This window comes from Enterobacter sichuanensis (genome assembly GCF_002939185.1).
GTDB lineage: Bacteria > Pseudomonadota > Gammaproteobacteria > Enterobacterales > Enterobacteriaceae > Enterobacter > Enterobacter sichuanensis.
In genome coordinates, this window is record NZ_POVL01000022.1 from 1 (window position 1) to 55,991 (window position 55,991).

At 55.2% G+C, this 55,991-nt stretch carries 62 protein-coding genes and 2 tRNA genes (1 of these 64 running past the window's edge); 33 read left to right on the plus strand and 31 right to left on the minus strand.

The genetic code is table 11. The features are described 5' to 3' along the window. The 9 genes from C5687_RS25060 to ldtE all read left to right on the plus strand — a co-directional run. Positions 1-292: hypothetical protein (locus C5687_RS25060; protein ID WP_104556976.1), on the plus strand; the 292-nt coding region annotated here is incomplete at its 5' end. After that, complete coding sequence (locus C5687_RS11545; protein WP_047958363.1) at positions 292-798, plus strand: YqhG/Tai3 family protein; 507 nt, start codon at positions 292-294, stop codon at positions 796-798. The genes C5687_RS25060 and C5687_RS11545, both read left to right, overlap by 1 nt. A 551-nt stretch (positions 799-1,349) precedes the next feature. Beyond that, a complete protein-coding gene (gene sufA, locus C5687_RS11555) occupies positions 1,350-1,718 on the plus strand; it encodes a Fe-S cluster assembly scaffold SufA (RefSeq protein WP_025757299.1) in 369 nt (122 codons plus the stop codon). 8 nt (positions 1,719-1,726) lie between these two features. Beyond that, positions 1,727-3,217, plus strand: coding sequence for a Fe-S cluster assembly protein SufB (gene sufB, locus C5687_RS11560; RefSeq protein ID WP_025757298.1), 1,491 nt, complete (start codon positions 1,727-1,729; stop codon positions 3,215-3,217). Positions 3,218-3,226: 9 nt separating this feature from the next. Further along, positions 3,227-3,973 carry a Fe-S cluster assembly ATPase SufC gene (sufC, locus tag C5687_RS11565; protein WP_025757297.1) on the plus strand — a complete coding sequence of 249 codons (747 nt, stop codon included), beginning with the start codon at positions 3,227-3,229 and terminating at the stop codon, positions 3,971-3,973. Then, positions 3,948-5,219, plus strand: coding sequence for a Fe-S cluster assembly protein SufD (gene sufD, locus C5687_RS11570; RefSeq protein WP_104556977.1), 1,272 nt, complete (start codon positions 3,948-3,950; stop codon positions 5,217-5,219). The genes sufC and sufD overlap by 26 nt, the downstream gene beginning before the upstream one ends. Then, complete coding sequence (sufS, locus tag C5687_RS11575; protein WP_104556978.1) at positions 5,216-6,436, plus strand: cysteine desulfurase SufS; 1,221 nt, start codon at positions 5,216-5,218, stop codon at positions 6,434-6,436. The genes sufD and sufS overlap by 4 nt, the downstream gene beginning before the upstream one ends. 14 nt (positions 6,437-6,450) lie before the next feature. Continuing rightward, a complete protein-coding gene (sufE, locus tag C5687_RS11580) occupies positions 6,451-6,867 on the plus strand; it encodes a cysteine desulfuration protein SufE (protein ID WP_025757294.1) in 417 nt (138 codons plus the stop codon). A 97-nt stretch (positions 6,868-6,964) separates the two neighbouring features. Beyond that, on the plus strand, positions 6,965-7,978 hold the full coding sequence (gene ldtE, locus C5687_RS11585; protein WP_095440809.1) for a L,D-transpeptidase LdtE: 1,014 nt from the start codon (positions 6,965-6,967) through the stop codon (positions 7,976-7,978). 60 nt (positions 7,979-8,038) lie between these two features. On the opposite strand, the gene lpp is transcribed toward ldtE, so the two are convergent. The 5 genes from lpp to C5687_RS11605 form a co-directional block, all read right to left on the minus strand. Further along, the gene (gene lpp / locus C5687_RS11590) at positions 8,039-8,275 is read right to left on the minus strand and encodes a murein lipoprotein Lpp (RefSeq protein ID WP_001082307.1); all 237 of its coding nucleotides are present in this window, start codon (positions 8,273-8,275) and stop codon (positions 8,039-8,041) included. A gap of 309 nt (positions 8,276-8,584) precedes the next feature. Further along, positions 8,585-9,997, minus strand: coding sequence for a pyruvate kinase PykF (pykF, locus tag C5687_RS11595; protein WP_045284943.1), 1,413 nt, complete (start codon positions 9,995-9,997; stop codon positions 8,585-8,587). Between the two features lie 7 nt (positions 9,998-10,004). Beyond that, the gene (ynhH, locus tag C5687_RS25365; protein ID WP_420796107.1) at positions 10,005-10,301 is read right to left on the minus strand and encodes a protein YnhH; all 297 of its coding nucleotides are present in this window, start codon (positions 10,299-10,301) and stop codon (positions 10,005-10,007) included. Between the two features lie 73 nt (positions 10,302-10,374). Continuing rightward, positions 10,375-11,520 carry a trans-sulfuration enzyme family protein gene (locus tag C5687_RS11600; protein WP_095451459.1) on the minus strand — a complete coding sequence of 382 codons (1,146 nt, stop codon included), beginning with the start codon at positions 11,518-11,520 and terminating at the stop codon, positions 10,375-10,377. An 11-nt stretch (positions 11,521-11,531) separates the two neighbouring features. Further along, entirely contained in the window at positions 11,532-12,902 is a 1,371-nt protein-coding gene (locus tag C5687_RS11605) for a pyridoxal-phosphate dependent enzyme (protein ID WP_025758307.1), read from the minus strand. A 400-nt stretch (positions 12,903-13,302) separates the two neighbouring features. Between C5687_RS11605 and C5687_RS11610 the strand changes: the two genes are divergently transcribed. The 4 genes from C5687_RS11610 (at position 13,303) to fumD (ending at position 16,148) form a co-directional block, all read left to right on the plus strand. Beyond that, entirely contained in the window at positions 13,303-14,325 is a 1,023-nt protein-coding gene (locus tag C5687_RS11610; protein WP_045284941.1) for a methionine ABC transporter ATP-binding protein, read from the plus strand. Continuing rightward, positions 14,318-14,986, plus strand: coding sequence for a methionine ABC transporter permease (locus tag C5687_RS11615; protein ID WP_047958370.1), 669 nt, complete (start codon positions 14,318-14,320; stop codon positions 14,984-14,986). The genes C5687_RS11610 and C5687_RS11615 overlap by 8 nt, the downstream gene beginning before the upstream one ends. Positions 14,987-15,009: 23 nt before the next feature. Next, complete coding sequence (locus C5687_RS11620) at positions 15,010-15,828, plus strand: MetQ/NlpA family ABC transporter substrate-binding protein (protein ID WP_104556979.1); 819 nt, start codon at positions 15,010-15,012, stop codon at positions 15,826-15,828. 110 nt (positions 15,829-15,938) lie between these two features. Beyond that, positions 15,939-16,148 carry a fumarate hydratase FumD gene (gene fumD / locus C5687_RS11625; RefSeq protein ID WP_003857676.1) on the plus strand — a complete coding sequence of 70 codons (210 nt, stop codon included), beginning with the start codon at positions 15,939-15,941 and terminating at the stop codon, positions 16,146-16,148. Here fumD and C5687_RS11630 read toward each other — a convergent pair. From C5687_RS11630 to C5687_RS11645, 4 genes are read right to left on the minus strand one after another with little or no spacing between them, the layout of a single operon-like run. Further along, positions 16,129-16,815, minus strand: a complete 687-nt coding sequence (locus tag C5687_RS11630; RefSeq protein WP_094917671.1) for an amino acid ABC transporter permease — start codon at positions 16,813-16,815, stop codon at positions 16,129-16,131. The genes fumD and C5687_RS11630 overlap by 20 nt on opposite strands. Beyond that, positions 16,799-17,575, minus strand: a complete 777-nt coding sequence (locus C5687_RS11635) for an amino acid ABC transporter permease (RefSeq protein WP_095451461.1) — start codon at positions 17,573-17,575, stop codon at positions 16,799-16,801. Before C5687_RS11635 ends, C5687_RS11630 begins: the two co-directional genes overlap by 17 nt. Beyond that, positions 17,575-18,390, minus strand: a complete 816-nt coding sequence (locus C5687_RS11640; RefSeq protein ID WP_104556980.1) for an amino acid ABC transporter ATP-binding protein — start codon at positions 18,388-18,390, stop codon at positions 17,575-17,577. The genes C5687_RS11635 and C5687_RS11640 overlap by 1 nt, the downstream gene beginning before the upstream one ends. Before the next feature lies 1 nt (position 18,391). Then, positions 18,392-19,222: an ABC transporter substrate-binding protein gene (locus C5687_RS11645; protein ID WP_162299944.1), complete on the minus strand. Its 831-nt coding sequence runs from the start codon at positions 19,220-19,222 to the stop codon at positions 18,392-18,394. A 243-nt stretch (positions 19,223-19,465) separates the two neighbouring features. On the opposite strand from C5687_RS11645, the gene C5687_RS24900 reads away from it, so the two are divergent. From C5687_RS24900 to C5687_RS11665, 4 genes are all read left to right on the plus strand, one after another. Beyond that, positions 19,466-19,633, plus strand: coding sequence for a hypothetical protein (locus C5687_RS24900; RefSeq protein WP_014831607.1), 168 nt, complete (start codon positions 19,466-19,468; stop codon positions 19,631-19,633). Between the two features lie 107 nt (positions 19,634-19,740). Then, positions 19,741-21,066, plus strand: a complete 1,326-nt coding sequence (locus C5687_RS11655; protein ID WP_059385794.1) for a sensor histidine kinase — start codon at positions 19,741-19,743, stop codon at positions 21,064-21,066. After that, positions 21,059-21,670 carry a response regulator transcription factor gene (locus C5687_RS11660; RefSeq protein WP_104556982.1) on the plus strand — a complete coding sequence of 204 codons (612 nt, stop codon included), beginning with the start codon at positions 21,059-21,061 and terminating at the stop codon, positions 21,668-21,670. The genes C5687_RS11655 and C5687_RS11660 overlap by 8 nt, the downstream gene beginning before the upstream one ends. Positions 21,671-21,759: 89 nt before the next feature. After that, positions 21,760-22,242, plus strand: coding sequence for a GlcG/HbpS family heme-binding protein (locus C5687_RS11665; protein ID WP_025758318.1), 483 nt, complete (start codon positions 21,760-21,762; stop codon positions 22,240-22,242). 30 nt (positions 22,243-22,272) lie between these two features. Here C5687_RS11665 and C5687_RS11670 read toward each other — a convergent pair whose 3' ends face one another. After that, entirely contained in the window at positions 22,273-22,413 is a 141-nt protein-coding gene (locus tag C5687_RS11670) for a hypothetical protein (RefSeq protein ID WP_003857665.1), read from the minus strand. 125 nt (positions 22,414-22,538) lie between these two features. On the opposite strand from C5687_RS11670, the gene C5687_RS11675 reads away from it, so the two are divergent. Together C5687_RS11675 and C5687_RS11680 are read left to right on the plus strand one after the other, a co-directional pair. Beyond that, a complete protein-coding gene (locus C5687_RS11675) occupies positions 22,539-23,321 on the plus strand; it encodes an MBL fold metallo-hydrolase (RefSeq protein WP_104556983.1) in 783 nt (260 codons plus the stop codon). A 72-nt stretch (positions 23,322-23,393) separates the two neighbouring features. Then, complete coding sequence (locus C5687_RS11680; protein WP_025758321.1) at positions 23,394-24,029, plus strand: carbonic anhydrase; 636 nt, start codon at positions 23,394-23,396, stop codon at positions 24,027-24,029. 28 nt (positions 24,030-24,057) lie between these two features. Here C5687_RS11680 and C5687_RS11685 read toward each other — a convergent pair whose 3' ends face one another. The 4 genes from C5687_RS11685 to mdtK form a co-directional block, all read right to left on the minus strand. Then, on the minus strand, positions 24,058-25,653 hold the full coding sequence (locus tag C5687_RS11685; RefSeq protein WP_047958378.1) for an FAD-NAD(P)-binding protein: 1,596 nt from the start codon (positions 25,651-25,653) through the stop codon (positions 24,058-24,060). A gap of 117 nt (positions 25,654-25,770) precedes the next feature. Beyond that, positions 25,771-25,847 (minus strand) — tRNA-Val (locus tag C5687_RS11690). A gap of 4 nt (positions 25,848-25,851) precedes the next feature. Beyond that, positions 25,852-25,928, minus strand: a tRNA-Val gene (locus C5687_RS11695). Between the two features lie 153 nt (positions 25,929-26,081). Continuing rightward, positions 26,082-27,455: an MdtK family multidrug efflux MATE transporter gene (gene mdtK / locus C5687_RS11700; protein WP_088244181.1), complete on the minus strand. Its 1,374-nt coding sequence runs from the start codon at positions 27,453-27,455 to the stop codon at positions 26,082-26,084. Positions 27,456-27,681: 226 nt separating this feature from the next. Here mdtK and C5687_RS11705 point away from each other — a divergent pair, with 226 nt between their 5' ends. Further along, on the plus strand, positions 27,682-28,323 hold the full coding sequence (locus tag C5687_RS11705; RefSeq protein ID WP_025758324.1) for a riboflavin synthase: 642 nt from the start codon (positions 27,682-27,684) through the stop codon (positions 28,321-28,323). A gap of 30 nt (positions 28,324-28,353) precedes the next feature. Here the strand turns inward: C5687_RS11705 and cfa are convergent, their stop codons facing one another. Next, positions 28,354-29,502: a cyclopropane fatty acyl phospholipid synthase gene (gene cfa / locus C5687_RS11710; RefSeq protein ID WP_047958380.1), complete on the minus strand. Its 1,149-nt coding sequence runs from the start codon at positions 29,500-29,502 to the stop codon at positions 28,354-28,356. A gap of 297 nt (positions 29,503-29,799) precedes the next feature. After that, positions 29,800-30,999: a purine nucleoside transporter PunC gene (gene punC / locus C5687_RS11715; RefSeq protein WP_047958381.1), complete on the minus strand. Its 1,200-nt coding sequence runs from the start codon at positions 30,997-30,999 to the stop codon at positions 29,800-29,802. A gap of 115 nt (positions 31,000-31,114) precedes the next feature. Between punC and punR the strand changes: the two genes are divergently transcribed. Beyond that, positions 31,115-32,026, plus strand: coding sequence for a DNA-binding transcriptional activator PunR (gene punR / locus C5687_RS11720; protein WP_047958382.1), 912 nt, complete (start codon positions 31,115-31,117; stop codon positions 32,024-32,026). A gap of 16 nt (positions 32,027-32,042) precedes the next feature. Here the strand turns inward: punR and purR are convergent, their stop codons facing one another. Then, positions 32,043-33,068 (minus strand): HTH-type transcriptional repressor PurR, encoded by a 1,026-nt coding sequence (gene purR, locus C5687_RS11725; protein WP_014883552.1) that lies wholly within the window; start codon positions 33,066-33,068, stop codon positions 32,043-32,045. A 297-nt stretch (positions 33,069-33,365) separates the two neighbouring features. Here purR and cydH point away from each other — a divergent pair, with 297 nt between their 5' ends. Both cydH and C5687_RS11740 read left to right on the plus strand, forming a co-directional pair. Continuing rightward, a complete protein-coding gene (gene cydH / locus C5687_RS11735; protein WP_032672537.1) occupies positions 33,366-33,455 on the plus strand; it encodes a cytochrome bd-I oxidase subunit CydH in 90 nt (29 codons plus the stop codon). A gap of 163 nt (positions 33,456-33,618) precedes the next feature. Beyond that, entirely contained in the window at positions 33,619-34,785 is a 1,167-nt protein-coding gene (locus C5687_RS11740; RefSeq protein WP_025758329.1) for an MFS transporter, read from the plus strand. Positions 34,786-34,823: 38 nt separating this feature from the next. On the opposite strand, the gene sodB is transcribed toward C5687_RS11740, so the two are convergent. Together sodB and C5687_RS11750 are read right to left on the minus strand one after the other, a co-directional pair. After that, positions 34,824-35,405 (minus strand): superoxide dismutase [Fe], encoded by a 582-nt coding sequence (sodB, locus tag C5687_RS11745; protein WP_095440796.1) that lies wholly within the window; start codon positions 35,403-35,405, stop codon positions 34,824-34,826. 122 nt (positions 35,406-35,527) lie between these two features. After that, positions 35,528-36,301 carry a C40 family peptidase gene (locus C5687_RS11750; RefSeq protein ID WP_025758332.1) on the minus strand — a complete coding sequence of 258 codons (774 nt, stop codon included), beginning with the start codon at positions 36,299-36,301 and terminating at the stop codon, positions 35,528-35,530. Positions 36,302-36,639: 338 nt separating this feature from the next. On the opposite strand from C5687_RS11750, the gene grxD reads away from it, so the two are divergent. Then, complete coding sequence (grxD, locus tag C5687_RS11755) at positions 36,640-36,987, plus strand: monothiol glutaredoxin 4 (RefSeq protein WP_003832760.1); 348 nt, start codon at positions 36,640-36,642, stop codon at positions 36,985-36,987. 43 nt (positions 36,988-37,030) lie between these two features. On the opposite strand, the gene rnt is transcribed toward grxD, so the two are convergent. From rnt to eptA, 5 genes are all read right to left on the minus strand, one after another. Further along, positions 37,031-37,681: a ribonuclease T gene (rnt, locus tag C5687_RS11760; protein WP_025758334.1), complete on the minus strand. Its 651-nt coding sequence runs from the start codon at positions 37,679-37,681 to the stop codon at positions 37,031-37,033. Positions 37,682-37,776: 95 nt separating this feature from the next. Beyond that, a complete protein-coding gene (gene gloA / locus C5687_RS11765; protein WP_013096923.1) occupies positions 37,777-38,184 on the minus strand; it encodes a lactoylglutathione lyase in 408 nt (135 codons plus the stop codon). Positions 38,185-38,285: 101 nt separating this feature from the next. Then, complete coding sequence (nemA, locus tag C5687_RS11770; protein WP_047958385.1) at positions 38,286-39,383, minus strand: alkene reductase; 1,098 nt, start codon at positions 39,381-39,383, stop codon at positions 38,286-38,288. A gap of 54 nt (positions 39,384-39,437) precedes the next feature. Further along, positions 39,438-40,037, minus strand: a complete 600-nt coding sequence (locus C5687_RS11775; RefSeq protein ID WP_025758336.1) for a TetR/AcrR family transcriptional regulator — start codon at positions 40,035-40,037, stop codon at positions 39,438-39,440. A 41-nt stretch (positions 40,038-40,078) separates the two neighbouring features. Beyond that, positions 40,079-41,704, minus strand: a complete 1,626-nt coding sequence (gene eptA / locus C5687_RS11780; RefSeq protein WP_095440795.1) for a phosphoethanolamine transferase EptA — start codon at positions 41,702-41,704, stop codon at positions 40,079-40,081. 149 nt (positions 41,705-41,853) lie between these two features. On the opposite strand from eptA, the gene C5687_RS11785 reads away from it, so the two are divergent. The 3 genes from C5687_RS11785 (at position 41,854) to sodC (ending at position 43,637) form a co-directional block, all read left to right on the plus strand. Next, positions 41,854-42,093, plus strand: a complete 240-nt coding sequence (locus tag C5687_RS11785) for a DUF1289 domain-containing protein (RefSeq protein WP_014883562.1) — start codon at positions 41,854-41,856, stop codon at positions 42,091-42,093. 48 nt (positions 42,094-42,141) lie between these two features. Next, positions 42,142-43,038: an aldo/keto reductase gene (locus C5687_RS11790; protein WP_045284923.1), complete on the plus strand. Its 897-nt coding sequence runs from the start codon at positions 42,142-42,144 to the stop codon at positions 43,036-43,038. Between the two features lie 80 nt (positions 43,039-43,118). Beyond that, complete coding sequence (gene sodC, locus C5687_RS11795; RefSeq protein ID WP_094917650.1) at positions 43,119-43,637, plus strand: superoxide dismutase [Cu-Zn] SodC; 519 nt, start codon at positions 43,119-43,121, stop codon at positions 43,635-43,637. Here sodC and C5687_RS11800 read toward each other — a convergent pair. The 3 genes from C5687_RS11800 to C5687_RS11810 are packed head-to-tail and all read right to left on the minus strand — an operon-like array spanning position 43,616 to position 46,748. Beyond that, the gene (locus tag C5687_RS11800) at positions 43,616-45,649 is read right to left on the minus strand and encodes an FUSC family protein (protein WP_104556984.1); all 2,034 of its coding nucleotides are present in this window, start codon (positions 45,647-45,649) and stop codon (positions 43,616-43,618) included. The genes sodC and C5687_RS11800 overlap by 22 nt on opposite strands. Continuing rightward, a complete protein-coding gene (locus C5687_RS11805) occupies positions 45,649-46,509 on the minus strand; it encodes an efflux RND transporter periplasmic adaptor subunit (protein WP_104556985.1) in 861 nt (286 codons plus the stop codon). Before C5687_RS11805 ends, C5687_RS11800 begins: the two co-directional genes overlap by 1 nt. Positions 46,510-46,511: 2 nt before the next feature. Then, complete coding sequence (locus C5687_RS11810) at positions 46,512-46,748, minus strand: DUF1656 domain-containing protein (protein ID WP_025758344.1); 237 nt, start codon at positions 46,746-46,748, stop codon at positions 46,512-46,514. Between the two features lie 186 nt (positions 46,749-46,934). Between C5687_RS11810 and slyA the strand changes: the two genes are divergently transcribed. After that, a complete protein-coding gene (gene slyA / locus C5687_RS11815) occupies positions 46,935-47,375 on the plus strand; it encodes a transcriptional regulator SlyA (RefSeq protein ID WP_021241135.1) in 441 nt (146 codons plus the stop codon). 36 nt (positions 47,376-47,411) lie between these two features. On the opposite strand, the gene C5687_RS11820 is transcribed toward slyA, so the two are convergent. Together C5687_RS11820 and slyB are read right to left on the minus strand one after the other, a co-directional pair. Then, positions 47,412-48,773 carry a sensor domain-containing diguanylate cyclase gene (locus C5687_RS11820; RefSeq protein ID WP_104556986.1) on the minus strand — a complete coding sequence of 454 codons (1,362 nt, stop codon included), beginning with the start codon at positions 48,771-48,773 and terminating at the stop codon, positions 47,412-47,414. A 198-nt stretch (positions 48,774-48,971) separates the two neighbouring features. Beyond that, positions 48,972-49,439 (minus strand): outer membrane lipoprotein SlyB, encoded by a 468-nt coding sequence (gene slyB, locus C5687_RS11825; RefSeq protein WP_025758346.1) that lies wholly within the window; start codon positions 49,437-49,439, stop codon positions 48,972-48,974. Positions 49,440-49,694: 255 nt separating this feature from the next. On the opposite strand from slyB, the gene anmK reads away from it, so the two are divergent. The 5 genes from anmK to pdxY all read left to right on the plus strand — a co-directional run bounded on the left by anmK (position 49,695) and on the right by pdxY (position 54,277). Next, on the plus strand, positions 49,695-50,819 hold the full coding sequence (gene anmK / locus C5687_RS11830) for an anhydro-N-acetylmuramic acid kinase (protein WP_104556987.1): 1,125 nt from the start codon (positions 49,695-49,697) through the stop codon (positions 50,817-50,819). Positions 50,820-50,912: 93 nt separating this feature from the next. Further along, positions 50,913-51,236 carry a C-type lysozyme inhibitor gene (gene mliC / locus C5687_RS11835; protein WP_104556988.1) on the plus strand — a complete coding sequence of 108 codons (324 nt, stop codon included), beginning with the start codon at positions 50,913-50,915 and terminating at the stop codon, positions 51,234-51,236. A 57-nt stretch (positions 51,237-51,293) separates the two neighbouring features. Further along, a complete protein-coding gene (gene pdxH, locus C5687_RS11840; protein WP_025758349.1) occupies positions 51,294-51,950 on the plus strand; it encodes a pyridoxamine 5'-phosphate oxidase in 657 nt (218 codons plus the stop codon). Positions 51,951-52,075: 125 nt separating this feature from the next. Beyond that, positions 52,076-53,350, plus strand: a complete 1,275-nt coding sequence (gene tyrS, locus C5687_RS11845; protein ID WP_025758350.1) for a tyrosine--tRNA ligase — start codon at positions 52,076-52,078, stop codon at positions 53,348-53,350. Between the two features lie 66 nt (positions 53,351-53,416). Beyond that, complete coding sequence (gene pdxY, locus C5687_RS11850; protein ID WP_095449762.1) at positions 53,417-54,277, plus strand: pyridoxal kinase PdxY; 861 nt, start codon at positions 53,417-53,419, stop codon at positions 54,275-54,277. Between the two features lie 103 nt (positions 54,278-54,380). Here the strand turns inward: pdxY and gstA are convergent, their stop codons facing one another. Then, positions 54,381-54,986, minus strand: a complete 606-nt coding sequence (gene gstA, locus C5687_RS11855; RefSeq protein WP_025758353.1) for a glutathione transferase GstA — start codon at positions 54,984-54,986, stop codon at positions 54,381-54,383. Between the two features lie 98 nt (positions 54,987-55,084). Beyond that, positions 55,085-55,991, minus strand: the 3' portion of a protein-coding gene (gene dtpA / locus C5687_RS11860) for a dipeptide/tripeptide permease DtpA (RefSeq protein WP_104556989.1). The gene runs 602 nt beyond the window's last position; only the last 907 of its 1,509 coding nucleotides appear in the window; its start codon lies off the right edge, out of view; the stop codon is at positions 55,085-55,087.

The following is a 55,991-nucleotide window of genomic DNA, read 5'->3' on the forward strand; positions in this document are numbered from 1 at the left end:
GTATACCCGCCTGGCTATCCTGGCTGGCGGTGTTAAGGTACCGAACACAGATTATGCAAAAGATTATGGGGCGGAATTATTACGTGCTGGGTTCAGTGAGCTGCCGCCCGGTTCAACTTTAATTTCGGGCGATGTGGCTGTAATACAGCCGTACCCCGGTGGAAATGGCATAGGTCACATGACTATGTATGACGGTAAGCAGTGGATTTCGGACTTTGTACAAAAAAGCATGTATCCGGGTCCAGGGTACCGAAAAATGCAACCCCCCTTTAAAATTTACAGGATGCATTGATGAAAAGGATATTTCTATCATTCGTTATGTTGCTGGTGGGATGTAGTTCGACTGCCAGTGATGATCAGGATGCGAAAGACGCTACTGAGTCATTTTATAAATCCTATCTTTCCGCATTCGGTAGTGATGATGCCAGGCCTTATCCTGCCGATGAACTGCGTAAATATGTTTCCGCTGATACGATTGCCCGGATTGATGCCATTCAGGAAATCTATGAACAAGAGTTAATAGAGTCTGACTATTTTACGTATACCCAGGATTATTCTCGCGAATGGATACCTGCGTTACGAGTGGAAAACGCAAGGCCATTTTTAAACGGTGAAGTAGTGCAGGTCATTGAGGGAGCCGGTGGAGGGAAAACCATGCACCTTGAAGTATTTCTGCGTCGTGAAGATGATGCATGGAAAATCTACCGCGTTCGTGACATAACGAATAATCACGAGCACCCAATATTTAATGCCGGAGCATTAACCCAAGCGAAAGCTGCAGCAGAAAGTGGGCTTTAAGCTGTAAAACACTCTTCCAGCCTCGGTGCATGCCGGGGCTTTTTCTGGTGGAATGGACACTGCAATTGCCTCGTCACCCAAAGATTTCACTAATATCCTCCACGCAGTGCCCATACCATTCAACCCGCGCATCGGCGGGTTTTTTATACCTTCCATTCAAGCTTCCCGTGCCGCTTTAAGCCCTGAGGAATAGGGAATTTCTGAGCAACAGGCATTTTTCCCGGATACGCGAGATCGAGAAGATGAATAGCGTTACGAGAAAATTGCCTGTTTTCACGGAAGTCAGAAAAGCTATCTCAAAAATAGGCATTTCCGATGCATATTTTACTTTTCTCCTCTCTGTCATCACCGCTGCAACAAAATGCATTATTAATCAATGTATTGAACAATTAAATCCATCCTGCCTGCATCCTGCCACAGGGTCTATGCTTAATAAAAGTAGGCAAAAAGGGCGGTTTAGCCGAATGCCCCTGCTGACAGAGGGTTGAAGTGATAATCGTTATCACTAACATGGTGTTATGCCCTGATGGCTTATCAGATGAGGTGGACCTATGGAACTGCATTCAGAAACCTTTAATCCTGCCGATTTTAGCTGGCGCGGTTTAACGCTGACGCCCGCGGCGGCGGCACATATTCACGAGCTGGTGGCGAAAAAGCCCGAGATCCTCGGTGTGCGTCTTGGGGTCAAACAGACCGGTTGCGCAGGCTTCGGTTACGTTCTCGACACCGTCACCGAGCCCGAGAAAGATGACCTGGTGTTTGAGACGGACGGTGCAAAATTATTCGTCGCACTGCAGGCCATGCCGTTTATCGACGGTACCGAAGTGGACTACGTCCGCGAAGGCTTAAACCAGTTATTCAAATTCCATAACCCGAAAGCCCAGAACGAATGCGGCTGCGGCGAAAGCTTTGGGGTATAGGCGGTACTATGTCTCGTAATACTGAAGCAACGAGTGAAGTAAAGACCTGGAGCGGTGGACACCTCAACTATAAAGAGGGGTTCTTCACCCAGCTGCAGACGGATGAACTGGCGAAAGGCATTAACGAAGATGTCGTTCGGGCGATCTCGGCAAAACGTAACGAGCCCGAGTGGATGCTGGAATTTCGCCTGAGCGCTTACCGCGCCTGGCTGGAGATGGAAGAGCCGCACTGGCTGAAAGCCCATTATGACAAGCTGAACTATCAGGACTACAGCTACTACTCTGCACCCTCCTGCGGCAGCTGTGATGACACCTGCGCCTCGCAGCCCGGCGCGGTGCAGCAGACCGGCGCGGAAAACAGCTTCCTCAGCAAAGAGGTGGAAGAAGCCTTTAACCAGCTGGGCGTGCCGGTTCGCGAGGGCAAAGAGGTGGCGGTGGACGCTATCTTTGACTCCGTCTCGGTGGCCACCACCTACCGCGACAAGCTGGCCGAGCAGGGGATTATCTTTTGCTCCTTCGGCGAAGCGATTCACGATCATCCGGAACTGGTGAAAAAGTACATCGGGACCGTGGTGCCCTCTAACGACAACTTCTTCGCGGCGCTCAATGCGGCGGTGGCCTCTGACGGCACCTTTATTTACGTGCCGAAAGGGGTACGTTGCCCGATGGAGCTCTCGACCTATTTCCGCATCAATGCGGAAAAAACCGGTCAGTTTGAACGCACGATTCTGGTGGCTGACGAGGGTAGCTACGTCAGTTACATCGAAGGGTGCTCCGCCCCGGTCCGCGACAGCTATCAGCTGCATGCGGCGGTGGTAGAAGTCATCATCCATAAAGATGCCGAGGTGAAATACTCCACGGTGCAAAACTGGTTCCCGGGCGACGGCAATACCGGCGGTATTCTGAACTTCGTCACCAAGCGTGCGCTGTGCGAAGGTGAAAACAGCAAGATGTCGTGGACCCAGTCGGAAACCGGGTCTGCCATCACCTGGAAGTACCCGAGCTGCATCCTGCGCGGCGATAACTCCATCGGTGAGTTTTACTCGGTGGCGCTCACCAGCGGGCATCAGCAGGCCGATACCGGCACCAAGATGATCCACATTGGTAAAAACACCAAATCGACCATTATCTCGAAAGGTATCTCCGCCGGGCACAGCCAGAACAGCTATCGCGGGCTGGTGAAGATCATGCCGACGGCGACCAATGCGCGAAACTTTACCCAGTGTGACTCGATGCTGATTGGCGCAGACTGCGGCGCGCACACCTTCCCGTATGTCGAGTGTCGCAACAACACCGCCCAGCTGGAGCATGAGGCGACGACGTCACGCATTGGCGAAGATCAGCTCTTCTACTGCCTGCAGCGCGGGATCAGCGAAGAGGATGCCATCTCGATGATCGTCAACGGCTTCTGTAAGGACGTGTTCTCTGAACTGCCGCTGGAATTTGCCGTTGAAGCCCAGAAACTCCTCGCCATTAGTCTTGAACACAGCGTCGGTTAAGGAAAGCACATGTTAAGCATTAAAGATTTACAGGTTAGCGTGGAAGACAAAACCATCCTGCGTGGCCTCAATTTTGACGTCAAACCGGGTGAAGTTCACGCCATTATGGGGCCGAACGGCTCCGGGAAAAGTACGCTTTCGGCGACGCTGGCCGGGCGTGAAGATTACGAAGTCACCCGCGGCTCGGTCGAATTTAATGGCAAAGATCTGCTGGAGATGTCGCCGGAAGATCGTGCGGGAGAGGGCATCTTTATGGCCTTCCAGTATCCGGTTGAGATCCCGGGCGTCAGCAACCAGTTCTTCCTGCAGACGGCACTGAACGCGGTGCGCAAGTATCGTGGCCAGGAGGCTCTGGATCGCTTCGATTTCCAGGATCTGATGGAAGAGAAGATCAAGCTGCTCAAAATGCCGGAAGATTTATTGACCCGCTCAGTCAACGTCGGCTTCTCGGGCGGCGAGAAAAAGCGTAACGATATTCTGCAGATGGCGGTTCTGGAGCCCGAGCTGTGCATTCTCGATGAGACCGACTCCGGTCTGGATATCGACGCCCTGAAGATTGTCGCCGATGGCGTTAACGCGCTGCGCGACGGCAAGCGTTCGTTCATTATTGTCACCCACTACCAGCGCATTCTGGATTACATCAAGCCGGATTACGTCCACGTGCTTTATCAGGGACGTATTGTGAAATCCGGTGATTTCACGCTGGTTAAACAACTGGAGGAGCAGGGGTATGGCTGGCTTACCGAACAGCAGTAATGCGCTCCAGCAGTGGCACCGGCTGTTTGAAGCCCAGGGGGGGACACGTTCTGAGCAGGCGCAGCAGCATCTGCAGCAGATGCTGCGCCTCGGCCTGCCGACGCGTAAGCATGAGAACTGGAAATACACCCCGCTTGATGGCCTGTTGAACGGCGAATTTGTTTCTCGGCTGGCGGATATCAGCCCGGCCCAGCGTGATGCGCTGGCACTGAACGTTGATGCCCTGCGGCTGGTGTTTGTTGACGGGCAGTTCCGTCCTGAGCTGAGCGACAGTACTGAAGAGAGCGGTTATACGATTACCCTCGATGATGAACGCCAGAGCCTGGCGGCTCCCGTGCAGCCGGAGGTGTTTCTGCATCTTACCGAGAGCCTGGCGCAGAGCGTGACGCATATCCACGTTAAGCGTAACCAGCGCCCGGCAAAACCGCTGTTACTGCTGCATATCACCCAGGGGCTCGACGGTGACGAAATCAATACCGCGCACTATCGCCATCATCTTGAACTGGCGGAGGGGGCCGAGGCCACGGTAATCGAACATTACGTCAGCCTTAACGAGGTCAGGCACTTTACCGGATCGCGTCTGACGATGAATGTCGCCGCCAATGCACGACTTCACCACATCAAGCTGGCGTTTGAGAATGGGCAGAGTCACCACTTTGCCCATAACGATATTGTGCTGGCTCAGGATGCCGCAGCTTTCAGCCACAGCTTCCTGCTCGGCGGGGCGGTGCTGCGCCACAACACCAGCACCCAGCTCAACGGTGAAAACACCACGCTGCGCATCAACAGCCTGGCGATGCCGGTTAAATCAGAAGTGTGCGATACGCGCACCTGGCTTGAGCACAACAAGGGCTACTGCAACAGCCGCCAGCTGCACAAAACCATCGTCAGTGACAAAGGGCGCGCGGTGTTTAACGGCCTGATTAACGTGGCGCAGCACGCCATTAAAACCGACGGGCAGATGACCAATAACAACCTGCTGCTAGGCCGCCTGGCGGAGGTGGACACCAAACCGCAGCTGGAGATCTATGCCGACGACGTGAAATGCAGCCATGGCGCCACGGTCGGAAGGATCGATGACGAGCAGATGTTCTACCTGCGTTCCCGCGGTATTGACCAGCAGGCGGCGCAGAAGATGATTATCTATGCGTTTGCCGCCGAACTGACGGAAGCGCTGCACGATGGTCAGTTAAAACAGCAGGTGCTGGACCGTATTGGCCTGCGTCTGCCTGGAGGCGAAGCATGAGTTTTCCCGTCGAGAAAGTCCGGGCCGATTTCCCGGTTTTGACCCGTGAAGTCAACGGGCTGCCGCTGGCCTATCTGGACAGCGCCGCCAGCGCGCAGAAGCCGAATCAGGTGGTGGATGCGGAGGCGGAGTTCTATCGCCACGGTTACGCCGCCGTGCATCGGGGGATCCATACCCTGAGCGCGGAAGCCACCCAGCGCATGGAGAACGTGCGCACGCAGGTGGCCGCCTTTCTCAATGCCCGCTCGCCCGAAGAGCTGGTGTTTGTGCGCGGCACAACCGAGGGGATTAACCTTGTCGCCAACAGCTGGGGCAACGCCCAGGTACGCGCAGGGGATAACATCATCATTACCCAGATGGAGCACCACGCGAATATCGTGCCGTGGCAGATGCTCTGCGAGCGCGTTGGGGCGCAGCTGCGGGTGCTCCCGCTCAATGTTGACGGGACGCTGCAGCTTGAGCTGCTTGACGGCCTGCTGGATGACCGCACGCGGCTGGTGGCGGTCACCCAGGTTTCCAACGTGCTGGGGACCGAAAACCCGGTCGCAGAGATCGTCGAGAAGGCCCATCTGGCGGGGGCGAAAGTGCTGATTGACGGCGCTCAGGCGGTGATGCACCACGCGGTTGACGTCCAGGCGCTGGACTGCGATTTCTACGTGTTCTCCGGCCACAAGCTCTACGGCCCGACCGGGATTGGCGTGTTGTATGTGAAAGAAGACATCCTGCAGGCGATGCCGCCGTGGGAAGGGGGCGGGTCAATGATCGCCACCGTTAGCCTGACGGAAGGCACCACCTACGCCCTTGCTCCGTGGCGTTTTGAGGCGGGTACGCCCAACACCGGGGGCATTATTGGGCTGGGGGCGGCGGTTACTTACGTTTCGGCGATCGGCCTTGAGGCCATTCAGGAGTATGAACAGCTGCTGATGCACTATGCCCTTGCGGAACTTGCCAGCGTACCGGATCTGACCCTTTACGGCCCGCCTGACCGGCAGGGGGTGATTGCGTTCAATCTCGGGAAACACCATGCCTATGACGTGGGCAGTTTCCTCGATAATTACGGCGTAGCGGTCCGTACCGGGCACCACTGCGCCATGCCGCTGATGGCGTTTTACCAGGTTCCGGCAATGTGCCGCGCATCGCTGGTGATGTACAACACAACGGAAGAGGTCGACAGGCTGGTGGCGGGGCTAAAACGCATCCATCAGCTGCTGGGCTAACAAAGAGGCGAAAGATGGCAGATCTGCCGGACAAAGATAAATTACTGCGTAACTTCTCGCGTTGCGCAAACTGGGAAGAGAAGTATCTCTACATTATTGAGCTGGGACAGCGTTTACCGCCGCTCAGCGAAGAGGCGCATTGCCCGGAGAACAGTATTCAGGGCTGTCAGAGCCAGGTCTGGATTGTGATGGCGCAGTCGGATGACGGCACTATCGAACTGCGCGGCGACAGCGATGCTGCCATTGTTAAAGGGCTTATTGCGGTCGTTTTCATTCTTTATCACCAGATGTCGGCTCAGGATATTGTCGCGTTCGATGTCCGTCCGTGGTTTGAAAAAATGGCCCTGACCCAACACCTCACCCCGTCCCGTGCTCAGGGACTGGAAGCGATGATTCGCGCCATCCGCGCCAAAGCTGCAATCCTTAGCTAGACTTACAGAACAGCATTCATTCTGTTTCGCGAGGTGGTTCCCGCCTCGCTGGTTTTTCAGCTTTCTGGCATCCTGCCAGTGAATAAGGAATCTCAGCATGAAGCGCGCGTCTCTCATAACTCTATTACTTATCAGTTCGCTCGGTGCCCTTCATTCGGCCCGCGCGACGGACTATCCATTGCCGCCCGCAGGCAGCCGTCTGATTGGGCAAAATCAAACCTACACGATACAGGAAGGGGATAATAAACTGCAGACCATCGCCCGCCGGTTTAATACTGCGGCGCAGGTGCTACTGGAGACGAACAATACTATTGCGCCGGTCAACCCTGCGCCGGGCACCGTCATTACCATTCCGTCGCAGATGCTGCTGCCGGACACGCCGCGCGAGGGGATTGTGGTGAACCTTGCCGAGCTTCGCCTGTATTACTTCCCACCGGGGGAAAATATTGTTCAGGTCTTCCCGCTCGGTATTGGGCAGTTGGGGCTGGAAACCCCGGTCACCACTACGCGGGTGAGTCAGAAAATCCCTAACCCCACCTGGACGCCCACGCCGGGGATCAGAGCCCGCTCGCTGGAGCAGGGGATTAAATTGCCTCCTGTGGTCCCTGCCGGGCCAAATAACCCCCTGGGGCGCTACGCACTGCGTTTAGGCGTGGGTAATGGGGAATATCTCATTCACGGCACCAGCGCGCCGGACAGCGTCGGCCTGCGGGTCAGTTCCGGCTGTATGCGGATGAATGCTCCGGACATTAAAGCCCTGTTCGAACAGGTGCGGGTGGGCACGCGGGTACAGATTATCAATGAACCCGTGAAGTTCTCCGTTGAGCCAGATGGTAAACGCTATATTGAAGTTCACCGTCCGCTGGCGCAGGTGGAGGGGGAAAACCCGCAGGTCTCGCCAATTAGCCATTCCGCCGACTTTGCGACCTTTGTGTCTCAGGCGGGAAGTGATAAAGCGCTTATTGATAAAGCCCTGTCACGTCGTGCCGGGATCCCGGTTGTGGTCTCCGCCGGTAACGGCCCGTCTGCCAGTAATAGTGTGTTGTCGGTGCAGAACAGTCGGGTGTCTGCTGCGGTTGCGGAAGATGAAGGGGAGAAGGTGACGCAGTAGTGGTTTGACGCAGGCAAAAAAAATGGCGCACAATGTGCGCCATTTTATTAACAGGTACTATTACTTACGGTATTTAGTAGCCTGGTTGTCCAGACGCTGGTTAGCGCGAGCTGCGTCGTCTTTAGCAGCCTGAACGTCGGAACGCATTGCGTTCACGTCGTTGCTCAGCTGGTCAACTTTAGCGTTCAGAGTCTGAACGTCAGAAGACAGCTGATCGATTTTAGCGTTGCTGGAGCAACCAGCCAGCAGAGTAGAACCCAGGATTACCGCGCCCAGTACCAGTTTAGTACGATTCATTATTAATACCCTCTAGATTGAGTTAATCTCCATGTAGCGTTACAAGTATTACACAAACTTTTTTGGGTTGAGAATATTTTTTTGATGGGAATACACCTATTTTTGATCGTTCGCTCAAAGAAGCACCGAATCAGCCCTTTTCGGGCAAAAATCTAAGGAAAAAAAGGCATTTATCATCGGATTCATCTTAGATAATTCGCAATTAAATAGAAAAACCCGATTTGCAATTTGAATGAGTTTGGCTAATGCCGGGAATAAAAAAAGCGCCCAATGGGCGCTTTTTATCCAAATTAATTCGCTCGGGAATTATTACAGCACGTGAACAGATGCGGTATTGGTGGTTCCGCTTGGTACCAGGGCACCAGAAACCATTACCACAACGTCGCCTTTCTGAGCCAGACCGCTTTCCAGAGCCAGTGCTTTACCCTGAATGTAGAAATCGTCGGTAGAGGCGATCTCTTTAACCAGGTGCGCAACTACGCCTTTGCTCAGTACCAGCTGACGAGCGGTAGTTTCGTTGGTGGTCAGGGCCAGGATGGTCGCATCCGGGAAGTATTTACGCACGGCGCGCGCAGATTTACCGCCCTGGGTCGCGACCACGATCAGTGGCGCTTCCAGTTTCTCAGCAGTTTCTACCGCACCGCGGCATACTGCTTCGGTGATACGCAGCTTGCGGCTGTCGTTGTTAAAGTCCAGACGGCTGGTCATCACGCGGTCAGTACGTTCGCAGATGGTCGCCATGATGCCGACCGCTTCCAGCGGGTATTTCCCTTTCGCGGATTCACCGGACAGCATCACCGCATCGGTACCGTCGAGGATGGCGTTTGCCACGTCGCCTGCTTCTGCGCGGGTTGGGCGTGGGTTCTTGATCATGGAGTCCAGCATCTGCGTTGCGGTGATAACCACTTTACGCGCGCGAACACACTTCTCGATCATCATCTTCTGCGCGAAGATCACTTCTTCAACCGGGATTTCAACGCCCAGGTCGCCACGTGCAACCATGATGCCGTCAGACGCTTCGAGGATTTCGTCGAAATTGTTCAGGCCTTCCTGGTTTTCAATTTTGGAGATGATCTGGATCTTCTCGCCGCCGTGCGCTTTCAGGTGCTCACGGATTTCAACCACGTCAGAACGTTTACGGATGAAGGAGGCGGCAACGAAGTCAACGCCTTGCTCGCAGCCGAAGATCAGGTCCTGCTTGTCTTTTTCAGCCAGCGCTGGCAGCGCGATGGAGACGCCTGGCAGGTTAACGCCTTTGTTCTCACCCAGGTCGCCGTTGTTCAGCACTTTACAGATAACTTTGTTACCTTCGATAGCGGTGACTTCCATCCCGATCAGACCATCGTCGACCAGTACGGTGTTCCCGACGGACAGGTCGCTGGTGAAGCCTTCATAGGTCACTGCAACGATTTCGCTGTTACCGACCACAGACTTGTCAGTGGTGAAGGTGAAGGTCTGGCCCGCTTTCAGAGAGACGTCATTACCGCCTTCCAGTTTGATGGTACGGATTTCAGGACCTTTGGTATCCAGCAGGATGGCGGCTTTTTTACCGGTCTTGCTCATCACGTTGCGCAAGTTCTGGATGCGCTGGCCGTGCTCAGCGTAATCACCGTGGGAGAAGTTCAGACGCATCACGTTCATGCCGGCATCCAGCATTTTGCTCAGCATCTCTTCAGATTCGGTTTTCGGGCCGATAGTACAAACAATTTTCGTCTTTTTCATGACAGTCTTAGTCTTTAAGTTGGGAAGGATATGGAAATCTCGCTCCGGGGGCGCACCGCCGCGGAGTCAAACCTGTGTTGCAAAAGAGTATATGACACGCACTAAGGATAGGAGACATCAAATGAGCGTGCAGAAGAAAGTGTGCCTGAGTGACAGCCCAACGAAGGAGAGGAGAAGTTGTACGTTGTTTTTTGTATTCCAAGCGCTGAAACCATTCACCAGGGGCCAGGCGCGCATTATACGCTGATTTTAAGATAAAAGGAAAATGGAAACGGTGTTTCAGAAATAATCTGTGCAGTTTCACATAATATTGTTATCAAGGCGTTAAGCCATGATGACAACTTATGGCGGCAGGTGATTGACCTGCCGCAATTTGCTTATTTTTGCAGCGCCTGACTGAGGTCGGCAATCAGGTCTTTCGGATCTTCAATCCCTACAGACAGGCGGATCAGCTGCGGCACAATGCCGTTTGCCAGCCGTTGCTCAAGGGGAATTGAAGCGTGAGTCATGCTGTAAGGCTGGCTCACCAGACTCTCCACGCCGCCGAGGCTTTCCGCGAGGGTGAACAATTTCAGGTTGCGGATAACCTCCGTTGCGCGTTGCGCATCGCCTTTTACCACCACAGAAATCATCCCACCCGGCAGGGCCATTTGCGTGCGGGCGAGGCGATACTGCGGGTGGGACTCCAGCCCTGGATAGAACACTTTTTCCACCAGAGGATGTTGCTCCAGCCATTGCGCAATCGCCAGCGCGTTAGTGCTGTGCTTTTCCACCCTCAGCGCAAGCGTGCGAATACCGCGCAGCGTCAGGAAACTGCTGAACGGATCCAGAACACCACCCACCGCGTTCTGCAGATAGCCGAGCTTGTCAGCCAGCGCCGGGTTATCACCCACTACAGCCAGCCCGGCAACGACGTCGGAGTGACCATTAAGGTATTTAGTGGCGGAGTGCACCACGATATCGAAGCCTGACTCAAGAGGGCGATGGATCACCGGCGACGCGAAGGTGTTGTCCGCCACGCTGATGACGTTATGACGACGGGCAATCGCCGCGATGGCCGCCAGGTCCGCCAGCTTCAGCAGCGGGTTGGTTGGGGTCTCGACCCAGACCATCCGCGTCTCCGGGCTAATGGCGGCCTCAAGCCCGGCCAGGTCGTCCGGCTTAACCCAGTTGACCTGCAGACCGGTGCTGCGCTTGCGCACGTTTTCGATCAGACGATACGTCCCGCCGTAAACGTCATCGATGGCAACGATATGGCTGTCTTTATCCAGCAGTTCAAGCACCGTGGAAATCGCCGCGAGACCGGAGGCAAACGCGTAGCCGCGCGTGCCGCCTTCCAGTTCGGCGATGGCGGTCTCCAGCGCATGGCGGGTGGGGTTGCCGCTGCGCGAATATTCATAGCCGGTATGTTCACCGGGAGCGGGTTGCGCAAACGTCGAGGTGGCGTAAATCGGCGGCATCACCGCCCCGTGCTGATCGTTGAACTCACCGCTGTGTACGCTCAGGGTTGCCAGGTTTTTCATCATCTCTTCCTTTATTGCTGTAGTCGGTTGCGCCATGCGGTCAGCACGTCGCTGCGCGTAATCAGACCGAGAAAACGGTCGTTGTCATTAATCACGGCCACCAGACCGCGGTCGAAGATGGCGTGCAGGGCGCTCTCCGGGGCGTGTTTATCCAGGAATTCCACCTGACGCGTCATGGCCGCCGTCACCGGAAGCGCGAAGCGATCGCCGTCGCCGCCGATATGCCGCAGCAGATCCCATTCGTCAATAATGCCCACCACCTTGCCGTTCTCCAGCACCGGTAGCTGGGAGATGTCATACAGACGCATGCGCGCCAGGACAGTGGAGAGCGTGTCATCCGGGGCGGCGGTGACGGTGGCGCCTTCATCGTGGCGCAGGGCGATGTAGTCGGAGAGATCGCCGGCCTGAGGGCGAGTAAGCAGCCCCTGCTGGCGCATCCAGTCGTCGTTGAACATCTTCGAGAGATATTTATTGCCGCTGTCGCAGGCGAAGGTCACCACGCGTTTCGGCGTGGTCTGCGCCTGGCAATACTTCAGCGCGGCCGCCAGCAGCGTGCCGCTGGAGGAGCCCGCCAGAATGCCTTCTGTTTTCAGCAGCTCGCGCGCGGTTGCAAACGCTTCGCGGTCGGTGATGCGCCAGGCGCGATTCACGCCTTCAATGTGGGCCAGCGGAGGAATAAAGTCTTCACCGATCCCCTCAACCAGCCATGAGCCTGCATCGTGGTAACGTCCGGTTTCGACCTGATCGGCCAGAACGGAGCCGGCCGGATCTGCCAGAACAAACTCCGTGTGCGGAGAGTGTTCGGCGAACCACGCCTGCAGACCGCCCAGGGTACCGCCTGAACCGACCCCGACCACGATGGCGTCGATGTTACCGTCAAGCTGCTCATACAGTTCCGGTGCCGTGGTGGTGCGGTGTGCCAGCGGGTTGGCGGTGTTATTGAACTGGTCGATGTAAAACGCACCGGGCAGCTCACTGGCCAGACGCTGGGCGTAATCCTGGTAATAGGCCGGATGGCCCTTATTGACGTCAGAGCGGGTCAGCACCACCTGGGCACCCAGCGCGCGCAGGTGGAAAATCTTCTCGCGACTCATTTTGTCCGGCACCACCAGGATCAACGAGTAGCCCTTCTGGGCGGCGATCAGCGCCAGGCCCAGTCCGGTATTCCCGGCCGTGGCCTCAATAATCGTGCCGCCCGGCTGCAGCTTACCGGTGCGCTCCGCTTCGTTGATCATCGACAGCGCCACGCGGTCTTTAATGGAGCCGCCCGGGTTCTGGTTTTCGAGCTTCAGAAACAGCGAGCAGGGACCGGTATCGAGCTTGTGCAGCTGGATGAGCGGGGTACGTCCAATCAGTTCGGTGACGGAGTGGTAAATCGTCATGATGTTTTCCTTTCTGGAGGTCATGACGGGATGATAGGGCGGCGAAATTTTCGCAAGAAAGAACCATTCACTGCCTTTTAGAACAGAAAGGAATATATATGACGTTTTTGGATGTCAGGACAGCAAGACGTAAAGTTGTCTGGATGTGAGGATGGCTATACTGGCATAAAATGCTGCAAAAATGAGCGTTTTTGCCGGGTGTCCGCCAGCAGATATGCATCAGGCAGATAATCATTGCTGAAATTGGTCTAAATGCTTCCCACCCGGTAAATCCGCTATTTATTCCCCAAAGTTATAACACATTCTTTTTTGTTCATTTAAAAGCTGATAACGCCTGTTTACTATCGTTTGGACATCCATACTGCTAAACCGCCACGAGCGGCACGGATAATGAATAAGAATGATCGTTCTCAGTAATATTTCGAAGGTTTTTGACAACGGAAAGGTGGCGCTCACGGCCGTTGATAATGTCAATTTGACGATAGCACAGGGACAGATATACGGGATTATCGGTTACAGCGGGGCAGGTAAAAGCACGCTTATTCGCCTGCTGAATGGTCTGGAAAAACCGAGCAGCGGCAGCGTAACCATCAACGGGCAGAACATTTCTGCCGCAAAAGGTGAAGCACTGCGCCAGGCACGTCTGAAGATCAGCATGGTGTTTCAGCACTTCAACCTGCTGTGGTCGCGCACGGTCAGCGAGAATATTGCGTTCTCGATGCAAATTGCCGGCGTACCGAAAGCCGACATTAAGGCCCGCGTGGCCGAGCTTATTGAACTCGTTGGTCTGAAAGGTCGCGAGCATGCGTACCCGTCACAGTTGAGCGGTGGGCAAAAGCAGCGCGTGGGCATTGCGCGTGCGCTGGCTAATCGCCCGGATGTACTGCTCTGCGATGAAGCCACGTCCGCGCTCGACCCGCAGACCACCGATCAGATCCTCGATCTGCTGCTGGATATCAACCGTCGCTTCCAGCTGACCATTGTGCTGATCACCCACGAGATGCATGTGGTGCGCAAAATCTGCGACCGCGTGGCGGTGATGGAGAACGGTAAAGTGGTGGAAGAGGGAGACGTGCTGAGCGTCTTTACCCATCCGCAGCAGCCGATTACGCAGCAGTTTGTCCGCCAGGTGAGCCAGTACGCTGAGGAAGAAACCTTCAATACCGAACTGGCAAACGATTTGGAAGGGACGGTGATCAGGCTGACCTTTACCGGGCACAGCACGCATAAACCGATCGTCGGTGAACTGACCCTGCGCTACGGCCTGCCGTTTAATATCCTGCACGGCAAAATGACGCAAACCGCCCACGGCGTGTTTGGCCAGCTCTGGGTGCACGTGGTGGCATCCGATGAACAACTGAACAATATCCTCGCCGATCTGCAGCACAGCGATATTGAGGGTGAGGTAATTAAACATGGCTGAGAATCTCTTTCCGCATCTTAAATGGGATCAGCTTTGGGCGGCGACGCTGGAGACGCTGTACATGACGGCGCTTTCCGGCGTGGCGACCTTCGTTCTGGGCATCGTCCTCGGTCTGGCGCTGTTTTTAACCGCGCGCGGCGGGCTGTTCCACAACCGCACGGTCTACAGCGTCATTTCCATTGTGGTGAACGTGTTCCGCTCGATTCCGTTCATCATTCTGATTGTCCTGCTGATCCCGTTCACCAAGACCGTTGTGGGCACCATTCTTGGCGCCAACGCGGCGCTGCCGGCGCTGATTGTGGGCGCGGCACCCTTCTACGCACGCCTGGTGGAGATCGCCCTGCGTGAGGTGGATAAAGGCGTCATCGAAGCCACACGCTCGATGGGCGCTCGACTGAGCACGTTAGTGTTTCGGGTTTTACTGCCGGAATCATCACCTGCACTGGTATCGGGTATTACGGTAACGCTCATTGCGCTGGTGAGTTACAGCGCCATGGCGGGGGTGATTGGCGCCGGCGGGTTGGGAAATCTGGCTTATCTGGAAGGATTCCAGCGCAACCATGGTGACGTCACGCTGGTGGCAACGGTGACCATTCTGATCATCGTTTTCATTATCCAGTTCTGCGGCGACGCCATTACTTCTCTGTTAGATAAACGCTAATAAATACACACAGGAACCACATCATGAAAAAGACACTGACACTGACACTGATCGCCGCTGCAACCCTGAGTGCCCTGAGCTTTGCCTCCTGGGCCGACACCCTGACCGTGGGCGCATCCAACACGCCGCACGCCGAAATTCTGGAGCAGGCAAAGCCGATTCTGGCGAAACAGGGCATCGACCTGGAGATCAAACCGTTCCAGGACTACATTCTGCCGAATACCGCGCTGGCCGGTCATGACATCGACGCCAACTATTTCCAGCACATCCCTTACCTGAACAGCGTGCTGAAAGATCATGCGGGCGATAAGGATTATGATTTTGTCAGTGCGGGGGCGATCCACATCGAACCTATCGGCATCTACTCCAAAAAATACAAGTCGCTGAAAGACCTGCCGGAAGGGGGCAAGATCATCATGCGTGACGCGGTTTCTGAAGAGGGACGCATTCTTTCCATCTTCGAGAAAGAGGGCGTGATCAAGCTGAAGCCGGGCATCGACAAAGTGACCGCGCGTATCAGCGACATCGTGGAGAACCCGAAAAAGCTGCAGTTCACGCCTAACGTTGAAGCCTCTCTGCTGCCGCAGATGTACAACAACAACGAAGGCGATGCGGTGGTGATTAACGCCAACTACGCGATCGACGCCGGTCTGGATCCGGTCCACGACCCGATTGCGGTAGAGAGCGGTGAAAACAACCCGTACGCCAACATCATCACTGTTCATCGCGGTGACGAGAAGAAGAAAGATATCGTCGCGCTGGTGAACGTGCTGCACTCGAAAGAGATTCAGGACTGGATCCGCACTAAATACAAAGGCGCGGTTATTCCTGTTAATAACTAATTGACTGATTTTACAGATGAAGCCCGGCGAGTCTCTCGCCGGGCTTCTTTTTTGTATCCGGCAGGAGAATCATTTAAGCTCAACGTTTAACAGGCAATGGAGTGATGACGATGGGTAACGTGACCAAAGATGAAGCGCTGTACCAGGAGATGTGCCGGGTGGTCGGCAAGGTGGTGCTTGAGATGCGTGATTTAGGGCAGGAGCCAAAGCATATAGTCATTGCCGGGGTACTGCGTACCGCGCTGGCGAACCAGCGCGTGAAACGCAGTGAATTGACAACCAAAGCGATGGAAACAGTGGTTAAAGCGCTGGCCGGGTAATGCGCCAGCGCTTCGCAAGTTGCTCGAGCGAGCAGCAGAGCAGGTAATAGACCACGCCCGTAAAGATAAAAATGGCCGCCGGGTAAATCTGCACCCGGTTGTTGACCTGTCCCGCCACCGTGGTCAGTTCCGGTACGTTCACGATAAACGCCAGCGACGTATCCTTCAGCAGGCTGATAAAAATCCCCACCAGCGACGGCAGAATGTTCCTCAGCGCCTGGGGCAGCAGCACGCGCCACAGGATTTGCCGGGTGCTAAACCCCTGAGCGAGTGCGGCCTCGTACTGCCCGGACGGTAAGGCGTTCAGCCCGGCCAGCACCGAGTGCATCACGGTTGCCGCGGTAAACCAGGCCAGTGCCAGCGTGACGGTCAGCGCGCCCGGCAGATCGCCTCCGGTGATGAGCGGCAGCAAATACCACATCCAGAAAATCACGAAGATGAGCGGGATCCCGCGAATCAGCTCTGCCCACAAGAAGAGGGCTTTTCGCACAAGCCCGGTAAAGCGCCAGGCCAGACACGCGAGTGCCACCCCGCCGGGCAGGGCGATGATCGCTGCCCCCACCGCCATCATTACCGAGAGCAATACGCCACCCGGTTCACCGGTTGCCGCGCGTCCCCACAGCAGATAATCGAGGTTATCGGTGATGACATTAAGTCCGGCAATCATGTTTTTCACTCCCTGTGGTGACGACAAACGGGCGTTTACGCTTCGCGTGAGGTCCAATGCGAACCAGCACCATCCCCATCACCAGGCCGGTCAGGAGGTAGAGCGCGGTGCCGAAGGTAAATGCCTCAAGCGCGTGCGCGTTATAGCTTTCAATCTGCCTGACCTGATAGGTCAGTTCAGCAAAGCCGATTCCACTGGCGAGCGAGGAGAGCTTCATCAGATTCAGATACTGCCCCACCACGGGCTGCCAGGCGTTGGCCAGCCCCTGCGGCAGCAGGATGTAGCGAAACAAGCGCCACGTGGAGAACCCCTGGGCGAGGGCCGCCTCCCGCTGTCCGGCCGGAACAGAGCGCAGCCCCGATTCCACTTCTTCGATTAAAAACGCCGAGGTAAATACCCCCAATCCCCAGGCCGAACAGAGAAACTCGGGCGTAAACCACCAGACGTCGCCGGGCAGCATTGACCAGCGGTGATCCGCATTAACCGCATCCCTGAAGAGCTGCGGTAACCCGTTCCAGGCAGCAAAATACCAGAACAGCAGTTGCACCAGCAGCGGTGTATTGCGAAACAGCGAGACCCAGCTACTGACAATCGCCTTCCCGATGCGTCCGCCGGAAAGGCGCAGCAGCATAAACAGCACCGCGAGCAGGCTGGCCAGCAGGATGCCCGCAAGCGTTACCCAGAGCGTGGTGAGAAACCCGGAGAGGATCCACTGCAGAGGCTGTCCGGTCAGTACCCCCTGCCAGTCGAGCGCGGGCATTACAGGTGCTCCTGATGCAGCGGGTTGAGCACTTTTTGCAGGAATCGCTGTGCACGGGGATGCGACGGTTGACTGAAAAATTGTGCCGGTGGCGCGATTTCCAGAATTTGCCCCCCGTCGATAAAGACAACCCGGTCAGCAATTTCCCGGGCAAACTGCATCTCGTGGGTCACCACAATCATCGTGATCCCGCTGTGGGCCAGCGCTTTCATCACAAACAGCACTTCGCCAATCATTTCCGGATCGAGCGCAGACGTGGGCTCGTCGAACAGAATGATTTGCGGCGATGAGGCCAGAGCGCGGGCAATCGCCACGCGCTGCTGCTGTCCACCGGAAAGCTCGGCCGGGAAATGGTGGGCTTTTTCCAGCATCCCGACCTTCTCCAGCAGAGCCAGCGCGCGCTCCTGGGCCGGTTGCGGCTTCCAGCCGTGGACGTGCTCCAGCGCGAGCGTGATGTTCTGGCTGGCGGTGAGGTGGGCATAAAGATTGAACTGCTGGAACACAAACCCCACGCGGCTTCGTAGCTGACGCAGCCCGGTACCGGAAAGCGCACCGGTCGGTTTGTTGTCGACCAGAATCTCCCCGCCGCTCAGGGTTTCAAGCTGATTGATAAGCCGAATCAGGGTGGATTTACCGGAGCCCGAAGGACCGAGGATGGCGACCACTTCACCGGGCGTGATGGTGAGATTAATGTCGTTCAGAACCTGATGGTCACCGTAGCGTTTATCCACGTGGCGAAACTCGACGCTGGCCTGTTCCAGATGTGAAAAATCCGCGGCACCGGCCGCGGAGTGTGAAAATAAACCTGAGAGCATATTACTTAGCTTCTATTTTAAAGGCGCGAGGCTGTGGAGCTGGAGTGCCGGGACCAAACCAGACATCATAGATTTTTGCCGCCTGGCCGTTCTTTTCAAGATTGACCAGCTCATCGTTAACCGCTTTCAGCAGCGCCGTTTCACCTTTTTTCACCCCAACGCCAATCTCTTCTTTGCTGAGCAGGTCAGGCAGAATTTTGAAGTTCGCTTTGTCCGGCGCCTGCGCCAGCAGGCCGGCCAGAATGGTGCTGTCCTGGGTAATCGCCTGTACGTTGCCGTTGCGCAGTGCCGTCAACGCCAGCGGAATATCGTCATAGGAGAGCACGCGGGACTGCGGGAAACGCTGGTGCAGCGCCTGCTCGCCGGTGGTGCCTTTTACCGCACCAATGCGTGCATGGCTATACGCATCCAGCTTATCGGCGGATTTGGCCGGGACCAGGAACTGTTGCCCGGTGACAAAATAGGGTGTTGAGAAATCGATCACCTGCGCACGTTCCGGGGTGATGGTGATATCCGCGACAATTAAATCGGCTTTACCGGACTGAAGCAGGGGAATGCGGTTTGCCGGGTTGGTGGCTACCAGTTCCAGCTTCACGCCGAGTGATTTTGCCAGCGCTCTGGCGAAGTCCACGTCGTAACCCACGATCTCGTGCGTTTTGGCATCAATCGAGCCAAACGGCGGGTTGGCGTCAAACGTGGCCACTTTTACCACGCCTGCGGCCTTTATATCCGCCAGCTGATCGGCCTGCGCTTGCATTGAAAGCAAGCTCCCGGCCGCCAGCAATCCCAGAACCAGTGTCCGTTTTGTAAACCCTTTCATGTTTGCTGCCATAGTCATACGTCATCCCGTTGTTTTTGTTTTCCCTCGCTACGCTCCCATAAGCGAAAGCTATCGCCAAATAAGAAATCGTTCTTTGCTTTTAGCAAAAAAGCATTAGTGAACAGTGTGTTAATGAAGGGTGAAAAGGACGGGGCGCTATTTGCAGATCCTGCACATCGACAGTGGATTTTGGTATTTCCCCTGCACGCAGTTTGGGTTTTAACTGAGGACAGGTTAAGCGAGAGGGGATTGACGATGAAAAAATGGATAAGCACGTTACGGCGGTTTTTTGCGACCCGACCAGTGAATGCGGAGAACAGCGCGCAACGTGTTCTTGAGTCGATACTGCCTGTCGCGAGCCTGTATGGCGTGGACGTCGCTAACATTGATCCGGAGTGGTTCCATGATAAAACGTCACGCTGAACTGCGCCGCACGCGCGAAATGTACTGGAATGAGCTGTGCCTGATTTTGTTCTGATAACGGATAACTGTTAATGTTGACAGATGGTTAAGTCTGCTCAGTTAACGGAATGAAGAACCCCTTTTTCAAGCGCGGTATTATTGTCTGGACGATAGTCTGCCTCATCAGCGGCATCCTGCTCTATGCCGAACAGATCCGCCGCCAGTTCTGGGAGCGCGATCGCGAGTTCGCGGCTCTCTTCGCGGAATTAAGCGCGGTACTGACGCAAAATGAATCCGTATTGCCGTTACTGAACGGCGATGAAGATATTGCCGCCCTGCGCAAAAAATTCCCCCAACTGCTTGCCCTGGAAAAGACCTCCGGACGCGCCCTTGATGCGCCACGGGTTGAACCTGCCCACGAGATGCAGTACTGGCTTTACAATCCCTGGCGTCAGATCCGCGTGCGGGTGGATCTCGGGCCGATTCTGAATGCCCATCATCCCTTTACGCATCTCGGGATCCGTTTTATGCCAAACGGCGACGAACCGACGTCTGACGCCTTCTGGCACTGGCAGCGCACCTTCCCGCAGCATACTCAACCTTTTACGCTGGAGGCCGATTCCCGCCCGGACTGGCTCGGCGTCAATGGGGTGCTGTACCCCATCCTGTTTATCGGGTGGGGGATAGTGATTGCGCTGGCGAGCGTGGTGCTCTGGCAGCGTAAAGCGCGCAAAGAGGCCGAGCAAAGGGCGCTCTACTACCAGCACGCCAGGCTCAATACCCTGGGTGAGATCACCGCCGGTATTGTGCATGAGATTAACCAGCCGTTAACCGCTGCGCAGACATGGATCCAGGGAGCGCAGCGTCAGCTGCAGCAGGAAAACGGGCCAGCGGTGTCGCAGGCGCTGGCGGCGGCGCTGACGCAAATGCAGCGTATTAGCGCCTTGCTGACGCGTTTTCGCGAGCACGTGGTGCAGGAGAAAGTCACCCTGCGGGAAACCGACCTGGCGCAGTGCTGGCAGCAGGTGGTGAATTTGCTTGAGCATGAGCGCAGGGCCGAACATATCATGGTCACGCATGCGTTTGCCCCCGGGGCCACGACGGTGCTGGCAGACCGTCTCTGGCTTGAGCAGGTCCTGCATAATTTGCTCAGCAATGCGATTCAGGCCCAGCAGGCATCGGTAGCCGGCTGGGTAAAGATTGAAAGTCAGAAAAACGAGCATGGCGTTGTGATTACCGTGACTGACGGCGGCCCGGGCTTTAGCCCGGAGGCGTTACAACATGCCTTCATGCCGTTTTACAGCGGCAGAGAAGCGGGCATGGGGCTGGGGATGACCCTGACGGAATCATTGATGACGCGTATGAATGGATCGATTACGCTGGGTAATGCGCCGCAGGGCGGGGCGCAGATCCGACTACAACTGGCGCACGGAAAGGAGGCTATGGATGGATAATACAATCTGGCTGATTGATGACGATGAATCCATCAGGGAGTCGATGACGTTTTTACTTTCAGGCATGGGCTGGCCGGTCAGGGCATATGAAAGCGTCGATGCGTTTACCGCTGCCCATGCACGGGAGAAAGCGCTGGTGGGCTGTATGCTGCTGGATATGCGGATGCCCGGTAAAGGCGGTCTCACCTGGCTTGAGGAGGGCACATGGCCCTGGAGCCTGCTGCCGGTGATTATCATGACCGGCCATGGTACCGTTGACGCCTGCCGTCGGGCATTCCGTAACGGCGTGTTTGAGTTTTTCACCAAGCCGCTGGATGCCGACAAGCTTATCGAAACCGTGGGCCTGGCCTTTGAGGAGAGTCACCGTCGCTTTGCCGACTGGCAGGAAACCACCCGGATCGCGACGCGTTTCGCGCAGCTGACCGCGCGGGAACATGAAGTGCTGGGGGAGTTGATGAAAGGGCTCAGCAACAAAGAGGTGGCCGCCCGGCTGAATCTCTCACCGCGTACGGTAGAAGCGCACCGCGCGGCGGCGTTTACCAAGCTTGGCGTCAGCAGTCTGGTTCAGGCAATACGCGAATACGATAAATTGCAATCCGTATAACTACCAGGATGAGTGCGTAATCAACCGAATACCGTTTCATCGTGCGGCTGGGTAACCTTTGGGTGTCTCTTAACACGCGAGGAAGTGCGATGAAAAAAATGATGATGGCTGCGGCACTGGTGGCTGGTAGCGTAAGTCTGGCGGCGCAGGCCGAAACGTTAAACCAGAAGAATCTCTCACTGGCGCAGGCTAATGCGCTGGCAACGTCCGCCATTCAGGCCTGTACGGCAAAAAATTACCAGGTGACCGTTACCGTGGTTGACCGCGCGGGCGTCGTGAAAGCGGTACAGCGCACGGACAATGCCGGTCCACATACGGTTAAAGCCAGCGAAATGAAAGCCTGGACGGCGCTCAGCGCAAAGAATGCGTCCGGCAAGGTGATGGAAGCGGCGCAGAGCAACGCTGGTGCGCAAAACATGCGTGATATTCCGGGTTTCCTGCTGCTGGCGGGTGGCCTGCCGGTGAAAGAGGGCGATGAGGTGATCGGGGCGATTGGTATCGGCGGTGCGCCGGGCGGTCATCTTGATGAAGCCTGCGCGCAGGCAGCCATTGACGGGCTGAAAAAGTCATAAAAAAAGCACCGGCTTGCCGGTGCTTTTTACTTAGATCTTGCAGGCGTCGCCGCAGTCGTCGTCGGCGACAATCGCCTGCGCTTTTTTATCTGCGTCGTCCAGACGTTCCGCATTACGCTCTTCAGCTTCATCCAGACCGTTAAAAACTAAGTTATCGAGATCAATTTCCATGTGGCACCTGCTATGTTCAGTTTTTGATACTGGCAGAGTATAGGGCAAAAAACGCCAGCAATGTACCTCGCAGCACATAACGATAATCCCTGCCATACTCAGTGCTTTATCGCTGAGGAGCGCACATGATTACACTCTGTAAAACCTGCGGAACCGCCTATGATGCACAGCCGGAAAGATGCCCTATTTGCGAGGATGAACGCCAGTACGTGCCTGCTTCGGGCCAGGCATGGATCGATTTCGACACCGTAACCGCCACGCATACCAACAAATGGCAGCAGCTGGAGCCGCGGTTGTTCGGCATCAAAACGGTCCCCGCCTTTGCTATCAACCAGCGAGCCCTGCTCCTGCGAACGCCTCACGGTAATATCCTCTGGGACTGCATTGCCAACCTCGACTCCGCAACCCAAACGCTCATCACCGCGCTTGGCGGCATCAGCGCGATGGCGATTTCACATCCGCACTATTACACCACCATGCAGGAGTGGGCTGCGGCGTTTGATGCGCCGTTATATCTGCACGCCAGCGACAGAGAGTGGGTCATGCGTGGCAGCCCGGTCATTCAATTCTGGCAGGGGGATGCGCTGGAGATTTTCCCGTCTGTCACCCTGCTGCGTCTGGGCGGGCATTTTGCGGGTGGAACGGTGCTGCACTGGCAGGAGGGCGATGGCGCATTGCTGGTGGGGGACATCCTGCAGGTCACGCCGGGTAAAGACGCCGTCTCGTTTATGTGGAGCTATCCTAACTATCTCCCGCTACCGGCCCGTACCGTAGAGTCAGTTCTGAATCATCTCGAAGGCAAAAAATTTGCACGCCTGTATGGCGCCTTCGAGGGGCAGAACATCCAGGCCTTCGCGGACGCCATTGTGCAGCGGTCGGGCCAGAAATATATTGCTTGTCTGAAGTAAACCACGATGGGTACACTTTACGAGTGTGATCGCGATCATACCTAAACTAAAACAGATAAAAGAGACATTGCTATGCAACATATCATTGAAGGTTTTCTCAGCTTTCAAAAAGAGATTTTCCCGCAACGTAAAGAACTCTTCCGCAGTTTAGCGTCCAGCCAGAATCCCAAAGCGCTGTTCATCTCATGCTCCGACAGCCGTCTGGTCCCAGAACTGGTCACCCAGCAAGAGCCGGGACAACTCTTTGTCATTCGTAATGCTGGCAACATTGTGCCACCGTTTGGCCCCGAGCCTGGCGGTGTGTCTGCAACCATCGAATACGCGGTTGTGGCGTTGGGCGTCACGGATATCGTCATTTGTGGTCACTCAAACTGTGGCGCGATGAAGGCGATCGCCGATAACGCCAACCTGGAGCCGATGCCAGCGGTGTCACACTGGCTGCGCTATTCCGACGCGGCAAAAGCGGTGGTTGAGAAGAAAACCTGGGATAAGCCGATCGATAAAGTTAACGCGATGGTGCAGGAGAACGTGTTTGCGCAGCTGAGCAACATTAAGACCCATCCGTCCGTTGCGGTGGGCCTGCGCAATAACTCCATCCGCCTGCACGGCTGGGTGTACGACATTGAAAGCGGCGAAATTCTTGCCCTGGATAAAGGGACGAAAACCTTCGTTTCGCTGTCTGAAAACCCGGAAGTCTTCTTCGAGTAATCATCGACAGCAGGGCAAGGATGCCCTGTCAGCTCTCACTGTACGGTAATCTCCGCCGCAATCCCGACGCGGGCTTCTCTGCCGCTTTCGCCATCGCCTCCGCAACCTCTGCACACTCTGCCAGTCCCTGAACGAAGGGATGATCGTGCATTAGCCACGGTATCGCGCCGAAAGCGATTTTCCCGCGCACCGTGTCAGGCGCTTTCAGGGTGTAATCTTCGCCAATATCGGGTATCTCATCGCCCGTTGCCTGCAGCTGTTTGCGCAGCGTCGGGAAGGGCAGATCTTTCGTTTTGAGCGGCTTTTGTCCGCGTGCGTCAATAAACACGTCGAAACGATACACGCGCTCTTGTGTGGTGATCACCGTCTGGTCGCTGCCTGCGTCAAGGGTGTAATCGTCGCCGAGCGCTGCCACGCTAATGATGCCGGCCTCGCGCAGCGCAAGCAGCCGGCGAATAGACTGCGGAGGGATGGCGGCATAGTTGTCGATAAACACCCGGGCCAGCCCTGTTTTGAAGCGCTGGCTGTCCTGCTCATTAAGGTGGGGGACAATCTCCTGAACCACCTCATGCAGCCGAAGCACGGTATAGCGCCAGGCCACGGTGCGCCGTTCACGTTTGTTGCGCTCAACCTCGTTGAGATTCTCTTCCGCCCAGGTAAAGGGGTCGTGCCGTTTTCGATCCTCAAACCAGGCATCACGAATGCTGTCCGCATCTAGCTTATGCAACGACATTTTCTCGCACCACGCCGGATCGGCGAGCTCCAGCTCGTTGACCATCAGCGCAAAGATGCGGTCAAGCAGGCCATCTGGCCCTTTGCCGATCTCGGTTTCAACCCTGAATTCGGTCAATACTGACAGCGGCTCGTAAGGAATAGGGCAGTAAAAGTCGGCTTCCGGCAGAATGCCCGTCCGGGACATCAGGACGATGTTTAATGCTTCACTGCCTTGATCCAGCACGAATTTATCGTCGCGAAACGCGCCATGCTGCATCACCACCGCCATGGCCGCGTCAAGGCCGCTTAACGATGTTCCCATAATGCCGACGCGGCACGGTGGAATGCTGGCGTCCATCAGACCGGACCACGGACTTGGGAAGAATGCGCGCGTGGCCTCGTCCTCGTCCGGCCAGACGTGACCGGTGGCGATCACCGCGAGATCGAAGCGTTCGGGAAACGCCTTATCGTTGACGCAAAGCGTAACGCCAGTCGTCGAGGGAATAACGTCGGTCACCCGGGAAGATTCATGGATGTCCACCTGGAACCCCAGTTTTTTTGCCTCATTAACGATTGTTCGAAAGCTGTCGCGAAAATATTCCCCCAGCAGGATCCGCGGCAGAAACTGCCGGTCATGCAACCGGGCTTTATCCACCTTAAAGCGCGCCAGATGGTCGTCGCTCTGCTCCTTAAGCCAGTCCAGGTAGGTCATAAACAGAGGGGGGATCTCAATACTCGCGATGTTTGCCAGCATCAGACGCGAGTTATCGTCGTCGTTATAGGGCATCCCTACGCCCGCTTCATCAGCCTGTTCAAAGACCGAGACCGAAAGCGGCTGCGGGTTTTTAAGCAGCGCGTAAAAGGTATAAATCCCTGTAGGGCCGGAACCGATAATGGCGATTTTTTTCATCGACGGTTTTCCTCATTTTTTCCATGAGAAAAGCGTAGCAGGAGAACAGTGATGAAAATAAGGGATTAGGAAAATTCAGGTTATCAGAAGAAGATTTGCACCATTTCAGGACTGAAATGGTGCGTCCGAGTGGACTCGAACCACCGACCCCCACCATGTCAAGGTGGTGCTCTAACCAACTGAGCTACGGACGCAGAATGGTGCGTTCAATTGGACTCGAACCAACGACCCCCACCATGTCAAGGTGGTGCTCTAACCAACTGAGCTATGAACGCAACGTGTTGTCGGTGACAACGGGGACGAATATTAGCGGCACAGCACCAATGAGGCAAGAGGGAAAATGCATTTTTCTCTCTGATTTCACGCGATTGCTTCATTACCGCGCAAAGTGAAGAGAAAGTAGCCGCCAGCAGGCGGCTACTGCGTATTTAACGTGCAGCGCGTTGCAAAATGATGGTGGATGGCTGGCGCTGCAGGAAGCGCATCCGCATCATCATCATGACAGCCGCCGACGTCAGGCCGATGATAAAGCCCATCCAGAACCCTGCAGGCCCCATACGTTCCACAACCAGATCGGTCAGGGCCAGGATATAACCACATGGCAGACCTAACACCCAGTAGGCGATGAAGGTGATAAAAAAGATCGAACGCGTGTCTTTATACCCACGCAGCACGCCGCTGCCAATCACCTGGATGGAGTCAGAGATCTGGTATATCGCCGCCAGCAGCATCAGGTGTGATGCCAGAGCGACCACTTCCGGATTGTCGTTATAGAGCAGGGCAATCTGCTCCCGCAGTGCAACGGTGAAGAGCGCCGTACAGATCGCCATGCAGACACCGACGCCAAGCCCGGTGCGCGCGGCCGTTTGCGCATCCAGCGTCGAGCCCTGACCCAGGCGGAAGCCCACGCGGATCGTCACAGCTGCCGCCAGCGACATCGGCAGAACGAACATCAGGGAACTGAAGTTCAGCGCAATCTGGTGCCCGGCCACGTTCACAATGCCCAGCGGGGAGACCAGCAGGGCGACCACGGCAAACAGGGTAACCTCAAAGAACAGTGCCAGGGCAATCGGTAACCCTAATTGCACCAGACGCGTCATGATGCCCCAGTCCGGGGTGCTAAACCGGTTCTCGTTACGAATATCGCGCATTGAGCGGGCGCGTTTTACAAAGGTGAGCATCGACAAGAACATCACCCAGTAAACGGCAGCTGTTGCCACGCCGCAGCCAACGCCGCCCAACTCCGGCATCCCGAAATGACCATAAATAAAGACATAGTTAACCGGAATATTGACCAGCAACCCAATAAAGCCCATCACCATGCCGGGTTTGGTTTTCGCCAGACCTTCACACTGGTTACGCGCTACCTGGAAAAAGAGGTAGCCTGGCGTGCCCCAGAGCAGGGCGCGCAGATAGCCTACGGCTTTATCAGCCAGTGCCGGGTCAATGTTATGCATCGCGCGGATGATATGGCCCGCGTTCCAGAGCACGACCATAATCAGCACCGAGACAAACCCTGCCAGCCAGAAGCCCTGGCGGACCTGATGGGCAATGCGTTCGCGACGGCCCGAGCCATTGAGCTGAGCGATAACCGGCGTGAGCGCGAGCAGCAGACCGTGGCCGAACAGGATGGCCGGGAGCCAGATTGACGTGCCGATGGCAACGGCCGCCATGTCGGTGGCGCTGTAGCCACCTGCCATTACCGTATCCACAAATCCCATTGCGGTCTGGGCCACTTGCGCGATGATCACTGGTATAGCCAGTGCCAATAACTGGCGCGCTTCATTCATGTACTTCTGCACGTGAACACCTTTATTTTGTAGTTATTTGAGAGACTAAAAAAGCCGCCGAAACGGGCAGCAAGAAGAAAATGCAGGGGGGTGCCAGCTATTGTAGCGGGCTTTAGCTATTTATCTAGTGAAAAAATCGCCAGAAAATGCGCTCCGCTGGCAACCTGTTTTTCCAACTGTTATTGTGGTGGGATTAAAACGGTGTCACCACCGTCCGGAAAAAACAGGAGTTGTAAGCATGTTTACTGGTATTGTGCAGGGCATCGCCAAAGTGGTGTCCATTGATGAAAAACCGAATTTCCGTACTCATGTTGTTGAGCTGCCGGAATATATGCTTGAGGGCATCGAAACCGGCGCCTCGATTGCCCATAACGGCTGTTGTCTGACCGTTACCGAAATTAACGGCAACCAGATTAGCTTTGATTTAATGAAAGAGACGCTGCGCATCACCAACCTGGGCGAGCTGGTGGTGGGAGATACCGTCAACGTTGAGCGGGCGGCGAAGTTCAGCGATGAGATTGGCGGCCATCTGATGTCGGGACATATCATGACCACCGCTGAAGTGGCGAAAATCGTAACCTCGGAAAATAACCGTCAAATCTGGTTTAAAATGCAGGATCCGTCATTAATGAAATACATACTCTATAAAGGATTTATTGGCATTGATGGGATTAGTCTGACGGTGGGTGAAGTGACGCCAACGCGTTTTTGTGTGCATTTAATTCCTGAAACGCTGCAGCGCACCACGCTTGGGGCGAAAAAGCTGGGACAGCGCGTGAATATTGAAATCGATCCGCAAACCCAGGCGGTGGTCGATACGGTTGAGCGTGTACTGGCGGCAAAAGAAGCCGCAATAATAAAGGCGGCGGAAGAAGAATAAAAAATAACCCCGGCTGTCCGGGGTTATTTTTTAGCGTGCGACACGTAATCCGTGTTCAATGCCACGGCTGAAGACAACCTGCCAGAGCTGAATATCCCGTGCGCGAAACGCGCCCGCGCAGGCATTCAGATAATAGCTAAACATCCGTTTGAATCGTTCAGAATAGTTGTCCGCAATCTCCGGCCACGCTTGCTGGAAACGTTCATGCCACGCCATCAACGTGGTGTCGTAATCCGCGCCAAAGTTGTGCCAGTCTTCCATCACGAAATGGGATTCACTGGCGTTGGCAATCTGGCGAACGGAGGGTAAACAGCCATTCGGAAAGATGTACTTGTTGATCCACGGGTCAACGTTATTGTCGGTCCGCTTAGAGCCGATGGTATGCAGCAGGAAGAGTCCGTCCGGTCGTAAATTACGGTCCACCACCTCAAAATAGGTGTCGTAGTTTTTCGGTCCTACGTGCTCGAACATGCCCACGGAGACGATCCGGTCAAATTGTTCGTTCAGGTCACGGTAATCCTGCAGGCGGATATCCACATCGAGCCCCTGGCAGCGTTCCCGGGCCATTTTTTGCTGCTCGGCCGAAATCGTCACGCCCACCACGCTGACGCCATAGTGTTTCGCCATAAACCAGGCCAGCCCACCCCAGCCGCAGCCGATATCCAATACGCGCATACCGGGCTGTAACTGAAGCTTCTCGCTGATCAGACGCAGCTTGGCCTGCTGAGCCTCTTCAAGCGTCGTTGCCTCTTTCCAGTAGGCGCAGGAGTATTGCATGAAAGGGTCCAGCATACGGCTGAACAGGTCGTTGCCCAGATCGTAATGCTCTTTGCCGACGATCCATGCGCGTTTTTTACTTTGCAGATTAAACAGTCGGGCAGAGGCAACACGCAGGGTGTCTTTGAGATTGCGGGGAAGTTGATTTTCCAGACCAGCGCGCAACACGCTGGCGAAAAAGATATCCAGCCGTTCACACTCCCACCAGCCGTCCATATAACTTTCTCCCAGCCCTAACGATCCCTCGCGCAATACGCGTTTAAAAAAGTCGGGATGTTTGACCTGGGGATCGGATGGCGAAGATCCGTTAATAGTGATGCCTGCACGACCCAACAGTTCACTGACGATCCGGGACCAGTTGTCGTCCGGAACGCTGACTTCTTCTATACACGATGAACTCATAGCTTCTCCATCACCCTGATGTGATCAGAACCTTCAAACAGCGTAGACGCTTTTTTTGGTTTGTGAGAAATCTCACGGTAAATACCGCGAGGCTAGTATCCGACGTAGAACAGAGGAAGGGAGATAACCCTTGCCGAAATGCCTTCCATGGTAAAACGGGAGCACTCCGGCTCCCGTTAACGCATAATAATTATCGTATTTATCGAACCAAATTTAGTATAGGCCTCAAAATTTGGTGATTCAACAGAAAATTGTTAGCAACCTAATTACTGAAAATTAACATGATATCCGGCGCAATCAGGCATGTGAGGTTTCCACTCCAGCGCCGTTATCCTGCTCACGCTGGGCGGAGGCCTGCATACGATAGCCCATCACTGCCAGCGCAACGGTTACCAGCATCACGCTGGTGGTCGTCAGCAGCGGCGTGGCAATCAGCGCAGAGACGACCAGGCTTGCCAGGAAGCACAGCCCCAGTTGCAGGGTGTTCTGCAGCGCGGCGGCGCGACCGGTCGCCTGTGGGAAGGGACGGAGCGCCTGCGCCACAACAATCGGGTAGATCGCCCCGTTCGCGATGGCCATGACACAGAAAGGCATCAAAATTTCTGCCAGGCCCGCACCCGGAATAAACCCAACGGCCCAGGTGCCAATGACGCTCAACGCATACAGCACCAGCAGCCATGGCAGCATCTGCTGACCTTCCCATTTTTGCAGCGCCGCGCGGCAGCCGTACCCGCCCACCAGGAACGCGATGGTTTGCGGAACATAGCTCAGCCCGATAGCCGCCGGGCTGTAGCCCATATCATGCAGAATAAACGGCGACCCGGTGAGCCATGCGAAGAAGCTGGCCGAGCAGGCGGCATAGATCAGGACATTACCGCGATACGCTTTGGCGCTCAGCAGGGTGGTGAAGGTGATCGGCTTTGCGTCAACATGTACGTCTTTTTTGTGCGCAGGCTTGAGGGCGAACGCCGGCAACATCAGCACCAGCGTGATGGCAAACAGCGTGGCAAAAATGGCCTGCCAGTCAAAGTGCGCAAGGATCCAGCTGCCCAGCAGCGGCGCGAGGGCAGGTGAGAGCCCCACCAGCGGCATAATGGTGGCGAAAATACGGTTTGTGCGGTTAGCCGGATAGTAGTCGGTGACCAGCGCCTGCCAGGTCACGGCCGCGGCACAGACCCCCACAGCCTGAATAAAGCGCAGCACCAGCAGCCAGGTGGCATCGCGGACCCAGAGCATCCCCAGACAGCCCACGGCAAAAATCGCCAGGCCCAGCAGTAATACCGGTTTACGACCAAAGCGATCCGAGAGCGGTCCCCAGAGCAGCTGTGCGAAAGCAAAACCGGCGAGGAACAAACTCAGGCTGGCGCTGATGGCCGCGGCAGGGGTTTGCAAATCTTCCTGCATCGCGGCAAAAGCCGGCAGGTACATATCGGTGGCCAAAAAGCCCAGCACGCTTAAGCCGCCAAGCCAGACTAAAAAACCTTTCCTGGGTTGCATTATTTTCTTCTCCTGAAGGAGGCAGGTGTACGTTGGCGCTGAGTGTATGTAGTGCAAAGCCGCTTGTGAAACGCTAATATTTGGCGGGTGCATTCAAATTTTTTGCAGGCAGAAAATGTGGTCAGATTATTCTCTTGAAGTGGTCGATGCTGTCGCGCGTAACGGCAGCTTTAGCGGTGCGGCGCAGGAGCTGCACCGCGTCCCGTCGGCTATCAGCTACACGGTGCGTCAGCTTGAGGAGTGGCTGGCGGTTCCACTGTTTGAACGGCGCCATCGCGATGTGGAATTAACGCCCGCAGGGGCGTGGTTTTTGAAGGAAGGGCGTTCTGTTATCAAAAAAATGCAGATCACCCGCGAACAGTGCCAGCAGATCGCAAACGGCTGGCGGGGTCATCTTTCCATTGCGGTGGACAATATCGTTAAGCCGGAGCGCACCCGGCAGATGATCGTGGATTTCTATCGACATTTTTCCGATGTCGAACTGCGGGTCTCACAAGAGGTATTCAACGGCGTCTGGGATGCGCTGGCGGACGGCAGGGTGGAGATGGCGATTGGGGCCACACAGGCGATCCCGGTCGGGGGGCGTTACGCCTTTCGTGATATGGGGATGCTGAGCTGGAAATGCGTGGTGGCCAGCGATCACCCCCTGGCGGCGCTGGAAGGACGGCTGAGCGACGATACGCTGCGCAACTGGCCATCGCTGGTGCTGGAGGATACCTCCCGTTCATTACCCAAGCGCATCACCTGGCTGCTGGATAACCAGCGGCGCGTGGTGGCGCCTGACTGGGAATCGTCAGCAACGTGCCTCAGTGCCGGGCTGTGCGTCGCGATGGTGCCCGCTCATTTTGCGCGTCCCAGAATTGATACCGGAGAATGGGTTGAACTGACGCTGGAGAATCCCTTCCCGGATGCGGCCTGCTGCCTCACCTGGCAACAAAATGACATCTCGCCCGCCATGGCCTGGCTGCTGGATTATCTGGGAGACAGCGAAACGCTAAACCGGGAATGGTTACGGGAGCCAGCATAGCTGGCCCCGTACAAAATTAACGACGGTAGTCGCGGAACGGACCATCCGCAACGGAACGGCGTTCGATAAGACGCGGATGAACTTCAATGGACTGCGACTCTTCGCGCTTGTTGACGATCCTGTCCAACAGCATATTGAAAGCCGTTTCACCCAGTGAATCTTTCGGCTGGTGAATGGTGGTCAGCGCGGGGGTAAAGAAGCGCGCGTTACGCACGTTGTCATACCCGATCACCGAAATATCCTGCGGTACGCGCAGACCCAGCTCATCGGCTGCGCAGAGCGCGCCCATCGCCATGATGTCACCCCCGCAGAAAACAGCGGTTGGGCGGTGCTGCTGGGAGACAATCTGCTGCATCGCGCGGTAGCCTGATTCCGGCTCAAAGTCTCCCTGTACGATCCAGTTTTCCGGTACGGTGATCAGCGCTTCTTCCATCGCTTTCATAAAACCGGCCAGACGGCCCGCGCCGGTGTTACGCTCCAGAGGCCCCGGGATCACGCCAATCTCACGGTGACCGCGCTCGATCAGGTAACGACCGGCCATATAGCCGCCTTCAAAGGCGTTATCGATGACGGAATCGGTGAAATCCGCTCGCGCTTCACCCCAGTCCATCACCACCATGGGGATATGGCGATACTCTTCCAGCATCGACAGCACGGATTCCGGGTATTCGGAACACATTACCAGCAGGCCATCCACGCGCTTTTGCGCCATCATCGACAGGTAGGCGCGCTGTTTTTCAATGCTATTCCACGCGTTGCCCAGAATCAGGGTATAGCCTTTCTGGAAGCAGTTTTTCTCTACCGCCTCGATGATCTCGGCAAAATAGGCCGCTTCACTGCTGGTGGCCAGCAAGCCAATGGACTTGGTGTGATTCACCTTGAGGCTACGCGCAACCGCACTGGGTGAGTAGTGCAGCTCTTTGATTGCCGCCCAGACGGCGTTGCGCGTCTCTTCCGCCACAAAGCGGGTTTTGTTAATTACATGTGATACGGTTGTAGTGGAAACGTTTGCGCGTTTTGCTACGTCTTTAATTGTTGCCATTAAATGTCACTCCAGACCATATCCTAAACTCCTGAAAAACTTGAAGGTAAACGTTTGCCTTCTCTCACCCTTATCACGCAATCTTGAATTGCGGCACGCCGGGAAAACGACACGGGACGTCAGGAGGGGGTCAATGGCCGGTACGCTAATAAATTTAGCGTGGAATTTTGTCCTATCTTGATGAAAAGGGGAAGAGGTAAAGTGGTTATCAGTTTAAATCCAGGAAGATTTTTGACGTAAACTGTGCAAAAATGAGCAGGCTCACTTTTCGTGGGGGGATTAAAAGGAGAAAAATTGATGAGTGCCGATCTGAAGTTTTCGCTGTTCACCACCCTTATTGTGCTGGCGCTGATTGTTGCCGCAGGCCTGACGGCGGCGCTGCACTGATTTACGCGCAGGGAGCGCACGCTCCCTGCGGCTGTTCCAGATTGTTACATCTACGGCAAAAATCTTTTGCCATTTTGTTAACTTCTCATTTTTTGTGATTGATGTCATGCTTTGCGCTTCTTTGTTCTGTGTCACCACATGACACGGCATCCGGAGTTGACGCATGAAAATCAATTTTCCCCTGCTGGCCCTGGCGATTGGCGCTTTTGGGATTGGCACCACTGAATTCTCCCCGATGGGGTTACTGCCTGTTATCGCCCGCGGCGTGGACGTCTCGATCCCTGCGGCAGGCATGTTAATCAGCGCCTATGCCATCGGCGTGATGGTAGGCGCCCCGCTGATGACGCTGCTGCTTTCACACCGCGCGCGTCGCAATGCGCTGATTTTCCTGATGGCGATCTTTACCCTCGGTAACGTGCTTTCCGCCATTTCTCCGGACTACACCACCCTGATGCTGTCACGCATTCTGACCAGCCTTAACCACGGCGCCTTCTTTGGGCTGGGGTCAGTTGTAGCGGCAAGCGTGGTGCCAAAACATAAGCAGGCGAGCGCCGTAGCCACCATGTTTATGGGGCTAACGATTGCCAACATTGGCGGCGTTCCTGCGGCTACCTGGCTGGGTGAAGTGATTGGCTGGCGAATGTCGTTCCTGGCGACGGCCGGGCTGGGCGTGGTCGCGATGGTGGCGTTATTCTTCTCTCTGCCAAAAGGCAGTGCCGGTGAACGTCCTGACGTGCGCAGGGAGCTGTCGGTGTTGATGCGCCCGCAGGTGCTTTCCGCACTGTTGACCACCGTGCTGGGGGCAGGCGCGATGTTTACCCTCTACACCTATATTTCACCGGTGCTGCATGACATCACCCACGCGACGCCACTCTTTATTACCGCAATGCTGGTACTGATTGGCGTGGGCTTCTCGATTGGCAACTATCTGGGTGGTAAATTTGCCGACCGTTCCGTGAGCGGGACGCTGAAGGGCTTCTTAACCCTGCTGATCGTCATCATGATTGCTATTCCGTGGCTGGCACGTAATGAGTTTGGGGCGGCCGTTGCGATGGTCGTCTGGGGCGCTGCCACCTTTGCCGTGGTACCACCGCTGCAGATGCGCGTGATGCGCGTCGCCCATGAAGCGCCGGGCCTTTCATCCTCAGTCAATATTGGTGCCTTCAACCTGGGCAATGCGCTGGGGGCGGCAGCCGGAGGGGCGGTGATTTCGGGTGGTCTGGGCTACAGCTTTGTGCCGGTGATGGGGGCGATTATTGCCGCGCTCGGCCTGCTGCTGGTAATGATGTCGGGTCGTAAACAGCCAGAAGCAGCCTGCGCTGCAGAGTAAATAAAAAACGCAGAAGGGGAGCCCCTTCTGCGTCTTGCTTACGCGGCGAAGTTCTTCGCCACAAACTCCCAGTTAACCAGTGCCCAGAAGTGCTCCAGGTAGTTCGGACGCGCGTTACGGTAATCAATGTAGTAAGCGTGTTCCCAGACGTCCACGGTCATCAGCGGTTTAGCGCTGGTGGTCAGCGGAGTGCCCGCGTTAGAGGTGGAAACGATAGCCAGTTTGCCATCAGCCTCTTTGACCAGCCACGTCCAGCCAGAACCGAAGTTCTTGATGGCGGCATCGGTGAACTTTGCTTTGAAATCTGCAAAGCTGCCGAAAGCGGCGTTAATGGCGGCAGCCAGTTCACCAGCCGGTTCGCCACCCGCATTCGGCGCCAGGCAATGCCAGTAGAAGGTGTGGTTCCACACCTGGGCCGCGTTGTTAAATACGCCACCCTCTGAGCTGCGGACAATCTCTTCCAGCGTTTTGCCTTCGTAATCGGTGCCCTTGATCAGATTGTTCAGGTTGGTGACATACGTCTGGTGATGTTTGCCGTAATGATATTCCAGGGTTTCCGCAGAAATGTGCGGTGCCAGGGCGTCTTTTGCATACGGTAGTGCAGGTAATTCGAACGACATTGCTTCTCTCCTTATTGTATTTTGCGTTGCCAATAACCACACAGACAACAGGGACAGAATAGCAAATTGAAAGGCTATGCAAAAGAGGAACTTACCCTGCCACGGATGTGGCAGGGCAGGGGTTAGCGAATGGTTTTCGGCGTCATGACGCGACGGGCGCCGACGTAGTGGCGAACCCAGTAGTCTTCACTGAGCGAGGTGATCTGAATATCCTGGCCGCTACGCGGCGACTGGATGAATTTGCCGTTGCCAACATAAACGCCGACGTGGTCAGCGGTGCCGCGGCCCTGAGTGCGGAAGAACACCAGATCGCCGTTTTCCAGCTCACCACGGTTAACCGGGGAGGCATCGCGCAGGTGGTACATCTCATTGGCGGTACGGGGTATACGGAACTTGACCAGATCTTTATAGGCGTAATAGACGAGGCCGCTGCAGTCAAAACCGGTACGTGGCGACGTGCCACCCCAGCGATAAGGTTTGCCAATTTGACCCATCAGTTTGTTCATTGCGGTTTTTTGCGCTTTCTGAACACGCACTTTATGAACTTCCGCTAACTTCGTGACCTTTGTACATTTCGCTTTGTGGCCTTTACGCGTGATGCACTTTTCAGTAACGAGGTTAGCGGCGGTCTGTGAGGCTTTGCTTTTGGCGGTGCGGGCAGTGCGGGAAGAGGTGGTTTTCGTCTTGCTGGAAGCGGTTTGTTTCGTGTTAGCCGGTGTTTTTTTCTTGTCGTTCTTAGCGGTGGTTTTTTTCTTACGTTCTGTGGTTTTCACCAGATGGTTTTTTTGTACAGCAGAATGCCGCGCCTGCTGAGAGGCGTTTGCCACTGGCGTGAAAGTGAGTGATGTAAACAGTAAAGCACAGAGCGTGATCGAGATTTTATTTATCCGCGCCACTGGGCAGTCCCCTGATATATGCAGGTCATCAATAATACCCGCGTGTGATTTACAAAGCCCGTCGATTCTAATCCATAAAAACAGAGAATGTTAATAGCATTTTTCACTCTCCAGGCCTGTTTCGTTAGCAAGTGCAAAAAAATTCATCGTTCTGTCGCACATTTGTCCGTCCCCTAAGCAAAACCCTGACGGCCGAAGGGGTAAACACCATTTGGAATGCAACTTTTCGTGACTCAGGGTACAATGTATAAACGTGACAAAAATGTTATTTTCCGATGCCAGTCTGACCCGCTACAATGTCAGACGAATGCCGTAACAGAAGTTTAAGGAAGCAAGACATGAGCACCACTATTGAAAAAATCCAGCGCCAGATCGCTGAAAACCCGATTCTGCTGTATATGAAAGGTTCTCCGAAGCTGCCAAGCTGCGGCTTCTCCGCGCAAGCGGTTCAGGCGCTGTCCGCCTGTGGTGAGCGTTTTGCTTACGTTGATATCCTGCAGAACCCGGACATCCGCGCTGAGCTGCCAAAATACGCTAACTGGCCGACTTTCCCGCAGCTGTGGGTAGACGGTGAACTGGTTGGCGGTTGCGATATCCTGATCGAAATGTATCAGCGCGGCGAACTGCAGCAGCTGATCAAAGAGACGGCGGCTAAGTACAAAACTGAAGAGCCTGACGCGGAGTAATTTTCTGCGCAAATAAAAAAGCGACCTTAAGAGGTCGCTTTTTTTATTCTTCGCTGTCGCCCATCGGCAGCGGCCAGCCGCCCAGACGCTTCCAGCGGTTGACGATCTCACAGAACAATTCTGCGGTGCGCTCCGTGTCATACAGAGCGGAATGGGCCTGCGTGCCGTCAAACTCAATACCTGCCGTGATACAGGCCTTTGATAACACCGTTTGTCCCAACGCCAAGCCGCTCAGTGCGGCGGTGTCGAAGGTCACAAAGGGATGGAAAGGGTTTCGTTTGAGCGAAGCACGCTCCGCGGCGGCCATGGTAAAGCTGTGATCGAAGGTGGCGTTGTGGGCCACCATGATGGCGCGGCTGCAGTTGCTCTCTTTCATGCCTTTACGCACCATTTTGAAAATGGCGTGCAGCGCATCATATTCACTGACGGCACCGCGCAATGGGTTATGCGGATCGATACCGTTAAACGCCAGTGCTTCCGGCTGTAAATTTGCCCCTTCGAAAGGCTCTACGTGGAAATGCAGCGTGGTGTCTGGTGTAAGCCAGCCCTGTTCATCCATCTTCAGCGTGATGGCGGCAATTTCGAGCAGCGCATCGGTTTTAGCGTTAAATCCGGCTGTTTCTACATCAATGACAACGGGATAAAAACCACGAAAACGGTCGCACAGACCGCTAAATTGAGCGTTATCGGACATCAGGGTCTCTTACATGGGGAAAAAGCAGTGCGCATTATGGCAAATTTTGGCAGGGGATGCAGTAAAACTACGGGCGCACGTTGCGCCCTGAGGGATCAGTTGCCCAGACCGCGACCGGCGTCTTTGGCTTCAATCAGCTCGATTTTGTAACCGTCCGGATCTTCCACAAACGCAATCACGGTGGTGCCGCCTTTTACCGGGCCCGCTTCGCGCGTGACGTTACCGCCGTTGCTGCGAATGCGTTCACAGGCTTCTGCCGCGTTGTCCACTTCCAGTGCGATATGACCATAGGCCGTGCCCAGCTCATAGCTGTCTACGCCCCAGTTATAGGTCAGTTCGATAACCGCTTCATCCGTTTCCGGGCCGTAACCCACAAACGCCAGCGAGTATTTGTATTCCGGGTTTTCGCTGGTGCGCAGCAGTTTCATACCCAGTACGTTAGTGTAGAAATCAATAGAACGTTGCAGATCGCCAACGCGCAGCATGGTGTGAAGTAGGCGCATAATTTCCTCATTAACCTGTGGAATAGACTGTTTTTTTTGAACAGAAACGATGTTTTAGTATAGCGGCGAAAGGTCGCCGCTATCAATCAACAATGGCGAGATTACAGGGAAGGGTAGTCGGTGTAGCCTTCCGCGCCGCCGCCGTAGAAGCTTTCCGGGCGCTGCGGGTTGAGTGCCGCTTTCTGCTGCAGACGGGCAACCAGATCCGGGTTGGCAATGTAATCGCGACCAAACGCGACGGCATCGATCAGCCCTTTATTGATCAGATCTTCGGCTTTCTCAGGCGTATAGGCCCCTGCACCGATGATCACACCGTGGAAGCGCTCGCGCACTTTCTGGCGGAAGGCTTCAGTGTAAGGTTTACCGCCGGCCCAGTCCGGCTCGGACATGTGCAGGTAAGCAATACCGCGTTTCGCCAGCTCTTCAATCAGATAGAGCGCGTCGGCTTCTTCATTCGGGCCGTTATCGACGTTCTGGAAAGAACCGATTGGGGAGACACGGATCCCGATACGGTCCGGGCTCCACTCTTTGCATACCGCATCCACCACTTCCAGTACCAGACGGGCACGGTTTTCAACGCTTCCGCCGTACTGGTCGGTGCGGTGGTTAGAAGACGGTGACAGGAACTGGTGCAGCAGATAGCCATGGGCGGAGTGCAGCTCAATCAGGTCAAAACCCGCTTCACGCGCGTTGGCCACCGCCTGACGGAAGTCGTTCACGATGCCCGGGATCTCCTCCAGCTCAAGGGCGCGTGGCATCGAGGTATCCACACGGATCGCATTGCCGTTTTCATCACGCAGGGAGGTCCGGGTATTGGCGCTCAGGGCCGATGCGGAGACCGGCGCCTGACCGCCAGGCTGGATGCTGCTATGGGAGATACGGCCGGTATGCCACAACTGAACCGCAATGCGACCCTCTTCAGCGTGAACGCCTGCGGTGATTTTCTGCCATGCCGCGATCTGTTCCGGGCTGTGAAGCCCTGGCGCACCGGCATAACCTTTGGCTTGAGCAGAAATCTGCGTGGCTTCGGTGATGATCAGGCCAGAGCTTGCGCGCTGACGATAGTATTCACCCATCAGTGGGGTGGGGATATCACCCGGCTCAATACTGCGCAGACGGGTAAGCGGAGCCATGAACACGCGGTTTGGCGCCGTGACAGCACCCACTTTTAAGGGGGTAAACAGTTTTTCAGCTGACATAGAGACTCCTGAGTAGACCAGTCGACTAGTAATAAGGTAAATAAAAAGCGCCCGTTATACGCCAGGCGCAGTAATGCTGCTTTTCACATGTGCCAGGGCGCTTTCCAGCGGCACGGCACTGCGCGAAATTTTTGCCTGCAGGTTAGCCCCTAACCAGAGCGCGTATAACACCTGCGCCTGGGTGAGAGGCTCGCCGGAAAAGGCCAGCGTTTTCTCATTGCGGCCTTTTTCCAGCGCCTGGGCCAGCAGGGCGATCACGCCGCTGGCCCCTTTATCCATCGCCGCGCGCATATCTTCAGAAAGATCGCACACTTCGGCAGACAGTTTTACCGTCAGACATCCGCTGATAATGCCCTGCTGACAGAACTGGTTCAGCGTTTCCTGATAGTAGTTCAGAACACGATCGCGATAGTTACCTTCGCCCGAGGCAAAGTGGGTCGCCAGGCGCTGGTGGTAGCCCGCATAATGACGCTCAAGCATCGCCACGCCAAAGGCCTCTTTGGACCGAAAGTAGTGATAAAACGACCCTTTCGGAACCTCAGCGGTTTTTAACAGCTCGCTCAACCCCATCCCGGTAAACCCGCGATGCATACAAAGTCGCTCGCCGGTGGCCAGTAAATGTTCGCGGGTATCGTGTTCAGTATGTCTGCTCATGAGCGCACTCTAATAGACCGTTCGGTCTAATGCAAGCGGGTTTACTGCCGACATGCGTTCAAAATATCCAGCTGCTGTTGATAAACCGTTGATTTCACGTCCATCATACCCAGTACGGTTGAGAACAAATTGTCCTGGGAAACCGCATTTTTTGCTGCATGGTCACGTAAACACTGTTCGTTAATGCCAAAGTTCTTCGCATAGTCCGGGGAAAGCCAGAACATAAACGGAATGTGCGTTTGCTGCTCCGGTGCCAGCATATACGGTGTACCGTGCAGATAAATACCGCTTTCACCCAGGGATTCCCCGTGATCCGAGAGGTAGATCAGCGCAGTGTTCATGCTCCCCTGGCGCGCTTTCAGCGCATCGATGGTTTTGCTGACCACGCTGTCGGTATACAGGATGGTGTTGTCATAGGTGTTCATCAGCGCCTGATGATCGCAATCCTGAATTTCATTGGTGTCGCAGGTGGGGGTGAACTTACGGAAATTATCCGGGTAGCGGCGGTAGTACGCCGGGCCGTGGCTGCCCATCAGGTGGATAACCAGCACCGTGTCCTGCTTCAGGCCGTCCAGCACGTTGTCCAGACGGTAGAAATTGACATCGTCGAGGCAGGATTTGTCTTTACAGAACTGATCCAGCTTCCATTGCGTCATGTCGGTATGGGGCACGCGATCGCAGGCACCTTTACAGCCGCCGTCGTTGTCGCGCCACAGCAGGTTAATACCCGCATGTTTAAGCACGTCGAGCAGCCCTTCCTGATGATGCGCGAGGTCGGCATCGTATTTGCTGCGCGTCATGCCCGAGAACATGCAGGGGACGGAAACGGCGGTTTCAGTGCCGCAGGAGGTGGCCTGCGGGAAGTTAATGATATCCTGCTTTTTCAGCTCCGGATTGGTTTCTCGTCCGTAACCGTTCAGGGAGTAGTTCGCCGCGCGAGAAGCTTCACCGACGACCAGCACCAGAACCGTTTTCTTCTGTTGGCCTGCAATCAGTGGGCCCTTATGAGCATCTTCGCCAATCCGCACCAGCGTTTGATCGCCTGCAAACCAGCGCATTTTGCTGTACTTCACCATGGCGCTGACATAGTTCGCCGGGGTCACCATTTTGACGATGCTTTTGTTATTGCGAAACAGCGATGCGTAATCTTTATAAAACACCGCGGCAACCAGAATAATTACCAGCAGGGCGCCGAGCAGTGCGGCAACGCGTGTCAGCAGGGCATACCACCATTTCCCGGTATGAATGCGGGTCAACGCCAGCACCACGGAAGGAACGAGGCCGGCAATGACAATCCACAAAATCATTTGCGGCGTGACCAGCGCGGTGGCTTCCTGAGAGTTGGTTTCGAACACGTTCACAATCATGTTCTGATCGATCACCGCGCCGTAGGTGTACATGAAATAGGTCGCTGCCGCACAACCCATCGTTAACACGATCAGCAGCGGCTTACGGATAAACGGAATATTGAGCAGGCTAAAGACAATCACCCAGCCGCAAAACAGCACCAGCGGTACGGACGCGGCAAAGAGAACGTCATGCAGATGAGCAGGGGCGATAATCGCCCAGCTGCGCTGGATAAACAGCCCATTAATCAGCGTAAAGAAGAGTGCACAGCCCAGAGTAAATTTTATGTCGTTACATTGTAACTTTTTCATTAACCACATCGAACGGGAAACCTGTCATTGTCATGATGGGGCGAGTATAGAGAGTGAAGATTAGTGAAACCTTAATGCCACAAATCTGTGGTAAAGCGCTTGCACGTGGCGTGTTTAACGTCTTCACTGTAGGTGAGAGCGGTATTACGGAGGTGAGAGTGGCAGAGCAACTGGAGTTTTTCCCTATCCAGAGCCCGTGCCGGGGGATTTGTCAGGTAGATGAACGCGGATATTGCCGCGGGTGCATGCGCACCCGTGATGAACGTTTTAACTGGCAAAACTTCAGCGACACGCAAAAGCAGGAGGTGCTGCGACTTTGTCGACAGCGTCTTCTGCGCAAAATACGCGCAAACAAAGCCGCTGAGACCGAAGAACCCCAGCAACCTTCACTTTTTTAACACGGTAATTGCGTATACTCATGACATTACATCCTTGAGGAAAATGTTATGGTTCAGCGAATTACCCTTGCCCCCCAGGGGCCAGAATTCTCCCGTTTTGTGATGGGCTACTGGCGCCTGATGGACTGGAATATGTCCCCCCTCCAGCTGGCGAGCTTTATTGAAGAGCATATCGATCTGGGCGTCACCACGGTCGATCATGCGGATATTTACGGTGGCTACCAGTGTGAAGCCGCGTTTGGCGAGGCGCTTAAGCTGGTACCCGCACTCCGGGATCGCATGGAGATCGTCACGAAGTGTGGGATTGCCACCACGGCGAAACCGGAACACGCCCTTGGGCATTACATCACCGACAGCGCGCACATTATCAAGAGCGCTGAGCAGTCGCTGGTCAACCTGGCAACCGATCGCATCGACCTGCTGCTCATTCACCGCCCGGACCCGCTTATGGATGCCGATGAGGTGGCAGAAGCCTTCCTGAACCTGCATCAGAGCGGCAAAGTGCGTCACTTCGGCGTCTCAAACTTTACCCCGGCGCAGTTTGCACTGCTTCAGTCTCGCCTGCCGTTTACCCTGGCCACCAACCAGGTTGAGATCTCCCCGGTACACCAGCCGCTGCTGCTGGACGGGACGCTCGATCAGCTCCAGCAGCTGCGCATTCGCCCGATGGCCTGGTCGTGCCTGGGGGGCGGGCGCCTGTTCAATGATGATGAATTCCAGCCGCTGCGCAACGAGCTGGAAACTGTCGCCCGCGAACTGAACGCCGGGAGCATTGAACAGGTGGTTTACGCGTGGATCTTGCGTCTACCGTCAAAACCACTGCCAATCATTGGTTCCGGCAAAATCGAGCGCGTGCGTGCTGCGCTGGGGGCGGAAGCGCTGCAGATGACCCGTCAGCAGTGGTTCCGCATACGCAAGGCCGCGCTGGGTTACGACGTGCCTTAAACCGTCAGAAGCTGACTTTCCGGTGAAATCTTTGCCTCTGGTATACACTTAAGAGGCAAAAAATAACCAGCGGAGGTCATATGAAGCGTTTTGCTCTGGCACTGGTCACGCTGGTTGTTTGCGCAGGGGCGCAGGCAGCCAGCGACGAAGTGGAAATGAATCTCGTCACCTCTCAGGGTGTGGGTCAGTCCATCGGAACGGTGAAAATCACTGAAACCGATAAAGGACTGGAGTTCGCCCCGAACCTTAAAGCACTCCCTCCCGGCGAACATGGTTTCCATGTTCATGCCAAAGGCAGCTGTCAGCCCGCGTTAAAAGAGGGGAAACCGTCGGCGGCGGAAGCGGCAGGCGGCCACCTTGACCCGCAGCACTCCGGTAAGCATGAAGGCCCGGAAGGTATGGGACATCTGGGCGATTTGCCTGTGCTGGTGGTGAATAACGACGGTAAAGCCACAGAGCCCGTTGTCGCCCCGCGTCTGAAAAAGCTGGATGAGGTGAAAGGCAAAGCGCTGATGATCCACGTCGGCGGCGACAACATGTCCGATCAGCCTAAACCGCTCGGTGGCGGCGGGGCACGCTATGCCTGCGGGGTGATCTGATCCCCAATCGTGCCCGGTGGCGGTGCCTGTTCCAGTTGTGACAGCGAGCAGTGCAGCCGCCAGATTATCGAGGCCAAATCACGGGCTGCGGGGAGATGATGTCGCGCCAGGGTATCGCAGATCCGCTGCAGTTCATTCAGCGTGGCTTCCAGCGGCCGCTGCTGGACCCCGCGTTCACTCATGACATCGCGCAGCAGTGAGATGCACACATCACGAACCTGCGACAGAGGATCGGAACGCGTTTCCCATGCCCGAAGCTGCCAGACCACGTGTGAACAGTTCAGTAGCACCACGCCCCAGCGCAACAGCCAGCGCCGGGAAAGCGCATCCTGGCTGTTATTCAGCTGGCTGACGTGGTGATAAACCAGCGATTCATACTCACTTTCACGCAGATGCGGTTTACGGCTGAGCTGGTCAACAAAGCCCCGGCGTAGCTCCCGGATGTGCCGGCGGCTCTTGCACGCATCGGAGCCGGGACGCAGCACGGCGAATGCCAGCCAGGCCAGCCCCACGCCCAGGATCTTCGCCAGATTGTCATTAAGAAAGTCGGCGTAATCATAAACCGGCGGATTCGTGACCGAGATAAACGATCCCATAAAGACAATCAGCTGTCCCCAGAGACCGGCCAGTTTTGGCATTTGCAGCTTCATAAGCTGCATGGTCGTTAACAATGGGAACAGGAACAGCAGGAACTGCCACAGATCGCTTACCTGCACCATCAGGCCAAATTTCACCACAAAACTGAACAAGGACAGCAGCACCAGCGTGCGCAGCAGAAGCGTCAGGGAGTTGAACGGCGAGGCCGCGACGGAGTAGAGCACACAGCTGATGGCGGCAAGCGTCAGGGCCGCCGTACCGGATTCCCACTGCGTGGTGATGCTCCACGCGCCGACCAGCATCAGCGCACAGAAGGTGCGAAAACCGCTCCACAGCGCTTCCAGATAGTCGGTATGCCTTGCGAGGGCCGGGCTGCCGGGGACGTTGAATTCTGTCAGTGGAGTCGCATTCTCGACCGCCTTAATCCAGCGACTGCTGCGCAGGTAAAGCCGACAAAAGTAATTCAGACGCTGCCAGAAGGCGCGATGGCGGTAGTCGTACTCATCAACCGGAGCGAGCGGGGCGATGATCCGTGCGACCGTGTAGATGTCTGCATCCTGTCGCGCAAGGACCGCGAGTAGTGTTTCAATCACGGCCCGGGTGTTATCTGGTGGCGATGGCCAGTTGAGCAGCATCCGGCGCAGGCTGGAGATCGCGCTGGTCATCCGTAACTGCTGATGCAGTAAATAATTTAGCAGCGTGTTCTGACGGCGAAAGCGGTAGTGGCTCCAGAACGCCTGAATACGCAGCAGGTTCATCGTCAGGATCTGCCCAATAACCTTTTCATGGGCGAGACGAATATCATCGCTGGTTTCCGGCTGCCACAGCAGGCTCGCATGCTCCAGCAATCGGGTGTGCATGGTTTTCAGCGCGGTGATGAGCGCGGTGCCGTCGGAGGTGCTGGGCAGGATCATCATCATGAAGCCGCCACTGAGGATCCCGACAATCACTTCGCAGACGCGTGCCTGAGCAATATCCCACAGCTCAGTGGTGTCGAGCACGTTTACCACCGGAAAGGCAATGATGGCAGCGGTATAGCCTGCCAGCTGAAACGCGTAGGCGACGTTATTGGTAAAATGGGCGCAGGCCCAGGTGCAACATCCCAGCCACGCCGCCATGCTCAGTAAGAACAGCCAGGGATCGTTCAGCGTATGGCCTGCGATAATTAACGCCGCAGTGGCGCCCAGCAGGCTGCCTGCGATACGGCCAAGGCTTTTGCTGATCACCCCGCCGACGGTGGGGAAACTGACCACCGCCGCAGAGGTCATTGCCCAGTAAGGTTCATCCAGATTCAGATAGTAGGCGACGGACAGCGCAAGACACATGGCAATGCCGTTACGCAGCGCGTAGCGCCACTGGGGACGTGTCGCTTTCATCCACGGCGTGTTTTGCCAGGCGAAAACCGGCAGCTTCATTAACGGTTTCCGATAGAGACAGTGCAGGTCGTGCCGGATACCAGCGTGATGTCCTGCGGTAAACGGTCAAACTCCACGCGAACCGGTACGCGCTGGGCCAGGCGCACCCACGGCACGTTTGGCTTAATGTCTGGTACCAGCCCTGAATCCGTTTCCACGCTTTGATCGTAAATGGCCCGGCCAATGCTGGATACGTGACCCTGTAACTTCTGCGAGCTGCTATAAAGCGTTATCGTGGCAGGCGAACCCGCGCGGATATGACGCAGTTTGGTCTCTTCAAAATAGCCCACAACGTAGAAGGAGTGGCTGTCGACGAGGGCGAAAACGGGTTGTCCGGTGGTGGCATAATTGCCCACACGGGCGGAAAGATTGGTCACCCATCCATCAACGGGTGCGGTTATAACCGTTTGGGTCAACGCCCACTGGGCCTGTTTAAGCGTGGCTTCGGCAACCCTGACGTTCGCCTGCATGGCCTTCACGTTGATATTCGCAGTGTCTAAGTCTTCCGCGGAGATGTAATTTTGCGATAAATGCCGGCGCCGGTTGGCCTCGTTATTGGCTTTTGCCAGATCAGACTGGGCTTTTGCCAGCTGCGCTTCGGCATTCAGAATGGCAATGTGGTAAGGGGTATCGTCGATCCGGAATAACACCTCTCCCTTTTTCACGTACTGGTTATCCTTAACCCGCAGCGTCGTGATGCTACCCGACACCTGAGGCGTGATGCTGACCTGCTCAGCGCGAATTTTGCCGTCACGCGTCCAGGGCGACTGCATGTAAAAATTCCATAACCACCAGCCCGCCACCAGCGCGAGGGCAAGAACAAACAGCGTGGAAAAGTATTTCAGCGTTTTCAGAGGCATAGTCACCACACCAGCAAGACAGCAAGGCCCAGACATACGGAGAGGGCAAACAGGGAAAGATCCATCAACATGGGATGCCAGATTTCGCCTGAGTACATCCAGTCGCGAAGCAGACGATGTGCGATGAGCCAGAGCATAAAGCCCACCAGAACGGCTTTAAACAGGGGAGGAAAGTAGACTGACGCACCGAAAATCAGGTCCTGAAGGGGTAAACCCTCCGAGCGATGAAAAAACGTCACGGGCAGAGATCCTTTGCAGTGAACAGAATGCCGCGTTGGCTTGTCTGAGTAAGAGGAAGCATCACAATTCAGTGTAAGTCATACTTTTAAGTTCGATGAATGCAGTATTGCATTTGTTTTGGCAATACAAATGCTGCACACTATTCTAAAATCAGTATAATAACTTAGCAAGCTAATTATAAGGAGATGAAATTGGAATCGCCATTAGGTTCTGATCTGGCAAGGTTGGTACGCGTCTGGCGTGCTCTGATTGACCATCGCCTGAAACCTCTGGAATTAACACAGACGCATTGGGTCACGCTGCACAATATTCATCAGCTGCCGCCCGATCAGTCACAAATTCAACTGGCAAAAGCGATCGGCATTGAGCAACCGTCGCTGGTGCGCACACTTGATCAGCTGGAAGAGAAGGGACTGATCTCCCGACAAACCTGCGCCAGCGATCGTCGCGCTAAGCGGATTAAACTCACAGAGAAAGCGGCGCCCATCATCACTGAGATGGAAGCCGTGATCACCAAGACCCGCGGTGAAATCCTCTCAGGCGTTTCACCGGCGGAGCTGGAAATGCTCATCAGCCTCATTGCACGCCTTGAGCAAAACATCCATGAACTGCAGTCACGCGACTGACATCCAACAAGGCCTTGCACGCGCAAGGCCTTTTTCTTACTTAAAAACCACCACCCGATTACGACCCGTCTCTTTCGCTTCATACATCGCTTTGTCGGCGCTTTCCACGCAGGTTTCTGCGGTTATCGCCGGTGACGTTGCCGTAAATACCCCCATACTGATGGTAATCGGTTCCGGTAGCTGACCGCCGCTGCTGGTTTTATCAAAGCTGCTGAGCTTTAACCGGATGCGTTCAGCCACCTGGTATGCCGCCTCTGATGAGGTATTGGTCAGCATCAGAACAAACTCTTCCCCGCCGATACGGGCGGCAATGTCCTGTGGGCGCACAGAGTCCATCAGCAGGTTGGCGACGAACTGCAGAACTTTGTCGCCCTGAAGATGCCCGTAGGTGTCGTTGATACGCTTGAAGCGATCGAGATCGCTGACGATAACGGAAACAGGACGGCTGACTTTGGCGATTTCCAGTGCCTGATTTAACGATTCATAAAAATAACTGCGATTATAAAGACGGGTAAGCGGGTCGCGAATCGAGTTCTGATACGACTGTTGATACTTTACGTGCGAGTCACGATACAGCCTGAATACATCGTAAAGCAGAACAAAAATAATCAGCAGCGTGGCGACAGTTTCAAATAACCGGGCGCGATACCAGGAGATATCTTCGGCATGCCCACCCGCTAACAGCATTGCAAGCGTGACGATATAGCAGACGCAAAGAAAATTACCTCCCACCCAGAATAAATTACGCACGCGGGTAACAAACATCAGTGCGGCTAATGTTACGACCCAAACAACAATTAATAAAATATTAATGCAGTGGCTCCAGAGCACCATAAACTGACGGGTTTCATTATCAACCAGGTCAATAGATAACAATGGTGAATGACTGGAATAGATCCATGCCAGCAGCACCATAACGGCGGTAAAGAGAAAGGCACTACTGACAATAGCGATATGCGCCATCCGCGAAAGGGGGTGATTGCGCGTGGTATAGAGTATTGCCGCGACGATAATCAATACCGCCATTAAGAGATGACGGAACATGTAATAAATCATCGCATCGTTGTAGTTCACGACGTTGAACTGATAAAGATCCAGCCAGGCGGGAAAGCTGGTCAGCGTTCCGATCATCAACGATGCCGATCCGGCGAAAGCGAAAGCAAACGCGATCAGATATAAGCGTCGCCTGTCACACCAGTATTTCATCGCCATAAAACAGGCAATAAAAAGATGAAACACCAGCAAGAAAATGGTGAGGGTCGGGAACAACAGCGGTGAAAAGGAAGGCACCCATTCAACGAGTTTTGAAAATAGCGTTTGTAATATACCGGTGACAATAATGCAACCGAAACAGAACGAGATATAACGACCTTTTACTGAAAGACGATTCGCAACCATATAAGTTTTAACAAAATTATCATGAGTAAGGGAGAGGTAATTGCGAAGAGTCTAACTCATTAATGCGATAAATACTTTGCGCAGAAACAATTTACGTCAGATTAATTGATAGGGGGAATTAATGTAATTTGTAAATATATTCACGCAAATGATATATATTGTAAATGGATGTGGCCCAGGGGCCACATCCATTTTTATTTAACGTGGGGAAACGGTCACCTGGCTACCGTTGCTGGCCAGTACAACACGCTGGCCTGCTGAGAAGCGGGTGTTGCCTTGTTTCTGCACAACCATGATCGTGCTGCCATCGTCTTTACGAATTTCCAGCTCTACGCCCTGAGATTTATTCATCGCACCCTGAACGCCCTGGCCTGCCACGCCACCTGCAACGGCGCCTGCGGCTGTCGCCAGAGAGCGGCCAGTACCGCCGCCGACGGTATTCCCCAGGAAACCACCCAGTACGGCACCGCCGATTGCGCCCATCACGTTGTTTTCATCACCACCCTGGATCTGTACAGGACGTGCGTTAACAACGGTACCGTAAGTCACGTTCTGAACCTGTTTCGCTTCAGAAGCGCTGTAAACGTCGCCAGAAAGTGAACTGTCGTTCACACAGCCAGCCAGAGTTAAACCAATCAGCGAAACGCCCAGTACACGTAAAATCATTTGAATCTCCTGTTCACCAAAAACGCCCCATTCCGGGCATCCGTTATGGCTAAATTATATGGCATAAGGGGCCATCGTTCATATCTTTGCACTAACAATAGGAAAATTGTACTTGAATTTGACTTAACGAGACATAAACAGGATCCGCGCGTGTTAGCCGTCTGACATTGTTAAAAAATATTATCCCCGGATGGCAAAGCAACGCCGTTTATGGTTGAGTGGGTAACCTTAGCCCACGCAACGTAAGGAAAGCGCATGAAATCGGGTCGCTACATTGGTGTGATGTCTGGTACCAGTCTGGATGGGGTAGATGTCGTTCTGGCCGCCATTGATGAAAACATGGTGGCGCAGCAGGCGAGCCTGACCTGGCCAATCCCCCTTTCACTGAAAGAGGATATCCTGAGTATCTGTCAGGGCCAGCAACTGACCCTCTCCCAGCTTGGACAACTCGACGTCCGTCTGGGAGCGCTGTTTGCGGATGCGGTGCTGGCTTTGATGCAAAAAGAACATCTTCGTCCGCAGGATGTGGTAGCCATTGGGTGTCATGGACAAACGGTCTGGCACGAGCCGGGCGGAGACGCGCCGCACACCTTGCAAATCGGCGATAACAACCAGATTGTGGCGAAAACGGGTGTAACGGTGGTGGGGGATTTTCGCCGTCGTGATATTGCGCTTGGCGGCCAGGGGGCTCCGCTGGTGCCCGCGTTCCACCAGGCGTTACTGGCCCATCCGTCCGAACGGCGTATGGTGCTCAACCTTGGCGGGATTGCCAATCTCTCGATGCTGATCCCGGGGCAGCCTGTTCGCGGTTACGACACGGGTCCGGGCAACATGTTAATGGATGCCTGGATCTGGCGGCAGTGCGGGCAACCGTATGATAAAAACGCAGAGTGGGCGAGCGAGGGTAAAGTGATTATCCCGCTGCTGCAGTCCATGTTGAGTGATCCCTATTTTGCTTTACCGGCGCCGAAAAGCACCGGGCGAGAATACTTCAACTTTGGCTGGCTTGAGCGCCAGCTGGCCTTCTTCCCGGCGCTCGCACCACAGGATGTTCAGGCGACGCTCGCCGAGCTTACGGCCGTGTCGGTCTCCGAACAGGTGTTGCTCAGCGGCGGATGCGAACGCCTGCTGGTGTGCGGCGGTGGAAGCCGCAACCCACTGGTGATGGCGCGTCTGGCCGGGCTGCTGCCGGGTACCGAAGTGACAACAACCGATGCGGCGGGCATCAGTGGCGATGATATGGAAGCCCTGGCCTTCGCCTGGCTTGCCTGGCGCACCGTTGCCGGACTGCCGGGTAATTTACCGTCGGTGACCGGGGCGCGCGAAGCCAGCGTGCTGGGGGCGATTTTCCCGGCGAATCCGCGTCATAATCAGAGTTAACTGAAATTCAGCGCCGCGTCCCGTCGTTACAATGGAATGAAACAGGAGGGCAGGCATGCCCTCCAGGACCAGGAAAGTCTTCGGAATACGCCCATGAAAAAACTTCTTCTTATTGCCGCGCCTTTATTGCTGTCAGGATGCAGCGTCTATAACCAGCTCCTGGAGCGCATGCAGACCGATACGCTGGAGTATCGTTGCGACGAAAAACCGCTGACCGTGAAGTTCAATAATCCCCGCCAGGAAGCCAGCTTTGTTTACGACAATAAATTGCTGACGCTGAAGCAGGGTATCTCGGCCTCCGGCGCGCGTTATACCGACGGTATCTATGTCTTCTGGTCGAAAGGTGACAGCGCCACGGTCTACAAACGCGACCGAATTGTGCTGAACAACTGCCAGCTCGAAAATCCGAAGCGTTGAGATTTTTACAGGGGCGGCGCACAATAGCGCCACCCAATCTCAATGTTAGCTAACGCCATGTCAGATAACGACGAACTGCAGCAAATTGCGCATCTGCGCCGTGAATACACCAAAGGCGGCCTGCGTCGCCAGGATCTTCCCGCTGAACCCCTTGTGCTTTTTGAACGCTGGCTGAAACAGGCCTGCGAAGCGAAACTTGCCGACCCAACGGCCATGGTTGTCGCGACGGTTGATGAAAACGGGCAACCGTATCAGCGCATCGTATTGCTCAAGCATTATGACGAGAAAGGGCTGGTGTTCTATACCAACCTGGGTAGCCGTAAAGCGCACCACTTAGAAAACAATCCGCGTATTAGTCTCCTGTTCCCCTGGCATATGCTGGAACGTCAGGTGATGGTGACCGGCAAAGCGGAACGCCTCTCCACGCTGGAGGTGGTGAAGTACTTCCACAGCCGTCCGCGTGACAGCCAGATTGGCGCCTGGGTATCAAAACAGTCCAGCCGCATCTCTGCCCGTGGGGTGCTGGAAAGCAAGTTCCTGGAGCTGAAACAGAAGTTCCAGCAGGGTGAAATCCCATTGCCCAGCTTCTGGGGCGGTTTCCGTATCCCCATTGAGCAGATTGAGTTCTGGCAAGGGGGCGAACATCGCCTTCACGACCGCTTTTTGTACCAGCGCGAAGAGGGCGGCTGGAAAATCGACAGACTGGCACCCTAATCCCCGAAATTTGTTGATTTAAGCGCTAGCGCACACCGCGCTTGCGCTTTATTCTATGTTCCTTTCGCATCAGGCGAAAAGTCGTGTACCGGCAAAGGTGCAGTCGTTTATACATGGAGAATTTGATGGCAAGCAGTAACTTGATTAAACAATTGCAAGAGCGGGGCCTCGTGGCCCAGGTGACGGACGAGGAAGCGTTAGCAGAGCGACTGGCGCAAGGCCCGATCGCGCTCTATTGCGGCTTTGATCCCACCGCTGACAGCTTGCATTTGGGGCATCTTGTTCCATTGTTATGCCTGAAACGCTTCCAGATGGCAGGCCATAAGCCTGTTGCCCTGGTGGGCGGCGCGACCGGTCTGATTGGCGACCCAAGCTTTAAAGCCGCTGAGCGTAAACTGAATACCGAAGATACCGTGCAGGAGTGGGTGGATAAGATCCGCAAACAGGTTGCACCGTTCCTCGACTTCGACTGTGGTGATAACGCCGCGATTGCCGCGAACAACTACGACTGGTTTGGCAGCATGAACGTGCTGACCTTCCTGCGTGACATCGGCAAACATTTCTCTGTTAACCAGATGATTAACAAAGAAGCCGTGAAGCAGCGTCTGAACCGTGACGACCAGGGTATCTCCTTTACCGAGTTTTCGTACAACCTGCTGCAGGGCTATGACTTTGCCTGCCTGAACAAACTGCACGGCGTTTCCCTGCAGATTGGTGGTTCTGACCAGTGGGGTAACATCACCTCCGGTATCGATCTGACCCGTCGCCTGCATCAGAACCAGGTATTCGGTCTGACCGTTCCACTGATCACCAAAGCCGACGGTACCAAATTCGGTAAAACGGAAGGCGGCGCGGTATGGCTTGATCCGAAGAAAACCAGCCCGTACAAATTCTACCAGTTCTGGATCAATACTGCGGATGCCGATGTTTACCGCTTCCTCAAGTTCTTCACCTTCATGGACATTGCTGAGATCAATGCGCTGGAAGAAGAAGACAAGAACAGCGGTAAAGCGCCACGTGCCCAGTACGTGCTGGCGGATGAAGTGACCAAACTGGTGCACGGTGAAGAGGGTCTGGCCGCGGCAAAACGCATTACCGCCAGCCTGTTCAACGGTACCCTGAGCGATCTGAGCGAAGCGGACTTCGAACAGCTGGCCCAGGACGGCGTGCCAATGGTTGAGATGGAGAAAGGGGCTGACCTGATGCAGGCGCTGGTGGACTCTGAGCTGCAGCCTTCACGCGGTCAGGCACGTAAAACCATCGCCTCTAACGCGATCACCATCAACGGTGAGAAACAGGCCGACCCGGAATATACGTTCGTCGACGGTGACCGCCTGTATGGCCGCTACACGCTGCTGCGTCGCGGTAAGAAAAACTACTGTCTTGTCTGCTGGAAATAAGTAACAGTCTCCAGGGGCGTGGGAAACCACGCCCCTTTTGTTTTTTCAGGGTTTGGTAAGCATAAAATGAAGAACATCCTCGCCATTCAGTCCCACGTTGTTTTTGGACATGCTGGCAACAGCGCAGCGGAATTCCCGATGCGCCGCCTCGGCGTCAACGTCTGGCCCCTCAATACCGTTCAGTTCTCTAACCACACGCAGTACGGCAAATGGACCGGCTGCGTGATGCCGCCTTCGCACCTCACCGACGTTGTGCAGGGCATTGCCGATATCGACCAGCTCAAGCGCTGTGACGCCGTACTGAGCGGTTATCTTGGTTCAGCGGAGCAGGGGGAACATATCCTCGGCATCGTGCGTCAGGTGAAAGCGGCAAACCCGGCGGCTAAATACTTCTGCGACCCGGTCATGGGGCATCCGGAGAAGGGCTGTATTGTGGCGCCAGGGGTGGCAGAGTTTCACGTCCGCCATGCGCTGCCTGCCAGCGATATCATTGCGCCAAACCTGGTTGAACTGGAGATCCTCTGCGAGCATCCGGTGAATAGCGTAGAAGAGGCAGTCAGCGCGTCCCGCGAGCTGATAGCCCAGGGGCCTGAAGTTGTGCTGGTAAAACACCTGGCGCGTGCAGGGCTAAGCCAGGACCGTTTTGAGATGCTGCTGGTCACGAAAGATGACGCCTGGCACATCAGCCGTCCGCTGGTGGATTTTGGTCAGCGCCAGCCGGTAGGGGTTGGAGATGTCACCAGCGGTCTGTTGTTGGTGAAATTGCTGCAGGGAGCCGCGCTGCAGGATGCGCTGGAACATGTTACAGCGGCAGTGTACGAAATTATGATGGCGACGAAAGCGATGCAGGAGTATGAACTGCAGGTAGTTGCGGCGCAGGATCGTATTGCGAAGCCGGAGCACTATTTCAGCGCGACGCGGCTCTGAACGATGCCGGGAGGCGCTGCGCTTGCACGGGTCTGAGAGGTATTGTGCAATTTATTGGTAGGCCGGGTAAGCGCAGCGCCACCCGGCAAAACAGACCGCTCGGTTAACTCAAACCTTCCGCTTTCAGCGCCGCAGCCACCGCAGGACGCTCCGCCACGCGTTTCATATACGATGCGATATGGTCTAACCCTTCAAGATTCAGCTTAACCGCGCGCGCCCAGCGCAGTACGGTAAAGAGATATGCATCGGCAATGGTGAAACGCGACCCGCCAATCCACTGTTCGTCTTTCAGCGATTCGTTGACGTACTGCAGCTTTTTCTCCAGCAGGGCGCGCAGGGTCGGTTTAAACTCTTCTGGCGTATCCGGGCGGAACAGCGGCGTAAAGCCTTTGTGCAGCTCGGTGGCAATGTAGTTCAGCCATTCCAGCGTCTTGTAGCGCGAAATGGTGCTGACCGGGGCCAGCAGCTGGCGATCGGGCACGCTGTCGGCCAGGAATTGCATAATCGCTACGCCTTCGGTCAGCAGAGTACCGTCATCCAGCAAGAGTGCCGGAACTTGTCCCTTCGGGTTAATGGCCAGAAAATCATCGCCGTTTTCCAGACGTTTTTTCATCAGATCCACACCATCCAGCGTGAAATCTTTGCCGCTCTCGCGCAGCGTGATATGCGAAGCAAGAGAGCACGCGCCCGGTTTGTAGAACAGTTTCATCGGTAACTCCTTTTTGCTGAGGTTTCAGCTATGTTAGTGCGCGAACAGATAAAAAAAAAGCCGCTAATAGATTAGCGGCTCATCGTTTCTCAATCACATTACGCGGTAGCGGTTTTGGTCACTTCAGCGGTCTTATTGTCGTCCTGAGTCATACGATTCAGTTTCGGTGCGGTCAGCAGCATCAGCGCGGCAATAACGGCAGTCGCGATACCAATCTGCATGAACACGGTACCGTAGACGTTCAGAGAGACCAGTGGGTCCGTGACGTTATCCGGTACCGCCATCAGGTTCGCAATCTTACCTGCGATGATTGCCGCACCCGCGGTAGTCAGGAACCAGCTACCCATGATGAAGCCCATCAGGCGCTGTGGCACCAGTTGAGCAACCATTGCCAGACCCAGACCGGAGATCATCAGTTCGCCGATAGACTGCAGCGCGTAGCTCAGGATCAACCAGTTAACGGATACGATACCGGCGTCGGTGGCAAATTTGGTACCCAGCGGCAGCACCAGGAACGCGCCGGAGCACAGCACCATACCGATAGCGAACTTGTGCGGCATTGGCAGACGGTCACCCATCTTGTTATAGATAGCGGCCAGGATCGGGCTACCAATCATGATCCAGAACGGGTTCAGTGCCTGATACTGCTCTGGCTCAAACGCGATACCCAGAATAGAGTGCTCAACGTTACGAATCGCGAAGAAGTTCAGAGAAGTTGGCATCTGGCTGTACAGAACGAAGAAGATAATCGCTTCCAGCATCAGGATGAATGCCACGATCATCTTACGACGGGCAGCGCCCTGCATGGCGAACGCTTCTTTCGCAAAGATCACCACGATACCCAGTGCAACCACGCCCAGAACCGCACGTGCGATGCCCTGGTTGTGCAGCAGCCAGGTGGCGATCGCCGCCAGGGCAACAACGCCCACAATGGTCGCCAGCAATTTGCCCATATGCACAGGCTCGAAGTCCGGTTTTGAACCGTAGTTTTTAACCCAGCTGCGG

Coding starts and splice junctions, on each gene's coding strand:
- C5687_RS11545 (WP_047958363.1), top strand. CDS start 292: ATGAAAAGGATATTTCTATCATTCGTTATGTTGCTGGTGGGATGTAGT.
- sufA (WP_025757299.1), top strand. CDS start 1,350: ATGGAACTGCATTCAGAAACCTTTAATCCTGCCGATTTTAGCTGGCGC.
- sufB (WP_025757298.1), top strand. CDS start 1,727: ATGTCTCGTAATACTGAAGCAACGAGTGAAGTAAAGACCTGGAGCGGT.
- sufC (WP_025757297.1), top strand. CDS start 3,227: ATGTTAAGCATTAAAGATTTACAGGTTAGCGTGGAAGACAAAACCATC.
- sufD (WP_104556977.1), top strand. CDS start 3,948: ATGGCTGGCTTACCGAACAGCAGTAATGCGCTCCAGCAGTGGCACCGG.
- sufS (WP_104556978.1), top strand. CDS start 5,216: ATGAGTTTTCCCGTCGAGAAAGTCCGGGCCGATTTCCCGGTTTTGACC.
- sufE (WP_025757294.1), top strand. CDS start 6,451: ATGGCAGATCTGCCGGACAAAGATAAATTACTGCGTAACTTCTCGCGT.
- ldtE (WP_095440809.1), top strand. CDS start 6,965: ATGAAGCGCGCGTCTCTCATAACTCTATTACTTATCAGTTCGCTCGGT.
- lpp (WP_001082307.1), bottom strand. CDS start 8,275: ATGAATCGTACTAAACTGGTACTGGGCGCGGTAATCCTGGGTTCTACT.
- pykF (WP_045284943.1), bottom strand. CDS start 9,997: ATGAAAAAGACGAAAATTGTTTGTACTATCGGCCCGAAAACCGAATCT.
- C5687_RS11600 (WP_095451459.1), bottom strand. CDS start 11,520: ATGAAAAACCTGGCAACCCTGAGCGTACACAGCGGTGAGTTCAACGAT.
- C5687_RS11605 (WP_025758307.1), bottom strand. CDS start 12,902: ATGACGATTTACCACTCCGTCACCGAACTGATTGGACGTACCCCGCTC.
- C5687_RS11610 (WP_045284941.1), top strand. CDS start 13,303: ATGATCGTTCTCAGTAATATTTCGAAGGTTTTTGACAACGGAAAGGTG.
- C5687_RS11615 (WP_047958370.1), top strand. CDS start 14,318: ATGGCTGAGAATCTCTTTCCGCATCTTAAATGGGATCAGCTTTGGGCG.
- C5687_RS11620 (WP_104556979.1), top strand. CDS start 15,010: ATGAAAAAGACACTGACACTGACACTGATCGCCGCTGCAACCCTGAGT.
- fumD (WP_003857676.1), top strand. CDS start 15,939: ATGGGTAACGTGACCAAAGATGAAGCGCTGTACCAGGAGATGTGCCGG.
- C5687_RS11630 (WP_094917671.1), bottom strand. CDS start 16,815: ATGATTGCCGGACTTAATGTCATCACCGATAACCTCGATTATCTGCTG.
- C5687_RS11635 (WP_095451461.1), bottom strand. CDS start 17,575: ATGCCCGCGCTCGACTGGCAGGGGGTACTGACCGGACAGCCTCTGCAG.
- C5687_RS11640 (WP_104556980.1), bottom strand. CDS start 18,390: ATGCTCTCAGGTTTATTTTCACACTCCGCGGCCGGTGCCGCGGATTTT.
- C5687_RS11645 (WP_162299944.1), bottom strand. CDS start 19,222: ATGGCAGCAAACATGAAAGGGTTTACAAAACGGACACTGGTTCTGGGA.
- C5687_RS24900 (WP_014831607.1), top strand. CDS start 19,466: ATGAAAAAATGGATAAGCACGTTACGGCGGTTTTTTGCGACCCGACCA.
- C5687_RS11655 (WP_059385794.1), top strand. CDS start 19,741: ATGAAGAACCCCTTTTTCAAGCGCGGTATTATTGTCTGGACGATAGTC.
- C5687_RS11660 (WP_104556982.1), top strand. CDS start 21,059: ATGGATAATACAATCTGGCTGATTGATGACGATGAATCCATCAGGGAG.
- C5687_RS11665 (WP_025758318.1), top strand. CDS start 21,760: ATGAAAAAAATGATGATGGCTGCGGCACTGGTGGCTGGTAGCGTAAGT.
- C5687_RS11670 (WP_003857665.1), bottom strand. CDS start 22,413: ATGGAAATTGATCTCGATAACTTAGTTTTTAACGGTCTGGATGAAGCT.
- C5687_RS11675 (WP_104556983.1), top strand. CDS start 22,539: ATGATTACACTCTGTAAAACCTGCGGAACCGCCTATGATGCACAGCCG.
- C5687_RS11680 (WP_025758321.1), top strand. CDS start 23,394: ATGCAACATATCATTGAAGGTTTTCTCAGCTTTCAAAAAGAGATTTTC.
- C5687_RS11685 (WP_047958378.1), bottom strand. CDS start 25,653: ATGAAAAAAATCGCCATTATCGGTTCCGGCCCTACAGGGATTTATACC.
- C5687_RS11705 (WP_025758324.1), top strand. CDS start 27,682: ATGTTTACTGGTATTGTGCAGGGCATCGCCAAAGTGGTGTCCATTGAT.
- cfa (WP_047958380.1), bottom strand. CDS start 29,502: ATGAGTTCATCGTGTATAGAAGAAGTCAGCGTTCCGGACGACAACTGG.
- punC (WP_047958381.1), bottom strand. CDS start 30,999: ATGCAACCCAGGAAAGGTTTTTTAGTCTGGCTTGGCGGCTTAAGCGTG.
- punR (WP_047958382.1), top strand. CDS start 31,115: ATGTGGTCAGATTATTCTCTTGAAGTGGTCGATGCTGTCGCGCGTAAC.
- purR (WP_014883552.1), bottom strand. CDS start 33,068: ATGGCAACAATTAAAGACGTAGCAAAACGCGCAAACGTTTCCACTACA.
- cydH (WP_032672537.1), top strand. CDS start 33,366: ATGAGTGCCGATCTGAAGTTTTCGCTGTTCACCACCCTTATTGTGCTG.
- C5687_RS11740 (WP_025758329.1), top strand. CDS start 33,619: ATGAAAATCAATTTTCCCCTGCTGGCCCTGGCGATTGGCGCTTTTGGG.
- sodB (WP_095440796.1), bottom strand. CDS start 35,405: ATGTCGTTCGAATTACCTGCACTACCGTATGCAAAAGACGCCCTGGCA.
- grxD (WP_003832760.1), top strand. CDS start 36,640: ATGAGCACCACTATTGAAAAAATCCAGCGCCAGATCGCTGAAAACCCG.
- rnt (WP_025758334.1), bottom strand. CDS start 37,681: ATGTCCGATAACGCTCAATTTAGCGGTCTGTGCGACCGTTTTCGTGGT.
- gloA (WP_013096923.1), bottom strand. CDS start 38,184: ATGCGCCTACTTCACACCATGCTGCGCGTTGGCGATCTGCAACGTTCT.
- nemA (WP_047958385.1), bottom strand. CDS start 39,383: ATGTCAGCTGAAAAACTGTTTACCCCCTTAAAAGTGGGTGCTGTCACG.
- C5687_RS11775 (WP_025758336.1), bottom strand. CDS start 40,037: ATGAGCAGACATACTGAACACGATACCCGCGAACATTTACTGGCCACC.
- eptA (WP_095440795.1), bottom strand. CDS start 41,704: ATGTGGTTAATGAAAAAGTTACAATGTAACGACATAAAATTTACTCTG.
- C5687_RS11790 (WP_045284923.1), top strand. CDS start 42,142: ATGGTTCAGCGAATTACCCTTGCCCCCCAGGGGCCAGAATTCTCCCGT.
- sodC (WP_094917650.1), top strand. CDS start 43,119: ATGAAGCGTTTTGCTCTGGCACTGGTCACGCTGGTTGTTTGCGCAGGG.
- C5687_RS11800 (WP_104556984.1), bottom strand. CDS start 45,649: ATGAAGCTGCCGGTTTTCGCCTGGCAAAACACGCCGTGGATGAAAGCG.
- C5687_RS11805 (WP_104556985.1), bottom strand. CDS start 46,509: ATGCCTCTGAAAACGCTGAAATACTTTTCCACGCTGTTTGTTCTTGCC.
- slyA (WP_021241135.1), top strand. CDS start 46,935: ATGAAATTGGAATCGCCATTAGGTTCTGATCTGGCAAGGTTGGTACGC.
- C5687_RS11820 (WP_104556986.1), bottom strand. CDS start 48,773: ATGGTTGCGAATCGTCTTTCAGTAAAAGGTCGTTATATCTCGTTCTGT.
- slyB (WP_025758346.1), bottom strand. CDS start 49,439: ATGATTTTACGTGTACTGGGCGTTTCGCTGATTGGTTTAACTCTGGCT.
- anmK (WP_104556987.1), top strand. CDS start 49,695: ATGAAATCGGGTCGCTACATTGGTGTGATGTCTGGTACCAGTCTGGAT.
- mliC (WP_104556988.1), top strand. CDS start 50,913: ATGAAAAAACTTCTTCTTATTGCCGCGCCTTTATTGCTGTCAGGATGC.
- pdxH (WP_025758349.1), top strand. CDS start 51,294: ATGTCAGATAACGACGAACTGCAGCAAATTGCGCATCTGCGCCGTGAA.
- tyrS (WP_025758350.1), top strand. CDS start 52,076: ATGGCAAGCAGTAACTTGATTAAACAATTGCAAGAGCGGGGCCTCGTG.
- pdxY (WP_095449762.1), top strand. CDS start 53,417: ATGAAGAACATCCTCGCCATTCAGTCCCACGTTGTTTTTGGACATGCT.
- gstA (WP_025758353.1), bottom strand. CDS start 54,986: ATGAAACTGTTCTACAAACCGGGCGCGTGCTCTCTTGCTTCGCATATC.